The organism is Actinoplanes campanulatus (assembly GCF_014647795.1).
Lineage (GTDB): Bacteria > Actinomycetota > Actinomycetes > Mycobacteriales > Micromonosporaceae > Actinoplanes > Actinoplanes campanulatus.
Genome location: NZ_BMPW01000025.1, coordinates 1 through 55060, shown reverse-complemented (window position 1 = coordinate 55060; position 55060 = coordinate 1). Strand labels below are relative to the sequence as shown.

Below are 55060 nucleotides of genomic sequence, written 5' to 3'. Positions count from 1 at the left end.
CGCCGTCCACCTGCGGCACGAGGAATGGCACTGCGCGGTCGCCGCCCTCGACGGCACGCTCGGAACCGTCGACATCCACCGTCACGACACCGGCAGCCCCGATGGCCGCTCGCCCGCCGCCGTGTTGGACGCGATCCGCCGTACCGTCGAGCAGACGTACGAGCGTTACGGTCACCGGCTACGGGCTGTCAGCCTCGCCGCCCCGGCGGCGATCCACTCCGGTCATCTGGCGCAGGCATCCACTCTCGGGTGGGGCCCGGTCGACACCTCCGTGCTCACCGCTGGACTCGGCGTACCCCTGCTGGTGGGAAACGACGCGACCCTGGCCGGCGTCGCCGAGGCCCGGACCGGCGCGGCCGTCACCGCGGGCACGGCGCTGCACCTGATCGTCGAGGTCGGCGTCGGCGGCACGCTGACCGTCGACGGGCACCCGGTCACCGGTGGGCACGGGGCCGCGGGCGAGTACGGCCATCTGCCGTTCGGCGACCGTACGCTCGCCTGCCCGTGCGGCGCGCGCGGCTGCTGGGACCTGGAGGTCGACGGCCGCGCACTGGCCCGGCACCTCGGCGAACCCGAGCCGGGCGACCCTCGCCGCCATGCCCTGGCTGTGCTCGGCCGTACCGATGACTCAGCCCGCGAAGCTGTCGCCGCGGTCGCGGCCTCTCTGGGCGCGGGCGTCGCGGCCCTGGTCAATGCGCACGACCCGGACATCGTCACGCTCGGCGGTCTGGCGATCCCGTTGCGGCGTGCCGCCGCCTTCGGGGTCGCCTACCGTGATGGCCTGATGTCGCTGCACCGGGCTGATCCGGCCACGATCGTCGACGCGGTGCACGGCGACGACGGCCCTCTGCAGGGAGCCGTCGTCCTCGGTCTCGACCACGCCACCAGCGAACCCGCCATCGCCGACTGGGCTGACCGCCACCGCTCGCGATAACAGTGCCACGCTCGCCCGATCGGCGAAGGTGGCCTGAGCCGGGCCGTCCTGATCAAGCCTCCCGGCTTGCGAAGTAGTACCGCAGAATCTGGTGGCTGAACGCGAACTCGCCACCGCCGGTCCGCTGCAACAGCGAGAGCCGGGCGGCCCGCCCCAGAAATCCCGGCAGGTCCTCCGGGATGAGCCCGTCATCCCGGAGCAGCGCCTCCACCACCGCGATCTCGACACGCACGCCCAGCAGCGTCACCAGCACGACCACGAATACCACCGCCGCGACGAGCAGGCCCTCACCGGCCGCCGGCCTCAGGTTCACCGGTTCTCCCCAGTGCATGATCAACCAGGCCGTGGCCAGGACCAGCACGGCGCCCGCTCCGACGGCGACCGCCCCGATCGCGGCCCACCGCAGCACCCGGATCAGGTAGCGCCCGAACGGCCGCGGTTCCATCGACGCCGCCCATTTCTGGGTGTCCACCGCCTCCAGCGTCCATCCCTGCACGAACCCGAGACCGCTGACCGCCAGCACCGCGACCAGCGCGAACACCAGGACCTGGCGCCGTTGCGCGGCATCATAGGCGGCCCATCCGGGAACGTGGCCCCACAAGTGGTACAGGTCGAACAACGTGCAGGCGATGGTCACGAACCCGATCGGCCGGCGGAAACCCCGCCGGAACTCCCGCACCGACCACGACCCGCGCAGCCGGAACGTGTGCACCGGCTCGGTCGTGGCCGGCCAATCCGGCAGCCGCACTCCGACGCTGAGCAGGAAGAGGCCCGCCGCCACCGCGAAACCCACAGTCTGATGCCGCGGCACCAGGATCACAGCCGTGGCCGCCGCCTGGACCAGCCCGAGCAACACGCCGATCAGGATGCCGACGACCCGGCGGCGCCCCTTCCCCGGCAGCCAGCCCGAGACCAGATAGTCGTGGAAGTAGAACGTCCCCATCCGTTCCAGCTGCTTCGCGATCCAGCTCAGGCGGCCGAGAAACGACTCCGGCTCGGTGAGGCCGGGGTCGCGCGCGACCATCGATGCGACGTACGCCCAAATGATCGCCTCCCGTGGATCCTCGTGAGCCGACCGCACCACCCGGCTCCCGCCGCGATCCGGAAATGCCAGCAGCGCGGCGGTGAGAAACAGGCGATTGCGCAGGACCTCGACCAGCGCCCCCGACCCGGCGGCCACGTCCCGCAGCTCCTGGTGGGTGCTCGCGGCCCGGTCGAGATGCAGCAGCACCTGCTCCCGGCTGACCGGTTCGACATTGACCGTACGCAGACCCAACGCGTCCGTCTGGTCGTCCTCGTTGGCGCAGACCAGCATGCCGATCGCCGGATACCGGTCCCGGAAGGTGTTCAGCTCCTCGATCACCTTCCGCCGTCGGGTGGCCGGAAGCCAGCCGAGGTTGTCGACCAACAGGTAGAGCGTCCCCTCATCGAGCCACCGGTCGGTGACCCCGGGCGGAATCGCGTGGGCTCGCAGCGTCTCCCGCAGGTGAACCTCCAGTTCGGTCTCACCTCGCCAGGTGCCTGCGTCGACGGGCACCGGCACCACGGCCTCCTCGCCGCTCCTCCGTAGGCGGTCGGCCTCCTCGACCAGATGCCAGCCCACGTCGCGCAGCAGGGTGCTCTTGCCCGATCCCGGTTCACCGACGACGACCACGGAGAACCCGCCACGTTCCGTGCCCACGGTCCGGATGAGGTCCGCCGCGCCGGTGATGCCGTCGTTCCCCGCCCTCAGCGGAAGCGGCAGCCGGGCCAACTCCCCGAGCTGCACTCCAGCCTCCGCGGCGATCGAGCCACGGTCCATCTCGTCCAGCGTGCGCCGGATGCCACTGATCAGCCGTTCCGCGTACAGCCCGTCCTTGCCGACCGGCCCGCCGCCGGTCTGCCGGCCCTGCCGGACCGCGTCGGCCGCGACCACCGCGAACGCCACCACCAGAATCGACAGCAGCAGGAGCGGCGATTTCAGCCATTCCGGAGCCTGGTCGGTCAGCAGGTTGATGATCGTCGGAATGGTGAGCAGGCTGAGCGCCAGAACCCCGACGGCCACCAGCCGTGCCGGCTTCACCATGCGCCCTCCCCGCCCGTCACCAATCTCTGACGGACAGGCGATGTCCTCCCATGTCACCGATCCGGGTTCCGACGGAACCTGGAGACCAACGAAAGCTGATTGAACGCCGGCCCGGCCGACTTCGCCGTGCCCGTGGCCCGCCGTCCTACTCGGGTCCGACGTCGAAGGAGACCTCGATGCGGTCCTCGGTGAACGAGACCCGCGTGGCGTCAATGGCTTCATAAAGCTGCTCAAAGAACTTCAGTGCGGTGACACACCACTCGTACTCCACGGCTTCGCCTTGGGACTCCACATAGGTCATGACGGCGGAGAGTCGTTGCGGCGCGGGTGGATGCGTCGTCGAAGGTTCGGCCTGGTGACCGAAAAACCGACTCCTGGCCAGCTCTGCGATCGCGTCGAGCATGATGAATCCGACGCCACCGCATATCGGTCCGACGGACCGATCTCGGCGGGCAATCTCGATGAGAACCTGCTGAGCAAGTTGGTCGGCCTCGAACTCTTGATCGTACGACTTGGCGATGACCTCGACGTCGCCGAGCGGCGTTCGCATGTTGTGGGCTGATCCTTGGTCCAGGTGACCGAGTTCCGCATGGGCGACCTCATGCGCGATGACGAAGGTGCGAATGGAGCTCGACAGGCCACTGGCCAAGGTTAGACATTGCGGGCTGTAGTTGGAGCTCTGCGGAGAGAAGAACGCGTCCCCTTGGAAGTAGTTGAGCAGGACACCGATAAGTTGTGCCGCGATTTCGCCCCACGCAGGTGACCTGCGTGCGACGAGAGAGGACAGGGGCTGATTTGCATCCTGAACGTGCAGGCTTCCCGCCAGGCATGCGTTGTAGATGAGTCGCCGCAAACCCTGATTGAGGAGTATGAGATTGCCGGTCCGGGCGCGCCTCGCGCTGGCATTGAATTCACCGGTCGGGAATTCGCCGCAGTACACCGAATCGGTTGTCGTGCGCCGAATGCTGGGAGAATTGAGGACATCGTCCAGGAAATGGCCGTAGCCGGAAGGATCCGCCTCGGCCTCGACTCCGGTAAGCGCATCTTGATCCGTGGTGGCGATCCACTCGTCCAGCTCGGATTCGCGTTTTTGTCGCTCGGCCGGCGATCGGGCTAGCATCTCGATTCTTCGGCGGACGTCGTCGACCGAGTTTGCCAGCGTTGCCGGACGGTAGCCGAATTGCCCGACGAATACCGCGTACTCCGCGGCGAGCCGTTCACTCTGAGGCATCCAAAGCCCTGTCCGCGCACAGGCCGTCAATGCCGTTCCGGACCAGGAGCACCGCGATCGTCACCACCGGAATCCCGATGAGAACTGAGGCCAGCACGTCGCTGACCGCCACGACCGAAGCCAGCTGGCGCTCACGGCCGGGAGAAAGCTTCATCGCCGCTCGCACCGCAGGGTTGGCGCAGATCGCGTCGCGGAATTGGACGGAATTTATCGACAGCCAATCTCGCGCCATTTTGATGAGGTGCGCACGAGGTTCGCTGCGCGCACTGGCGCCGGCGATATCTCTGCCAATCTGCGCGAGCAGGTCGTCTTCGTCGACCAGGAGTAGTCGTTCGATGTCAGGCGCCAAGGCTGTCCGCCTCCCGGGCAGTTGAACCAATGAGCCGCGGGCACAGCATACTGGACCTGCGGCATGGATGCCATGACGCGCCGCGCGCACTGTGGACACGGCGGCTGCCGGCATTCTTGTGATGAATCGGTCTCGCCATGAAATGTCGTCATGCCGATGCGACTCGGTCACTTAACCTCGGATCCACCGATGCGGTTGGCGCTGATCGTTGGTCGATTTTCTTGGATGTCGTGCGGCTCTCTCTTTCGGTGGTCAGGCGGGATCCACCGATTTGGTGGTCGGCTCGCTGAGGGTTCAGGTCCAGCATGGACACAGCCACCTGTTGATCATGTGTCTGGGACGCTGCGGCTGTGATGCGTCAGGTCCGCTGGCGTACCGATGGCGGCGCTACTGATCTTGTCGGCGCAAGTCGATTGCCGAGTGCAACGTTTGTTCGTCACGCGCTTGGTTACTCGGCGGTGATGGAGACGATTACCTCGCAAGTACTGATCTCCCGGCTCGCCGACTGGGGCGTCGACACCGTCTTCGGCCTGCCGGGCGACGGCATCAACGGGCTGATGGAGGGCCTGCGCCGCAACGCCGACCGGGTGCGGTTCGTGCTGGTGCACCATGAGGAGGCGGCGGCGTTCATGGCGACCGCGTACGCCAAGGCCACCGGGCGGATCGGGGTCTGCCTGGCGACGTCGGGCCCGGGTGGCATCCACCTGGCCAACGGCCTGTACGACGCGGCCCTGGACCACGCGCCGGTGCTGGCGATCACCGGCATGCAGGAGACATCCGTGCTGGGCACCGCCTATCAGCAGGAGGTGGACCTGACCAAGCTGTACGCGGACGTGGCCGTCTACAACCAGCTGGTGGTCAACCCGCAGCAACTGCCCGCAGTACCTGGCCGCCTGTATCGACGAACTGGCCACCGACGACGCGGTGCTCTGCTGCGACTCCGGCACCATCGCCACCTGGGCGGCCCGCCACTTCACCATCCGCGGCGCGCGCGAGTTCAACCTGTCGGGCAACCTGGCGACGATGGCGCCGGGCCTGCCGTACGCGATCGGCATCCAGCACGCGTTCCCCGACCGCCAGGTGATCGCGCTGCAGGGTGACGGCGGGTTCGCGATGCTGATGGCCGAATTCTCCACCGCCTGCCGTTACCGGCTGCCGATCACCGTGGTGATCAACAACAACAACTCGCTGGGCCAGATCCTCTGGGAGCAGATGGTGCTCGGCTACCCCGAGCACGGTGTCCGGTTCGGCGAGCCGCAACCCGACTACGCGGCGTGGGCGCAGGCGTGCGGCGGTCTCGGCGCGCGCATCACCAAGCCCGGCGACCCGCGTGCGGCCCTTACCGAGGCGCTGGCGCATCCGGGTCCGGCCTGCTCGACGTGGCCGTCGACCCGAACGAGCCGCCGATGCCGGGCAAGGTCGGCAACGAGCAGGCGAAGAATTTCGCCGCCTCGTTCCTGCACGGGCAGCCGCACAGGGCGGCGATCGCCACGACCCTGTTCAAGGACAAGCTGGCACAGCTACAGAGCGAGGCATGACGCAGGTCCGGCCTGCGCCGGTGCGGCCGCGGGCAGCGAAAATCTGACGGTGGTGCCTCGCCGCCGGGTCCGTGGCGGCGTGCGCTTTCGATGCGGGTACGCGTGCCCTGTACTCCAGTTACCGGCAGGGCCCGATCGGTGTGGTGTCCGCCGTCGCGCCCCGCATGTGCGAAACGACTCGGCCGTTGCGGACCACTGGCGTAATCACTGGTCGGGGGCGTCCTCTGGGTCGTCCTCGATGTAACCGGTCGAGGGGTCCACCAGGTCGAGGAACCCCCGAATTTCCTCAACGTGTTCGGCTATTGTGCTTCTGGCGTGGTCGGATCGTCGGCTGGTGAACCCATGGCCTGGTGCCGGGCCGGTCAGTCGGGTGTAGTGATACGCGCCTGGCTGCGTCGGGTCGTACTCAACGTCGAAGACATCACCGTTGACCGTGAGCCGGAAACGGTCTGGGGACGGTCCGGTGTCGCTCGGTTCCATGGCCCTCATTCAACGCCGCCGTCACCACCCTGGTTCTCGTGGACGGCTCTCCCGCCGGACCCAGATCCAGGATGCTGGACCGGCTGGCCCGCGAGGGCCTCATCCGGCGATCGCGGTCGACGACCGACCGCCGAGTGGCGAAGGTGAGACTGACGCCTGCCGGGCACGACATCGTGGAGCAGGGGCTGACCCGCCCCGGCGGTCATCGCGGCGCTGACTGTTCTCGGGCATGTCGCCGGAGAGATGTCGGAACAGGACTGGTGGCTGGCTTGCCACGGCAGGGCAAGCAGCGCAGCCCGGTCATGCGTACGAGAAGGGGAAGCGCGTACTGACCCGGTGAGGGAGGGACCAGATGGATCACAACACGGAACACCACGTGCCTCGAATCGATGACACGGCGACGGCCTCGACGCTGCACGACCGGGCCGAAGCGGTCACGGTGCAGGACTTCAACCATCCGGCGCCGATGATCACGGGCATCACCGTCGGCCTGTCCGACCGCCACACTTGCGAACGGACGGACGGTACACCCGCCCGGCCCGCGCCTTGATTACCGTCGTCGCCTCCACGGGCGCCGCGCCGGACCGGTGGCGCCTGGTGAGCCGGTCCGCCACCAGCGCCGACGTACTCGCCGCCGGCCCGCGGCGGTCACTGCGGCAGTTGGGCGACGGCGCAGGCGAACTGCGCATCGTCGCTACCGCAAACGGCCATTTCCGGTGGACGCTCACCACGGCCGACGGAGGCATGATCGCCGAATCTCCAGCGGAGTATCGCGACGCGGCCAGCTGCCGGCAGGCCTTCATCCAGGCGCAGCACGCCGCACGGACGGTCCTCGGCCGGTGATGCCCGCAGCGTGGTCTGCCGGAATTCGGACCCTGCTTCCGAATCACAGCCGATTTGGCGCCTGCCCGTACCCGGTGTCGCGTTCTGGGTGTTCCCGAGCGGATGGCGGCCGCGTCGCCCACCCTTGATGCAAAGGCTTCGGCACCCGTGCCGGCCGCGATCCGAGGAGGTTTCGTCGTGACGCATCACGTGTATCGGCTCACCGAAGTCGTCGGCAGCAGCCCGACCAGTGTCGACGACGCCATCCGCACGGCGATCACCAAAGCCGCGGAGACGATCCGCAACATCGAATGGTTCGAGGCCAAGGAGATCCGCGGTCAGGTCATCGACGGCGAAGTGGCCCACTACCAGGTGCTGGTGAAACTCGGCTTCCGCGTCGACGACTGAACCGATCAGACGCCGCGAGATCAGGCGTGGGCGCTCGGATGCAGAGACCCGTGCGGACGCCGCCTGCTCGGTCTCGCCGGCCTGCCGGCGTGAGATGCCACCGACGTCGCCGAACGCCGCGGTGACGACGAGGCACTCGCGGGCCCAGCGTGCACCAGCCGCATGCTTTGAACCTGGTCGAGGGCGGGCAGATGGATGCGGCCGGCGCGTTTCGCGCTGATCCGGATCACGATGCGATCTGACCGTGGCGGCGGCAGGGCCGGCATGACCCGTGAGCCAGAACCTAGAGGCGACCGAGAGTCGCCCGGCAGCGAGAAGTGGCCTTGACCACGCGACTGATCATCCCCGGCTGCAACCGCGCACCCCGGAGCCGCTCCAGTTCGTCGAGCGCTTCCCCCGTACCGATCAGTTCCAGGGTGAGGATCGCGGCGTTAGCCACGACCATGTCACGTGCACCCTGGCCACGTACCTTCGTCGCGGCGTACTCGGCCAGCGCGCCGACCGCCGCCGCGTCTCCCGGGCCAGGTCCGGTGACCGCGAGCAGGAACAGCAGCCCGCGCAGCACGGTCGCGTTGTACGCGTCGATCAGATTATCGGCGTCGATGTAGTCGAACCGCCGGAAGCCGATCGTGCGAGGCTGCGGCACCAGCGAGAACCAGCGGTGGATCTGTAGCCGCCACCCGGCGGGCAGGTCGAGTTCGCGCGCCTCCCGGCTCCACCGCACTAGCGGGCGCGGCCCCGTCACCCGCAGTGCGTGAGCGAGCATCGGGCGCACCTCGGGATCCGCATCGGCGGTCTCCGCCCACGGCTCACCGACGTTGAGCAGGCCGTCGGCCTTCGCGATCCAGGGCAGCAGCAGCGTCGGGTCGTGGCGATAGTGCACGGTACGCCGCATTACCGCGATCAGCCCCGGCGGCACCGCGCCGGTCTCCCGCTCGGCGACCACCGCCAGCACGTTGAGGTCGCGGGCGAGACCGGACGTTTGCGCGCTGGCCGCGTCGATCAAGTGCCGGGCGACCGGCCAGGGCATCTCGTCCGGATCGAGGTCGCGGGCGATCACCCGCAGCAGTTCGCAGACCGCCGCCGGTTCGTTCGCGCGATCGCCGATGGCGAGGATCAGGGTGTGCCGGCGGCGGGCCGGCAGGGCTTCCAGGTGGCGCAGCACCATGGCGTCGTCGTAGCGCCACGAGTCCTCGTTCGCCGCCCCGAGCGCAATCAACTCCTGCGCCAGGACGTCATCGGCGCCGGTATCGAGCAGGTCACGGACACGGCCGAGCCGTTGCGGACCGGGGAGCGAGGAGAGCACGGCGGACAGCATAGGCACGGTGATCTGTCCCAGGGGCAAGCCCGGTCGTGATGCGTGCCGGCCACTCTGCTCCGCTGGCCGGCACCGGTGGTCCCGGCCGTCGACCACAAACTCTCCGACTGCCCCTGTCGCCGCTCGTCCGGCCGGAGCCGGCGCCGGAACACCGCCCACACTCGAACTCGGATGCTGCGAACATGTCCACGGCTCCGTTCGTGAGCCGCAGCCGTATCCCCGGACGCGGTTACCGAGGCCACTGTCGACGATCTTGTGATGCTCGGTGCGCGGGTAGAAGATGCTCTTGGTGAATCGCGACGAACGGGGACAAGGAATGCCGGATTCCAGTGTGGATGCCGGCCCGTTGGACACAAGCGATCTCGAGGAGGCTGCGGCGGTCTTCACCGGCGTCCGGCCACGATTGTTCGGGATCGCCTACCGGATGCTCAGTAGCGTCACAGAGGCCGAGGACCTGGTACAGGAAGTATGGCTGCGCTGGCAGGCCTGTGATCGCACCGCGGTGGCCAGTCCGGCCGCGTTCCTGGCCACGACGACGACCCGATTGGCCATCAACGTGCTGGCTTCGGCGAGGGTACGGCGCGAAACATATGTCGGGCCGTGGTTGCCCGAGCCGGTCGATACCAGCGCCGACCCGTATCTGGGCGCCGAGCGCGGCGAGGCTCTGGAATTCGCGGCTCTGCTGTTGATGGAGAAGCTGTCACCCAACGAGCGTGCCGCATACGTGCTGCGGGAGGCCTTCGACTACTCGTACCCGCGGATCGCCGACATCCTGCAGGCGAGTGAGCCGACGGTGCGTCAGCTCGTCAGCCGGGCGCGCAAGCACATGGCGGCCGAACGGCGCACGCCGGCAACCGCCGAGAAGCACCGCGAACTGCTGGCCGCCTTCCTCGGGGCCGCCCGCTCAGGCGACATGACCACGCTGGAACGCCTCTTCGCACCCGACGTGACCACCGTGTCCGACGGGAACGGTGCGGTGCGCATCTCGCGTAGGCCGATCGGCGGTATCGTGCGCGTGGCCAAGTTCATGGTGGCGGTCTCCGGCTGGTTCTGGGACGACCTTGATATTCGGTGGGTGACCGCAAACGGTCAGCCCGCCGTCGTGCTGTGGCGCGGCGGCCCACGGCCCCTGCGCGGCATGCTGACGGTCACCGCCTCGGCCGAGGGCATACACCAGCTGCTCTGGATGCTCAACCCCGACAAGATCGGCGCGGTGACGGCAGAGGATTGACCTGCCGTCGTCACAAACTGGCGTACTGCCCGGTCGTGTTCGGCGATCCGGTCAGACGGAAGAGCCGTGCGAACGACACGACAGACAGTGCGGTCGTCACGGTGCCTCTTGATTGCCTCGGCGCTCGAAGTGGTCTCGTTCGAGGTCGATGGGGCGCCAGTTCGGATCCAGCGGTTCATCATCGCCAGGCGGCCGCACGCGGGCCACAAACCGTTCCTCGCATGCTCCGAATGCCTTGAAGTTGGCCTGGGCTTCGATCAATGACGGCCAGTTCGCGCCGCCGGCCCAGTCGGGCCAGCACAGTTGCACCTGATCGTCCTCCCAGAAGCACACCGGGCAGATGTCGTGTGAGCCGGGCGGCCCGTTCATGGTCAGATGCCCGCAGCAGACGCACGGGAAGGTCAGCATCACGGCGACCATCCTTCACCATGCCAACGCGACGCCCCTGCGGATTCCTTGGGATTGACAACCAGACCCGCATATCAAGGGCGTCCGACGGCCGCCAAGAAGTCCGAGTAGAACAGGCCCAGGCCGACCGCCACGCATACACCGGCCACGGTCCAGAACCGGACCACGATGTTCACCTCGCTCCACCCGGCCAGCTCGAAGTGGTGGTGCAGCGGCACCATTCGGAAGACACGTCTGCCGGTGGTTCGGAACGAGACGATCTGGATCACCCAGGTCGTCGTGATGATGAAGAACAGGCCGCCGATCATGATCGAGAGCAGCGTGGTGCGGGTTGCCACCGCGAGCCCGCCGATCAGGGCGCCGAGCCCGAGCGATCCCACGTCGCCCATGAAGATGCGCGCTGGGGACGTGTTCCACCACAGGAAGCCCAGGCAGGCGCCGGCCGCTGCCGCCGCGATCATGGCGATTTCCAGGGGATCCCGAACCTGGTAGCAGTAGTCGTTCGCGCGAGCGTACGTTTCGTCGGCGCACCAGTGCCGGTATTGCCAGTACCCGATCAGCGCGTACGCGCCGAGCACCAGGGTCGACGCGCCGGTGGCCAAGCCGTCGAGGCCGTCGGTGAGGTTCACGCCGTTCGACATCGCCGTGATCACGAAGACGAACACGATCACCGAGCCTCGGGCAGCGTGGTCAGCGCGACGTGCCCGGTGACGTAGGCGCAGAGGGTCGCCACGATGAAGACGACGCCACCCATCGCGGGGGTGCCCTTCTTGCCCTCGTTCGAAGCGAGCCCGAGGGAACGGATCGGCTGTCCGGCCTTGAGCGCGGTGAAGAATCGGATCGCCATCGGCGTGCCGAACAGGGAGATGACGAACGCGGCTGCCGCCGCGACGATGACCGCCCTCACGGGCATGCCTCCACCGGATGAGGATTTCTCAGGGCGCGCAATCCCGGTGTGCGGCGAGCCGCCAGCGGTTTCCTGGGCAGCTTCCGGACCAGCGACTGACGTTTCGACCTGAGCCGGCCGTACAGGTGGTCCTTCGCGCGATCATCGATCACGGGGCATGATCTTGCCATCCGACAGCAACCGGGGCAGCCCCGCACCGCGCGTGGAGCCGGCGACGGTGATCAGCCGTCGGGAATGGGTGCTCGGTTGCCTGTCGGCTCGGGGAACGAAAGCTGTTGTCCCGTCTCAGTTAATCTGTCCGTGTCCCATTGGGTCTGTCTTGACTGTGAGATAGATACCCGACAATCGGTACTGGATGTCCGGCTTGGGCGATTCGGAGTGGGGCCGTGACGGCCGTGGTTCGGGTTCCTCGGCAGGCGGGATTCCTGGTCGAGTCTTCTGCCAGTGCTGGTCAGTGGCTGCCTGGAGTCCTTGCGAAGGGCTGAGACCAGGGTGCCGGGTTGGCCGGCAAGCCGGGCGAGATCAATTACAAGAATGGCAAAGCCATTTACTTGCGTCGATTTGCAGCGCGGTAGAGCCTTGGGGGGAGCAGATTTAGTCAGACCAGACATGGAGGATCGATGATCCGATCACGACTGCTGCGCTCCGTTCTCATCGTCCTGTTCGTTGCTGGAGCCGGACTCATTGCGACTCCCGGCGCGTCGTATGCCGCGCCGTATGACGGGCAGAATCCAGAGACGTCCGGCTGCGCCAGCACCGCCACCACGCCCCGCTCGGCGTCCATCTATGTGGGCAGTGTGAAGGTGGGGGTCGTCCAACTGCGATACAGCACAGCCTGCCGCACCGTATGGGGGCGGACCATCGCCTACTACTCCTCCAAAGGGCTCACCCAGGTCTACCGGAACAGCGACGGCGCCTACCAGAGCTGCCTTCCGTTCACCTGGGTTGCCAGCCTCGGCGGCTACTCCTGCTACACGCCGATGCTCAACGACGCGGGCGTGACGTCATACGCCACGGGCTGGGCGTGGACCTCGGGCAACACCAACGTGGGGTCAGCCAGCACCGGCAGCTACCTGCTGTAGCAGTCGTAGGCGAGGCGGCCTCGGGCTCTGCGGGGGCGGGTGCGGTTACCGTGCCCGCAGAGCCCACACAGGACCCGCCGAGGACGCGGGCTTCGGCGGTGACAACCCCGGGCGGCAGCCAACGTCGCCGTGCGGAGTGGAGCCGGCGACGATGAGCCGGGCGACACGATCACACCGGGCAGTGGATCATCCGCACTATCTCGCCGGTTTTGGAGTCCAGCACGACGACGCTTCCGTGCGAACCACCGCGAGCCGAGACTGAGGAACATGCGTTCGTCTCGTCGGCGGTACCCGCCGGGCCCTCCGGCTCCCCGGTGAGGCCGAAGAGCAAGGAACCGACTGCCGGCGCGATCAAGGCCGGCAGGTGCCGCCGAGACGGCCGCCCCGGCCCGGCCTGCGCATGATGGTCAAGATCAATGATGGGCACGCCCAAGATCCTAGTTGTCGATGTGGATGGCCCCTTGTCCGCGAGCGAATCCACCGCGAGCCAGGTTCGAAGAGGCGGGTAAGCAGGTTACCCGGGAGATCCACCTCAAGGACGTGGCAAGACCGGGCTTGATTTCGCCGCCACTCATGCCTAGACCCCGGTGCGGGTGAACTTGTCACTAGGAATCTTGTCCAGCGCCTACTCTTATATTCATGGGAACTCGAAAGCCGAAGCTGGTCGGCAGCCATGAAATCCGGGTTCGGCTGGGCTGGCTCAGCCGTCAGCGGGTGTATCAGATCACGAACCGGGCCGACTTCCCGCGCCCGGTCGCCGAGCTCGGTCAGGGCAAGATCTGGCTGGCCGCCGAGGTCGAGGCATGGTGCGCGCAACGAGAGGCCTCCGAACCCCGGCAGAAGAAGCGAACATGATGAAGTAATCGGTGGCCGGTGACTTGCGGCCCGGCCGCCACCCTGACCGCAAGCAGGACCGGAACGTGCTCCGGATGGAGCCGATCTCCCTCACCGCCCTCTCAAGCGTGGCCGGTCGCCGCCGATTGACAGGGCACGATGACGCCGACCAGCTCGGCCGTACCGTCGAGGAGGTCATCCCCGACCTCGCACCGATCGTCGGCCCGGACTTCCGTCAGGTGCTCCACAGCGGCGAGCCGCTGCTGAACCGGGAGATCACCGGCTGACATCCCGTCAGGGCGCCGGCGACGCCGGCGCCCCGCCGTGAGGTCAGGCGACCGTCGGTCGTTCGTTGCGCTGGACTTCTTCGGAGTTCTGCACGAACGTCTGCTGGGACACCTGCACGAGCCGCGCGGTGTCGTGGAACTGCCGGAGGCTGATCGCGCCGCAGCTGATCATGGTGGATCGGAGCTTGGCGAGCGTGACCGTGACGTTGTCGTACAGGCTGCCCGCGTAGGGCACGTATCCATCGACGCCTTCCTCGAAGGCGAGATCCTTGCCCTGGCCGTACCGGGCGACGTTACGGGCCCGGGAACTGCCCTCACCCCAGTACTCCTTGACGACCTGCCCGGCGAGTTTCACCTTGTTCGTCGGGCTCTCGTCGAACCGGGCGAAGTAGCGGCCGAGCATGAGGAAGTCGGCGCCGAAGGCCAGGGCGATGGCCATGTGGGAATCGTGGATGATGCCGCCGTCAGAGCACAGTGGAACGTACATGCCGGTCTCCTCGGCGTAGGCGTCGCGTTCCGCGACGACTTCCGCGAGGGCGGAGGCTTGGCCGCGGCCGATGCCTTTCTGGTCGCGGGTGATGCAGATCGAGCCGCCACCGATGCCGACCTTGACGAAGTCGGCGCCGGCGTCGGCGAGGAATCGGAAGCCGCGGCCGTCCACGACGTTGCCGGCACCGATCCTGACGGCGTCGCCGTACTCCTTGCGGACGAAGGCGAGGACGTTCTGCTGCCATACCGAGTAGCCGTCGGAGGAGTCGAGGCACAGGACGTCGGCGCCGGCTTCGACCAGCGCCGGGATCCGCTCGAGGTAGTCGTGGGTGTTGACGCCGGCGCCCACCCGGAACCGTTTGGCGGCGTCGACGGTCTCGTTGCTGAACTTGTGGTGCAACGCCTCGTCGCGGCGGTGGACCAGAGCGGTGACGCGGCCGTCTGCGCTGACGACGGGCAGCACGTCCTGGCGGGAGTCCCAGAGCAGGGAGTTCGCCTCCGCCAGTGACATACCCTCGGCCCCGGTCACCAGTTCCCTGGCCGTTCGCATCCGGGAGTCGACCACCTCGTCGCGGCGATGCCGGATGAAGTTGAAGTCCTGGGTCGTGATCAGCCCGAGGAAGGTCCCTGACGGGTTGCCGTCATCGGTCACGACGATCACATCGCTGCCGGTCCGTTTGAAGAGCGTGTCGGCCTCGTCGAGCGTCGCCGACGGTTTGATGTTGACGTCGTTGTGCCGGAAGCCGGCCTTGTGCCGCTTGACCGCGGCGACCATGCCGGCCTGCTCGCTGATCGGCTGGTTCTGGTGGATGAACGAGATACCACCGGCCTGGGCCAGCGCGATCGCCAACTCCACCGAGGAGACGGCCCCCATGATGGCGCTGACCAGCGGGGTAGCGACCCGTATCGGCGCAAGCTCTCCTACTCGGTGGCGGACCAGCGGCGCGGACAGATCGATGTTGCCCGGCGTGCAGCGTTCGTCGGTCAGGTTGGGCAGGAGAAGGTACTCACCGAAGGTGCGGGAGATCTCGGCCAGGATCCGCGCCACTGCTGCACTCCTAGAGTCGATATGGTGCTTTTGGGGTGATCGGATGACGTTACCAGCCGATCGTGGGCACCTCGGAATCGACCCGATCAACCGAATGTTCCAAGAGCGGTGAACCGGGCTTCCAGATCATCGACCCATTGCGCCGGCGTGCGACGGTCGGGCAACGCGACCCCGGCCTCCGCCCGCCACAGCGCATCACCCAGAACGGTCCGCAGGTGCCACGCCATGATCCGGTCCGTGTCCAACGTCGTGCCGGACACCCGCTCGTACTGAGCCACCGTCGCGGTGAACAGTTCGACACCGCAGTCCCCGGGCAGGCACCGCAGGTCGAACTCGGGTTCGCCGGTTCCCGCGGTCTCCCAATCGACGACAAGGCGTAGCCGCAACGACTCGCGATCCCAGAGGTGATTGTCGCCGTGGAAGTCGCCGTGTACCAGAACGGTCCGCCCAGGCGTCGCGAGGGCCCGATCGGCCCAGTCACACCAGGTCGACACCCGCTCCCGTTGATCGGAACGGATCAGTGCCCCGAATCGGGCACGAAGGGTGTCCGTGGAGGCAGGCGCCATCGGCCCGGGTAACGGGCCGATGGCCGCGGACACCGCCACCAGAACCTCAGGATCGTGCAGGCCCGCCAGGATCGCCGCAAGATCACCCGCGGCCGTCGGCCGATCAGCCGGCGTGATCAGACGTCGTATGTCGAAGAACGGCATCGCGGCCGCCCGGCGGGTCACCAGCATCGCCGGACTCCGGGAAGAGGCCACCACCATGGGCAGCGGCAGCCACGGCACTGCCACTCGCAGCACGTCCAACAGCCGTACCTGATAGCAGATCCGCCGTGCGGGCGGCTGAGCCCAGGCGAACTTCACCACGAACCGGCCGTCGACCTCGGCGCTGGCACCGCACCACTGCGGATCGTCGCTCGGCTCCAGCCCTCGAGGCACGATCACGCCGTCAGCGAGATCCGGCGCCACCATGCGCAGCGCGGCACGCAACGCGTCCACAGTCGGCTCGTCCAGCCACGTCAACGTCACCTGATCAGCATGAATGATCTATGAGCCCAGGCCGGTGGCCATTCTGCGCCTGAGCGGCGGGATGGCGTGCACGGTCCGAAGAACCGCGCGAAACGCGTATCGGCCGGCGCGACCGCCCGACGCGGTCATCCGGGCGTTGCGCAGCGACTGGGCGACCGCGGCGAAGCCGTACCCGCGCATCTCCTCCTCGTAGCCGCTGACCGCCCGGTGCAGTGGAAGGTCGCCCCGGCCGGCCGCGATCAGCCGGCGGCGCAGGAGGTCGGCGTCGCGCAGGGCGGTGTTCGCGCCGATGCCGGCCATCGGGGTCATGTTGTGGATCGCGTCGCCGAGCAGGGTGACCGGGCCGGTCTCCCAGGGGCCGACCGGGGTGGCGCTGCGCACCCGGATCGCGTTGATCGTCGCGGGGTCGGAGCCTTCGACCAGCCGGCGCAGCCCGGTCGACCAGCCGGCCGTGCGTTCCAGGACGAGATCCCGCAGATCCGGGCCGGGCAGATCGGTCACGCCGGGCGGGAACGTCGCGGTGGCATCGCCGAAACCCCAGATGGCGTACGCGCTTGAGGTGTCGAGCAGCAACGAGTCCCCGGCGGTGTCAGCCGGGGCGGCGGCCCGGTCGGGATGCCAGACCGAGGTGAACAGGGAACCGCGCCCGGCCGGGATCACCATGTTGGTGTCCCGGACGAGGACCGTCGGCAGGTCGGGGGCGGGGAGACGGTGCTTGCCGGCGATCGCGAGGACGCCGGTGTCGACGCGCCGGGCGTGGGGCAGGAGCTGACCGCGTACCCGTGAATTGGCGCCGTCGGCACCGACCAGCAGGTCGCCGGTCGCCGTGCTGCCGTCGGCGAAGTGTGCGGTGACGCGCCCGTCGGGCGCGATCGAGTAGCGCTCGAACTCGGCTCCCAGGTGGAGCACCTCGTCGTCGAGCCCGGTGAGCAGCGCCTCGCGGAGACCGATGCGGCTGGCGCCGTGGTGGGCGTCGGCCGGCCCGGCGTCCGGAGTGATCTCGTGTTCCGCGAATCGAAGCAGGTCCCGCAGATGCTCGGTGACGAAACCGAAGCCGCCGCCCACGGTGGAGACCGTGTCCAGGAAACGCTGCCAGGCCGGGGGAGGCAGGCAGTCGTGCAGGGCCCGGCTGCCGGCCGGGTTGATGTGGATGCGGTAGCCCTGCAACCAGTCGGTGCGGGTTCGGGTGCGTTCGAAGACGGTGACCGGTATCCCGGCCCGGCGCAGGCCCTGGGTCAAGGCGAGACCGCCGATGCCGGCGCCGATCACCAGTACGTGGAAGTTCGTCATGACGCCAGTTTCAACCTTGCGCGTGACTTAGTCAAACAGATGGTTGAATAATTCAGATGGTACGGTGATCGCCGTGAACCCACCTCGCCGTTCCCCGCGCGGCCCGGACCGCAAGCGGGACTCCGAGCGCACCCGCGAGCGCCTGCTCGAAGCGGCGGAGATCGAGTTCGGCGAACACGGCTACGCGGGGGCCCGGATCAGCGCGATCGCCCGGCGAGCGGGTGTCAACCAACAGCTGATCTCGTACTACTTCGACGGCAAGGAGGGACTGTTCCGCGCCCTCCAGGACCGCTGGAAGACGATCAGCGGCCCGGCCACCTCGGCCGACCGCCCTCTCGCCGAGGTGGTCACCGACTTCCTGCGCCTGAACGTGGAGCACCGGGCCGGCGCTCGCCTGCTCGCCTTCAGCGGGCTCACCGACACCGAGCCGATGCCCGACGACCCGATCTTCGCCGGCATGGTCGACGACCTGCGGCGCCGCCAGGAGGCCGGCGAAATCGCCGCCGACCTCGACCCGGCGTACGTGATGCTCGTGCTCTTCGGCGCTGTCCTGGCGCCCACCGTGGTGCCGCAGGTCGCCCGCCAGTTCACCGGCCTCGCCGCCGACTCGCCGGAGTTTCACCAGCGGTACGCCGCCCAGCTCGAACTGCTCGTCGCCCGGCTCGCCGACCCCCGACCAGCCTCGCCGACGGTGTCCGATCCGGATCAGACGCCCTCGAAGAGCACGCCGACGTGATCCGCTTCCACCGGCCGTGGTCAGGTCGCCGGTGGTGGAGGCCCACCAGCATCGGATAGCCGGCCGGGATACCCACCCTCACCGATCCCATCTTTCGGGCGAGTGAGCTGGGTGTCGGTATGGTCATCGGCATGTTCGACGGTCTCGACGAACTCTGCGCAGGCGATCGGCACCGGGGGTGGGATTTCGTCCGGGCGCTGACCGCGGCGTTCGGTCGTCCGGTGGTCGAGGGCGATGGCATCGACGCAGCCCTGCTACAGGTGGGCGAGGACCGGATCGGCTTCCCGCTGCCGGCCGCATTGCGTGAGGCCTATCTGTTGTTCGGCCGTCGGAGGGATCTGACCGCCACTCAGGACAGCCTGGTGCCGCCACAGAGCCTCGAGGTCGACCCCGATGGCGTCCTGGTGTTCCGGGTGGAGGCCCAAGGCTGCGCGTCGTGGGGCGTGTCCGGCCGGGGCATCGGCCAGGACGATCCTCCGGTCGTGATGAACATCGGAGACGGCTGGGTTCCCTACTCGGATCGGCTCTCGCTGGCGCTCGTCGAGATGGTGATGGCGGAGGCGATGCTCTCAGCCGACGAACGCAACGTCGACGACCTGGAGCTGGACGACACCGCGAACGCGGTGGTGAATGCCGCGTTCGCGCGCCTGCCGCTGCCCGTCTTCCCATTCTGGGCCGGGATGGACGGGCCAGGGGTCCGCTGGTTCGCCGGTCCTGATGTGCTGCTGCGGAATCACGGAGACACGTGGCTGTCGGTCCATGGCCGGACACCGGCAGCGGTGCAGGCGGTGCGGGAGCGGCTGCCGGGCGAGTGGCAGATGGTCCCGGACGACGACGAAGACGAGGAATTCGACGACTGAGTTCCTGGCCGCGTGCCGGTGAGGAATGCGCAGAAGCGGCGCTCAAGGTTGGCGTAGCGTGATTTTTCGGACGGCCCGGCGAACCGCGCCGGAGTTGTGGCAGCGGAGAACCCGGTCGTTGACCGGCTGGAGGAAGGCTGCCAGCGTCCGGCTGCTGTTGGCGCCGTCTCGTTCCCGAAGTTTATCGGCCGTCCCCTCCGGACGGCGCCGGTAGCTGAGCGCGCCCTGCGTAACGCGGCGAACGGAGCGCAGATCCCAGTCGCGGCCACCGTGCCGTCGGTGCTCGATCGCTCGTTTCAGCACACGCCAGGCGGTGATGCGGGCCGGCAGGTCCAGCCAGAGGATCACGTCAGCGGCATCCCGCAGCGGGGCGGTCCAGCCGGCGTAGAGGCCATCGGCCACCCAGCCGTCGGTCGCCGCCAGGCAAGCGGCGCGTTCCCTGCGCTGATCGTCAGGGACCCGAGCCCACTTCCCGAACGGCGCGTCCGGCCCGCCGGCGGGCGGGCTGTAGGCCACCCGGTCAAGATCATGATGCGGCAGCCCCAGCGCGGCCGCCAAGGAGCGCGCCAAGGTGGTCTTGCCGCTGCCCGGTCCGCCCACCACCAGCAGGCGCCGTACCGTGGCGCCGCCGGTTCCGTCCGCTGATCGCATGCGCCCACCCCTACCGATCGAGCAAAGAGATCACGAGGGACCCTGATCGAGATAGCGCTCCTGCTGGTCATCGCCCGGTCGCCTGGGTGTGGCCGGCAAGCACATCCTGACTCGTAGATCCGGCGCTACCGGGGACGTCTGAACGATCATCCCTCGCGGATGATGCGGGCGTGGCGGTGGAAGGGCAAAGGTGGCCGTATGGTCGGAGCTTTGTTCCTCGGCTTCATTGCTGGCGTCATCGCGAGAGTGCTCATGCCGGGCGATGCCTTCCGCAAGATGAGCGGACCGGCGTCGTGGCTGGTCTCGGTGGGGCTTGGCCTGGCCGGCGCAATGGTCGGGTACGTCATCTTCACCCTCGGGTTCGGTATCGGCGACGACGACATCTTCGACTGGGGTGGGATCCTGAGCGCGATCATCGGCACGTTGATCGTGATTCCGATCGCCGGCTGGCTGCTGCGCCGGTGGGGTCGCGCCTCATAAGTGCGTGTTGGCGTCGCAGCTTCAGTGGTTCTGGGGACGTCAAGATCACCCGCCGGAACGACCGGTGGGGCATTCGATTCAGGCGGTCAGCACGCGCCTTCTAGCGTGGGAATGCTCGAAGCTGGTTCGGTAACCCTCGGGCACGGACGTCCCACGGCACAGGGAAGGAACGCCGATGCTCGGCTCACAGGCGTTGGAAACCGCGATCGGGCTCACGTTGGTGCTCTTCGTCCTGTCCTCACTCGCCTCAGCGATCGTCGAGGGGGTCTCGCGGCTTCTGCGAAAGCGCTCCAAAGACCTCGAAGAGACGATCGGGCAGATGCTCAGTGGCAGCCCCACCTTCGACAAGGACGCGCAGAACGCCTTGGAGAGGTTCAAGGACACCACCATCTACCAGAGCGCGACCATCGCGGCCTCCCGCGGGCGGCGCCTCTTCCGAACCACTGCCGGCCCCGCCTACCTCTCCGCGAAGTCGTTCGCGAATGCGATCGACGAATTGACCGACCAGGCGACCGAGGCGCCGGTCAGGGGCCTGAACGCCCGGCTGGCCATGCTCAAGGCCGACCGCCAGGGGCTCAGCGTCGAAAAGAAGGCGGCCATCGAGAGCTGGTACGACGAAACGATGAGCCGGCTCAGCGGCGCCTACAAGCGGTGGGCCACCGGCGTGCTGTTCGCCGTCAGCCTGGTCATGGCGGTAGCCGGCAACGTGTCGATCTTCCACCTGGCGCAGCTTCTCTGGCAACAACCGTCGATCCGGCAGGCTGCGCTCAATGCCGCCGAGCAGGCCGCCGCGAAAAGCACGTCACCGGACGACCTCATCGACGACAGCGTGAAAGCCGTTCAGGATGTGGCCGGAATCGGCATGCCGGTCGGCTGGCAGAGCGGTACCCATTGGGACAACCCGATGTGGGCCACGTCGCACGTCGCCGGCTGGCTGGCCACCGCTCTGCTGTTGATGCTGGGGGCGCCGTTCTGGTTCGACGCGCTGTCCCGGGTGGTTTCGCTGCGGGCGACCGGCGCAAAGCCGCCATCCGCGGCGAAGGATTCAGCGGCGGCCACGTCCTTGCATGCCTCGGCCGGGGCGTCGGGGGCTTCCGCATCGGTCATGGCGAGCACAGTGGCGACCGCGCTCGGGGCGGTAGCCGAGCATGGCGGCCGGCACGGGACGGCCCCATCGGCTCCGGCCCTCGGCGCCGGCCCGAGTGCGGCGTCCGATGACGCCCCGGGGAATCATCCGGCTGGCTCGGATTAGGAGATGGAGGTCCTCCCGGCCTTCAGCCGACCTCTGGAACACTCTGGGTCAAGGCCGCTTGGACGATGCGGACGGCCTCGGTGGTGTCGATGCCGAGGCTGGTGATGACGGCGGCGTACTCGGCGGCGGCGCGGCGGGCCCGTTCGCGGCCCTGCTCACCGGCCGCGGACACGAACGAGCCCGCCGCGCCGCGGGTCTCGATCAGCCCCGCCTCCTCCAGCTCCCGATAGGCCCGGCCGACCGTGTTGACCGCCAGGCCGAGGTCCGCGGCCAGCCGGCGGATGGTCGGCAGCCGGGTGCCCACGGCCAGCGTGCGGTCCTGGATCTGCCCGGCGAGCTGGGCGCGGAGCTGCTCGAACGGTGGGACGGGTGAGGCCGAGTCGATGACGATCATGCGGTTCACCGGGCGCTGGGGGCGCGCTGGGCCGCCAGGGCACGCCGTCCGTCCCCAACCGTGATCAGCACGAGCGCGATGACGCTCAGGATGATGAAGACGAGCCAGCCGGAGTTCCACGGATCGAGCCCGGTGTCGAACACCGACACGACCGGCAGTGACCACACCACGGTCGGTACGGCCACCTCGCGGGCGTCCTCGACGCGCATGAGGAAGTCGGCCTTCAGTGAGCCCTCGTCGTCGGCCACCACCGGGTGGGTGAGCACGTGGCGCAGTTGGACGGCCGTACCGGCCGCGACCCCGCACAGCCCGATGAGCAGGATGACCGCCGCGTATCTCGCGGCGCCGTCGCGCACGGTCAGGGCCGCGATCGCCAGCACTGCCGCGCCCGCGTACGTGACGGCCAGCAATGTGGCCCGCGGCACGCCGAGCACGGTTCGCCAGCCGGGCCGGACGGAATGGGCCGCCCGCCGCGGTAAACCGGCGCCGGCCTGCTGATCGACCCGCCGCACCCATCGGTCCAGCAGCGACAGGCCCAGCACCAACCCGGCAGTCAGCACCGTCAGCACCACCAGCGCCCAGCGCTGCTGCGTCCCGAGCCCGTCATCCGCGGGACGGATCGGCAGGGCGGAGACGTAGACGAGGGCGGTTGCGCAGAGGAACACAGCCGGCAGGATGGCAGCGCCCAGCCGCGCACGCCGCCGAACCGTCAGGCGTGCGGCCAGCATCGGTATCGGCGTGACGTCGGCCAGGCCGCGCCCGTCCAACCACAGACGCGCTATCGCGAGCTCCGTCGGGCGTACCTTCCTCGGCATGGCGGCCTCCCCATCTTGTCGCAAGCCTTGTCTCGCTATGTTGCGACAAGACTTGCGACAAGTCAATGGCGGCCCTGGTCCGGCACGATGCTCGGCAAGCTCCTTACCAAGGTCACGAGTTCGCCGTCATGGGCCAAGGCCAGTTTCCCCAGCTCATCCTCGGTGAACCAGCCGATAGCATCGCGTTCCTCCGGCTCGACGTCGACCGGAGATCCCGTCCACGTTTCGATGAGCCGGCAGGCCCGCCCCTTATTGCAAGAACTTTGCAATTGGCGGAGGATGGTGGCAGGAGCGGGTGTTGCTTGGCCGTGACCCGTCGTTCCCTCAGCGAAGGGCGTCCCGGATCGCGATGATCCAGCAGCCGGGACGCCCTTCGCTGTTCACACCGGCTCGCCGGCGATCGTCTTTCCGCACCCGGCGGTGCCCGAGGAGGCGAAGGTCGTTTGGGCGGCCCCGGGCGGCGGCATAGAACCCGGTGAGGACCAGCTGACGGCTCTGCGCCGTGAACTGCTCGAGGAGACCGGTTTGGCGATCACCGCCGATCCACCGCACGTCTGGCACCAGGAAGTGTTGGCCGCCGACCACGCGCCGGGCGCCGGCGGCATCATCAACGACTACTTCCTCATCCGTACGACCCATTTCCAGCCCCGCGGTGAGATGACCGACGACCAACTCGCTGCGCAGGAGAACCTGGCCGGGTTCCGGTGGTGGTACCTCGCGGAGATCGCTGCTTATACGGGATCTGAGCTGTTCTCGCCCCGCGACCTCACCACACCTCTGACAGCCCTTCTTGCCGCGGGGACACCGGACCAGCCGGTCCGACTCGGCCTCTGACAGAGCAGCGAACTGGTCCGCCGGTCGCGGAACAGTCGGCCGCGGGACAGCGAAAAGCCGCAGGGTGACTTCGTCGCCGGCGGCTTGCTGCCGACCGGCGTCGTCCGTACGACGGACTTTCTCGAGGGGTGATCAGCCGGCCGGCAGCTCCGTGCGGCGTGCCCGCCATTTGCTCGGGCTGTCGCCGAATCGGCGGCGGAACCAGCGGGTGAACGCGCTGGGGGCGGCGAAGCCCAGCAGGTCGGAGATCTCGGTCAGCCGGTAGCGCTTGTTGGACAGGTAGCGTTCGGCCAGCCCGGCGCGGACCAGGTCCACCGTCGAGGTGAAGGTCTGCCCGGTGGCGGCCAGGTGCCGGTGCAGGGTCCGCCGGTCCATGCCCAGGCTGTGCGCCACCTCTTCGGCGCCGCAGCGGCCGGTCGGCAACAACACTTCCACCAGGTCCCTGACCCGGTCCGTGGTGGTGACGCCTCGTGGCGCGGCCAGCGAGTCGAACATTTCGTCGTGGTGGCTGACCGGTTCCGCGCCGGCGAGTATGTTCGCCGCGCCGAGGTCCTTGGCGTAGAAGACCAGGCCGGTGAAGTCGTGGCCGAAGTGGACGCGGCCGCCGAACAGCCGGTGGTGGGTGTCGACGTTGTCCGGGGCGTCGTGCGTGAAACATGCCGCCAGTGGTTGCCACCGGGATCCGACGACCTCGCGGACGATGCCGTGCAGGGCGCCGACCGCGAGTTCCTCGGCCTGGGCGGAGGGTGCCGGCTCGCCCATCTCGAACCATAGGCGGACGGACGCGAGCCCTTCGGCCTCCACGAGCCGGATCCGGATCGCCTCGTTGTAGGTGTGTTCGTAGCGGATCAGCAGGCTGAGCGCGTCACGCAGGGTGCTCTCCCCGCGCAGGGCGAGACTCAGCGGGCCCAGCGTCGACAGCCGACGGTACTCGGCCAGCCTGAGCCCGAAATCGGTGTGCCCGCAAGCTCGGGCGGACAGCTCCAGCAGGCGGGCGACGCGGACTGCCGGTACCCATTTGTCGGGGGTGGCCAGATCCGCCGGGTCGAGGTCGACGGCGAGCATCTGGGCTTCCGGATCGATGTCAAACGATTGAGCGAGCTGCAGATAGCCACTCAACGTCGCATATCTGATAGAAGGTCGCAAACATCCCTCCGTAATGTCCCGCTGGGGCAAGAAATATGTCCCGCTGAGTAAAGCATGTGGCGAGCATCACGCCTACTGTTGCCCGTATCACGGTTCGTTCGCCTCTTGCGAGCGCCGTTTGTGAGACCAGCCGGCACCCACCCCTGGAGGTAACCCGTGGCGAAGGCCATCCGCTTCTACCGATCCGGCGGGCCGGAGGTCATGCGGTGGGAGCCGGTCGAGGTGGGGGAGCCGGGTCCGGGCGAGGTTCGGGTACGGCATCACGCGGTCGGTCTCAACTTCGCCGACACCTACTTCCGTAGTGGGCTCTACCCCGCCCAGCTGCCTGCCGGCCTGGGTGTGGAGGCGGCCGGTGTGATCGAGGCGGTCGGGCCGGGTGTCGCGGGCTTCGTGGCCGGTGACCGGGTGACCTATACCGGTAGCCCGCTCGGCGCGTACAGCACCTGCCGGGTCATGCCGGTGGCTTCGCTGATCAGGCTGCCGGGTGCCATCGCGTTCGAGACCGCGGCGGCGATGACCATGCGTGGTCTGACGTCGGCCTATCTGCTGAGGCGTATCGCGGCGCTGGCGCCGGGGGACACCGTGCTGCTGCACGCCGCGGCCGGCGGTGTCGGGCTGATCTTCACGCAGTGGGCGAGCCTGCTGGGCATCGAGGTGATCGGCACGGTCTCCACCGAGGAGAAGGCCGAGGTCGCCCGGGCGCACGGTTGCGCGCACACCATCGTCTACCCGCGCGAGGACGTGGCCGCCCGGGTGCGTGAGCTGACCGGTGGCGCGGGTGTGCCGGTCGTCTACGACAGCATCGGCGCGACCACGTTCCAGCAGTCGCTGCGGTCGGTGCGCCGCCGCGGGCTGCTGGTGTGCTTCGGCAGCGCGTCCGGCCCGGTGCCGCCGATCGACGCGATGCAGCTGGCGATCCACGGCTCGGTGTTCGTCACCCGCCCGGCGCTGGCCGACTACATCGCCGACGAGAACGAGCGTGCCGAACTGGCCGGGGAGCTGTTCGAGCACGTCGCGGCCGGTCGCATCAAAGTGCAGATCAACCAGCGGTACCCGCTCGAACAGGCGGTTCAAGCGCACCGGGACCTGGAGGCCGGCCGCAGCATCGGCTCCTCGGTCTTCACCGTCGACTGACGTTCCCTCTACCCACCGGAGGAATCCCATGCAGGACACCATCGATCCGGACGTCGAGCCGGTGGCAACGCCGACCGGCTCGTTCGAGGTGCACCCGTTGACGGTGCACATCGGCGCCGAGCTGCGCGGCGTGGACCTCGGCGAGGTCTCGCGCAACAGTGACCTGTTCGCCGAGCTGAGGTCGCTGTTGTTGCGGTACAAGGTGTTGTTCGTCCGGGATCAGGACATCAGCCGGGCCGAGCATGTGGCGCTGGCGGAGAGGTTCGGGCCCCTCGAAGACCACCCGGTGGCCGGCAGTGACCCCGAGCATCCCGGCCTGGTGCGCATCTACAAGGACCTGGACAGCCCGGCCGAGCACTACGAGAACGCCTACCACTGCGACGCGACGTGGCGGGAGGCGCCGCCGATGGGCTGTGTGCTGCGGATGGTCGAGGGCCCACCGGTCGGTGGTGACACGATCTGGGTGAACATGGCCGAGGCCTATCGGCGGCTGCCCGAGGAGGTCAAGGCCCGGGTCGAGGGGTTGCGGGCCCGGCACAGCATCGAGGCGAGCTTCGGTGCGAACATGCCGGTCGAGCAGCGGCTCGCCCTGCACGAGCGGTTCCCCGACGCCGAGCACCCGGTGATCCGTACCCATCCGGAGACCGGGGAGAAGGTGCTGTTCGTCAACGCGTTCACCACGCATTTCACCAACTTCCACACGCCGGCGAACGTGCGGTTCGGTTTCGACTACACCCCCGGCGGCAGCGAACTGCTCAACTACCTGATCCGTCAGGCCGCCGTTCCCGAGTACCAGGTGCGCTGGCGGTGGACGAAGAACAGCTTCGCGATCTGGGACAACCGCAGCACCCAGCACTACGCCGTGCAGGACTACTGGCCGGCCGTACGAAAGATGGAGCGCGCCGGCGTCATCGGCGACAAGACGTTCTGAGCCCCCTCTTCCCCTGGACTGGAGACCCCCCATGCATTTCCTTGACGACTCGCTGTGGCCCGAGACCCAGGAGAAGCTGGTCATCACCGCCGCCCCCTACGGGCCGGAGTGGGAGCCGGGCGACTTCCCCGAGGACATTCCGGTGACGATGGACCAGCAGGTCCAGGCCGCGGTCGACTGCTACAACGCGGGCGCCACCGTGCTGCACATCCACGTGCGTGAGCTCAACGGCAAGGGCTCGAAGCGGATGTCGATGTTCAACGAGCTGCTCGGCCGGCTGCGCGACGCCGTACCCGACATGATTCTGCAGATCGGTGGGTCGATCTCCTTCACCCCGGAGAACGACGGTGAGGCGGCCAAGTGGCTCGAAGACGAGGCCCGGCACCTGCTGACCACCCTCGACCCGGCCCCGGACCAGGTCACCATCGCCATCAACACCAGCCAGATGAACATCGTCGAGCTGATGACCGCCGACGACATCGCCGGCACGTCGTTCGAGCGGCCCGCGCTGCACGAGGCGTTCCGTAACATGGTCGTCCCGGCCGAGCCGGCCTGGGTCGAGGAGCACCTCAAGCGGCTGCGTGCGGCCGGCATCCAGCCGCACTTCCAGCTCGCCCACAGTGCGCAGCTGGAGACCGTCGAGCGCCTGGTCCGCCGGGGCGTCTACACCGGCCCGCTCAACATCAGCTGGGTGGCGATCGGTGGCGGCTTCGACGGCCCGAACCCGTACACCATGATGGACTTCATCCGGCGCGTGCCGGACGGCGCGAGCCTGACCCTGGAATCGATCATGCGCGCCGTGCTGCCGATCAACACCATGGGCATCGCCATGGGCCTGCACACCCGCTGCGGCAACGAGGACAACCTCTGGTACGCCAAGGGCGAGAAGATGACCTCCGTCCGGCAGGTCGAGCAGTTGGTCCGAATCGCCGGGGAGCTGGGCCGTAAGGTGGCCGACGGCAAGGAAGCCCGCGACATCTACAAGATCGGCGAGTACTGGGACAGCGCCGACGAAGCCCTGGCCAAGCTCGGCTACCCGCCCAACCGCAAGCCGGGACAGCTCGGCTTCACCTTCCACGCCTGAGTTCGCAGCCCTGATCCGCTCGCGTGGGGTGCGCTGCGCGGTACCCCACGCCTTCACCCCTTCTGGTACTCATACCACCTTCCCCTGGCTCAGTCTTGGAGCGATCATGGCCATGCCCGTCAACGCGGATGTCGCGCCGCCGGCCACACCTTCCATCCGGGTCTCCCGGGTCTTCCCGTGGGTCGTCTTCACCCTCACCTTCGGGCTCCTGCTGTCGGACTACATGTCACGGCAGGTCCTGTCGGCGGTGTTCCCGTTCCTGAAAGAGGAGTGGGGGCTCACCGACACCCAACTGGGCAGCCTGACCAGCATCGTCGCCCTCACCGTCGGCATCCTCGCGGTCCCACTGTCGCTGGTCGGCGACCGCTGGGGACGGGTGAGGTCGATCGTCGTCATGGCGGTCGTCTGGAGCCTCGCCACACTCGGCTGCGCCCTCGCCGCCGGATACGGGCACCTGCTCGCGGCCCGCCTGTTCATCGGTGTGGGCGAGGCCGCGTACGGCAGTGTCGGCCTCGCCGTCGTCCTCGCGGTCTTCTCCGCACGACGGCGGGCCTCGCTCACCGGCGCCTTCATGGCCGCCGGCTCCTTCGGATCAGTCCTCGGCGTCGCGCTCGGCGGCGTGCTCGCCGTCCAGTTCGGATGGCGCTGGGCCTTCGCGGCCATGGGCATCTTCGGACTCGTCCTCGCCGGCCTCTACCTGGCGACCATCAACGAACGCAAACTGGCCGCGCACAGGGTCGACGACAACGCCGACACCGGCCCGGCACTGGCGGCCGGACAGCGGCGCGCCCGCCTGACCACACTGTTCTCCACCCCCGCGGTGGTGTTCGCCTACCTCGGCGGCGGGCTGCAACTGTTCATCACCGGCTCACTGTTCGCCTGGCTGCCCAGCTACTTCAACCGGGCGTACGACATGGCGCCGGACCGGGCCGCCAAGGTCGCCGCCCTGTTCATCCTGATCATCGGAGCCGGCATGGTCGTCTGCGGCCTGATCACCGACCGTGTCGGGCAGACCCGGCCGACCGGCAAATGGACCACCGCCATCGTCTTCGCGACCCTGACCCTGATCCTCCTCGGCGCGGGTTTCGCGGTACAACCGGGCGGAGCGCAGATGCTGCTGCTCGCACTGGGCTGCTTCTTCGCCGCCGGCACGACCGGCCCCACCGGCGCGATGGTGGCCCGACTGACCCACGAATCGATCCGCGCCACCGCGTTCGGCACACTCACCCTCTTCAACAACGTGCTCGGCCTCGCCGCCGGACCGCTCGTGACCGGCGCCCTCGCCGACCGCCTCGGCCTGGAAACCGCCATGCGATACGTCCCACTGGCAGCGGTGATCGCCGTCGTCCTGCTGATCGCGGGACGCCAGGCCTACCCGTCCAGCATCCGGCGCCTCGAACCCGCGACGGCCACCGAGGCCCGGGACGGGGACACCGCGTGATACCCGGCCCGGGCGCGGTGATCATCACGGTGCCCGGGCTCCGCGGGCACGTACCCGACCACTGGCAGACCAGGCTCGCCGGCAGCCTGGCGAACGTTCGGCCCGTCACACCGCTCGGACGGGAGAATCCGAGCCTGGACGAGCGGGTGACGGCACTACAACTCGCGGTCGAGACGGCCGGCGAACCGGTCGTCATCGTGGCGCACAGCGCCGGCGTGATCGTCACCGTCCACTGGGCCGCCCGCCATCCCGGAACCGCCCGGCAGGTGCGGGGCGCGCTCCTGGCCACCCCACCGGACCTGGCGGCGCCACTACCCGCCGTCTACCCCTCGCTGTCCACCCTGGCCGACCACGGCTGGCTACCGATACCCCGGCTGCCGCTGCCCTTCCCCAGCATCGTGGCCGCCAGCTCCGACGACCCGCTCGGAGATCCGGCACGGGTGCGGGCCCTCGCCGGCGCCTGGGGCAGCCGCCACCACGACCTCGGCACCGTGGGCCATCTCAATCCGGCATCCGGCTACGGCCCTTGGCCGGGAGCCGGGCCGCTCATCACCGAACTCGACCACGCAAAGGCGCTGCAATGATCCTCAACCTCGCCACCCTGCTGGAAGACAGCGCCCGACGGCACCCGGACCGCGACGCGGTCGTGCTCGGCGACACCCGGCTGTCGTACGCCGACGTCGATCGGGCCGCTGATCAGGTGGCCGGCCTGCTGGTGGACCTGGGAGTCCAGCCGGGCGACCGGGTCGCCCTGTCCTGCCCGAACCTGCCGTACTTCCCGATCGTCTACTACGGCATCCTCAAAGCGGGCGCGGTCGTCGTACCGCTGAATGTGCTTCTCAAAGGCCGCGAAATCGCTTATCACCTGGCAGACTCGCAGGCCACGGCATACCTGTGTTTCGAGGGCACCGCCGATCTGCCGATGGGCGCCGAGGGGTTCGCCGGCTTCCAGCAGACGCCCGGCTGCGAGCGGTTCCTGCTCATCACGGCCGACCCGGCGGCGGCCTCGCCGATCGAGGGCGCCCGCACCCTCGGCCAGGCGCTCGCCGGCCGGTCCGGCCCCTTCGACACGGTGGCCACGAACGAGACCGACACCGCGGTCATCCTCTACACCAGCGGAACGACCGGACAGCCCAAAGGCGCCGAACTGTCGCACGGCAACCTGGTGTTCAACGCGCTCACCTGCAACCGCCTGTTCGGCAACCTCGCCACCGACCACGAGCGGCATCTGATCACGCTTCCGCTGTTCCACTCGTTCGGTTCGACCGTGCAGATGAACGCCGGCTTCGCGGTCGCCTCGACCCTGGTGCTTCTGCCACGGTTCCAGGCGGACCAGGCGGTCGCGCTGCTGCAACGGGAGAAGATCACCTTCTTCGCCGGGGTGCCGACGATGTACTGGGGCCTGCTCGGCGCGCTGCACGAGGGTGTCGACGTGGCGGAGATCGCTCGCACCATGCGGGTGGCCGTCTCGGGTGGCGCGTCGCTCCCGGTGGAGATCATCAACCAGTTCCAGGAACGGTTCGGGGTACAGATCCTGGAAGGGTACGGCCTGTCCGAGACGTCACCCGTCGCCACCTTCAGCGACCCGGAACGCGATCCCCGTCCCGGCTCCATCGGCGTACCGATCTGGGGTGTCCAGGTGAAACTGATCGACGCCGCAGGGAAGACGGTCGAGGGTGCGGACCAGATCGGCGAGATCGCCATCCGCGGCCACAACATCATGAAGGGTTACCACCGCCGGCCGGAGGCGACCGCCGAGGTGATGCGGGACGGCTGGTTCCGCACCGGGGACCTGGCCCGCCGGGACGCGGACGGCTTCTACTACATCGTCGACCGCGCCAAAGACATGATCATCCGGGGCGGCTTCAACGTGTATCCCCGCGAGATCGAGGAGGTGCTGCTGACCCACCCGGCGGTCTCCCTCGCCGCCGTCGTCGGGGTGCCGCACTCCTGCTACGGCGAGGAGGTCAAGGCCTTCGTGATCCGTTCCGGTGCGGTCACCGAAGGCGACCTGATCGCCTGGTGCCGCGAGACCATGGCGTCCTACAAATACCCCCGCATCGTCGAGTTCGTCGACGAGCTGCCGATGACGGCGACCGGCAAGATCCTCAAGCGCGAACTGGCCGGTCGTTGACCGCGACGGACGTGGCCGCCCAGGCCCCGGCCGTCCGCCACCAGCAGCCGGGTCTCGCGCCCGGCCTGCTGGTGGCCGCGGCCGGCCTCGGCGGCGCGCTGCTCGCCCACCGGATCGTGCCCCAGATCGGCGTGCTCACCTGGGCGGTCGCCCTCGGCGTCGCGGCCGCCAACCTCAACCTGCTGCCCCGCCGCGGCCGAGCCGTCCTCGGCCGGCTCACCAAGCGGCTGCTGCGAACAGGCGTGATGTTGCTCGGCTTCTCGGTGTCGATCGACGCGATAACCGCACTCGGCGCACCCGTCATCGCCGCGGTCGCCGGCACGCTGCTCGCCACCCTCGTGGGCACCACCTGGCTGGGCACCCGGATGCGCCTGGGCGGGCCGCGCAGCCTGCTCATCGGCACCGGTGTGGCGATCTGCGGCGCGGCGGCCATCGCCGCCATGGAGGACGCCGCCGAAGCCGACGAGGAGGACGTCACCACCGCCATCGCGATGATCACTCTGTTCGGCACGATCGCGCTGACGGTGTTTCCGCTGCTGCGCTCGCCGCTCGGTCTCGACGACGTGCAGTACGGCGTGTGGACCGGCGCGGCGGTACACGAGGTCGGCCAGGTAGTGGCCGCTGCCAGCCCGGCCGGCGCGGCCGTCGTCACCGTCGCGGTCGTCGTCAAACTCACCCGGGTACTGCTTCTCGCCCCGGTCGTCGCCGGCGTGAGCGCGCTGCGCCGGATCCGTTCACCCCGTACCGGTGGCGAGACCGCACGCCCGCCGCTGATCCCGCTGTTCGTCCTCGGCTTTCTCGCCTGTGCGGGGTTGCGCAGCGCGGGCGTCGTACCGCAGCCGGCGCTCGACTGGATCGGCACACTTCAGACGATCTCGCTCGGCGTCGCCCTGTTCGGCATGGGCGCCAGTGTCCACCTCGCCTCACTGGTACGCCGCAGCAGGGCCGCGGTCCTGCTCACGGCGGCGGCCACGCTCTTCATCACGGCCGGCGCACTCGGCGCCACCCTGCTGGTCGTACCCCGATGAATGCCTCGTGGCTTTCCGCGACCGAAGCCAGGCGGCCGACTTCCCACCCATGGGCTGGCGTGTCATCCTCACTTCTGTGGAACCGGGACGGTTGTTCTCCGATCCGACAGCCGCGCCGATCCCGCCGCAACAGGTGGCGCGATACCACGGCCGGCCGGACCCGGTCGAAGCGCTGGCCCGTCTGCGCGCGGGCAACGCCCGATTCACGTCACGAGCCGCGCATCCCGGCAACGTCTTCAACGGCGGCGTCGACGCCCAGCCCTACGCGGTCGTCGTCGGCTGCATCGATGCCCGGGTGCCGGTGGAAACGGTGCTCGGCCAGGGCATCGGAGCGATCTGTGTCGCCCGTTCCGCCGGCCACGTACTGGACCGCGCCGTGATGGGCTCGGTCGAGTTCGCGGTGACCGAGCTACAGGTGCCGCTGGTGGTCGTGCTCGGACATGACGACTGCCGCGCGGTAGCCGCCGCGTACGAGGCGGTCCGCACCGGACGCCGGCCCGCCGGTGGCCGCCAGTTCCTGATCGACCAGATCACTCCCGCGATACCGGCGGCCAGACCGATCGACTACAACCTCGGCAAGGCCACACGCAGCCACATCCACCGGACAGTGGCCACTCTCAAGCAGGCCGCATACTTGAAGGAGGCGCTCGCGGCCCGTCGCGTCGACGTCGTCGGCGCGATCTACCGACTGGAAAACGGTCGCATCGAGATGCTGTAGGAGCCGGCGGTGGAGATGGTCGAACAACTCGTTTCCCGGACGGATGCCGCTTACCAGCGATGGTTGGCGTCGGTCACCGACGACGTCGAAGCCGACGGGGTGTACGTGTACTGCCGGGAATCCCTGCCGGAGCGCAACACGACCTACGAGATCGGCGAATGGCTCACGGGCTACCTCATGATCGGCCAGGACGGCGACCGGGGATTCTTCCTCAGGTGCGACGGTGGCGGCCCGGTGTTCCGGGCCGACCTGGGCGGTCTCGGCGAAGTCGACCTTCAGGTTGTTGCGCCCGCGTTCGAGGTGTGGCTGCGTTCCGGGTTCGCCCTGCCACCCGATCCGTAGCCGGACATGCCACTGACCGCCGACGTCTATATCGACGAGATTCCGGTCGATGGAGTTGCGTTGCGGTGTCAGCCGGCGAGCATTCCCGCCGCGCGGCTTTCCAGGTCGTGGGCGGCGTCGACCAGGTCGGCCATCTCGGCGAACAACACCGCCCGCCCATCGGCGCCGAGGTCCGGCACCGGCGGCAGGCCGGCGATGCGTTCGTCGATCTCGCGTACGTCGGCGCCGGTCATGGCGAGCAACATCCGGCGCTCGCACAGTTCGCCGTACTCGCCCGCGTGTGCCTCGGCCCGTGCGGCAAGCGCCGACCACCGGGCGCCCGACTCGCGGAACAGCTTCGCCGCCTCGGACAGCGCCGGCCGTTCCAGGGTGCCGGCCGCCTCGTCCAGGAAGTCCGCGTAGAGCGGGCGGGTGCCGCCCGGCGCCGTGTGCGACAGTTCGAGGCACTCGTAGAGCCGGCGCATCGCCATGCCGAACGACTCCGGCGAACCGAATCTGCGTTGCCATCCCGACCTGGTCCGGCCGTCGCGTAGCTGATCGGAGAACCGGCGCATGCCGGAGAAGCCGAAGTTCGCGTCGAAGCTGTGCCCGAGGACCGGCCCGGTGAGGTGCGCGACGGTGGTCGCGATCGCACCTTCGACATCCGGCCGGCCGGCGCCGACGGTCTCCAGCACGATCCGGTGGTGCCGGCCCTTCCTGTGCCCGGCCCAGGCCGCCGCGAACTCGTCCACCGACAGCCGGTGGGGCACCGCGGCGCAGTCGTCCACGAGCACGGCGTCGCCTTCGATGCCGGCAACCACCACACCGTACGGCTCCGTCGCGAGCGCCACCTCGCCGTTGTGCCAGGGTAGCCGCGCCTGGTCCACGCTCACATAGACCGGCCTGCCCCGCTCAACGGCGGCGCGCAACGCGTCCAGAGCGCGCGGCGTCGACGTACTGTGCGCTTCGGTGAAGGTGAGTGGCAGCCGGCGCAGCACCGACGTGATCCAGGGATCCGGGTGGTGCTGTGCCACGATCGTCAGGATCGGTGGCATGCCGCGGTACTCGAAGACCGCGTACATGAAGCCGATACCCCCGGCGAGCCCACACGCCAGCGCCTCCGAGCACGCGATCCCGCCCTGGCGCAGCAGGTGCACGGCGAGCGAACTGGGCCGGTGCTGCCGGGGCCCGAAGGTGTCGTAGCCGGGAACCAGCCCGCTCGGCAACGCGGGCGACTCCGGCCGGACCACATGGCGGCGGGCGGTGGTGTACGACTCCCCGGTGCGCGTCATACGCTCGCGCACCAGCTTCTTGAGCCGGCGTTGGTCGGTCACGTCCTGTCCTGTCCTGGACGACGGCAGCGGCACTGCCCCACGCCGGCTCGCCGCGCCCCGTCCGGCTACCCGCGACTGGACATGGAAAACGTCGACTACGCTCCGCGATGGCATGAAGGCCACCTTCGCCTCCGCGTCGCCGGCGGCGTGGATCGCCGGTCAGGAGATATGGCGCGCGGAAAGCGCCACCCGCGATCATACTCCCGGCGCGTGATGCCGGCGGCGCCGGCGGCGTTGCGGTACGTCGAAGTCCGCCGCGGGCCTGGTCGACGAGGTGCGCATGGACGTCGTACCCGTCGTGTTCGGGCTACCGGGTACGCCGTTGACGGCTTACTGATCGACGGTGAAGATGACCGCACGGTTCGCGGCCGCGGCTTCGAGGTAGAAGTCGCGCATCTTCGTGAACCAGTACCAGGTGTAGTCGAAGTCCTCATCGCTGAGCACGCCCTGGTAATCCCCGGGGTCGATGCGGTTGTAGCGCTGGCGCATCCAGGACTGATCCACCGTTTTGAGGGCTTCAGCGACCTGAGCGGCTTCGTCGGCGCGCAGGTGCGCCACGACGTAGTCATCGCCTTCGTAGTGGTGGCCGCCGCCGAGCACCGCCATGTCCAACGGGGAAAGGCGCCGGCCGCAGCCGAGCGTGCCGTCGCTCAGGCACCGATGGAGGGCATCCCAGGCTTTGTCCGTCTCGCAATCCAGAGGTACGCCATCCCAGTCGCCCATCTCGACCTCTTCGACGAACGCCCGAACCTCGGAGTCGTCGCGCGTCGCCATCAACGCGGCTTCCTGGTCCTCCGTCAGCGCAAAGAACATTCCTCGACATGCCACACCCGGCAGGGTACGTGAGGTGCGGATCTCGTTGACCGTTTCTTGTGCGGTCGTCAACGGGTGCGGGACGAGGGCAGCCGGAACAGGGCGGCCAGCCTGCGCAGGGCCTCGCGGTCGCCGGATGCCGTGGCGGCGCCGCTCTCGATGGCCCGGGTGAGGGTGAGGCCTTGGTAGGCCATGCGGAGGAACGCGTCCGTGGTGGTCGTGATGGTGGCGTCCGGGTTCTGGGCGGGGCCGTGCAGTGCCTCGATCGTTCCGTCCTTGACGCGGGCGTGGAACGGCTCGTCATCGATGCGGAACTCGTAGACGGCGTGGAGTCCCGCGGCGGCCTCGGCGTTGAAGCAGGCCCGCAGGCCGAGCACCGCCCAGCCGGGGTGGAAGGTCTCCTCCGCACGCCGTTCGCCCATCGCCCACTTCATGCCCCACCGGGCCAGCGCCAGGACGGGTGGGCCGAGCTCCTCGCCCGCCTCGGTGAGCGCGTATGCCGGGGTTCGGGCGGGCGGCGGAAGCATGATCTTGTGTGCGAGCCCCTCACGTTCCAGATGTTTCAGGCGGGCGGCGAGTAGTCCGGTGCCGAGGCCGCGCAGGCTGGCCTGCAGATCGCCGAATCGTTTGGGCCCGGTCAGCAGTTCGCGGATCAGCAGCAGCGTCCAGCGCTCGCCGACGATGTCGAGGGTGCGCGCGGTCGCGCAGTACTGGTTGTACGTTCGCTGCTCCACTTCATGATTCTAGATTTCGCGCTTCCCACTACTGAAGGACCGGGCGTCCAGAAGCGCCCGGGCGAGCGGCTTCGGGTGGGTCAGCATCACGTCGTGGGGGCCGTCCAGCGGCAGCGTCCGGTATCCCAAAGCCTCGCCGAACCTGTCGAACGGGTAGGTCTGCGGCCGGCAGTAGACGGCCGTCCCCGCGATCCGGTCGACGGCCCCGGTCAGGCGGGTCGGCTCGGTGAAGGTGCATAGCGGCTGCGGGCGCAGGCGTGCGGCCAGGCCGGCCGCGGCGTCCGGCTCGACGATGCCGAAGGCTGCCGGGGGAGGGGCGGGAATGCGGCGGCCGTCGCCGGCGGCCGCGCGGACCGCCGCGACGAAGGCGTCCGGCGCCAGGCTGAACATGCTCGAGCCGTCGGGGCCCGCCCACCCGTCGACGAGGACGATGTGGCCGATCGCCTCGGGCCGGGCGTCGGCCGCCTCCCGTACGACCAGGCCCGCGTAACTGTGTCCGACCAGTACGACGTCGTCGCTCTGCGCGACCGTGTCGACGGCGGCGGCGACGGCCTTGGCGTGATCATGCAGGCCCTGGTCTTCGGCGGCGCCGAGGTCCGGGGTGAGCGTGCGCATCCCGGCGGCGTGCAGCAGTGGCGCGACGCGGTCCCAGGCCCATGGGCCGTGCCAGGCGCCGTGGACGAGGACGAATGTGGTCATCGGGGCTCCTCCTGGCGAAGCGGTGGCAGCACCAGGTCGGCGAACGCCTCCGCCGGCAGCAGCACCGCCGTTCCGATCCGGACGCGTTCGGTGGCTTGCGCCACGGCGGCCAACAGCAGCAGCGGATCCGCGCGCGGTCTGGTCACAGGGCTGTCGCCCGCCCAGACCGAGTCGAATCCCAGCGCCTCGGCGCGCCGCGCCTGGTGGATGAGCCGCCCAGGTTCGTGTTCACCCAGAACAGCCTGGTCGCGCGTCGGCAGCAGGTAGCCGATCTCGAGTCTCGCCATCGTTCCTCCCGGTCGTCCTGACGGTGACCCTAACCCGTTGACTTCCTGATTCTGAAGTGACAGATTCATTTTCAGGTATCGAAGGAAGGAATTGACGATGGCCACCACGCTCTACACGGCACAGGCGCACGTTGCCGGAGGCCGGACCGGCCGCGGGCGCACCTCGGACGGACAGCTGGACCTGGACCTGCGGCAACCCAAGGAACTGGGCGGAGACGGCGCCGGCGTCAACCCGGAGCAGCTCTTCGCCATCGGCTACGCCGCCTGCTTCGGCGCGACACTCGCGCTGGTCGGGCAGCGCGGCGGGATCAAGGCGGACGACGCGGAGATCGACTCGTCGGTCTCGCTGACCGCGACCGACAGCGGCCGCATCAAGCTCGCGGTCGAACTACGGATCTCGCTGCCGTCGGTCACCGATGAGCAGGCGGCCGAGCTGGTCACGACCGCGCACCAGGTCTGCCCGTACTCGAATGCCACGCGCGGCAACATTGACGTGACCTCGGTGGTCAACGGCACACGGCTGTGACGGGGCAGGGCCGATCACGCGCTCGCCCCGGCGCTGACACGGGCCGCGGCCATCAGCCGAGCCCGCTTCGGTCAGCGCCGCGGGCAACATCGAACACGACCGACCAGGGTGCCGGCGTTTCCGCTTCGGGCACCGTCGCGGTCGCCGGTGGACCGGCCAGCAACCGGGTGGCGAGAGCAGCGAACCGGGCCGCGGCCGGGTGCGGCGAGCGCCGGGGCCACACCGCCGAGACCTCCTGCCACAGCGGAGCGCCCGCCAACGGCCGCCACGCCACCCGCGGCTCCCGCCGGACCGTCGCCTGCCGCTCCAGGGCGACGCCGTGACCGGCAATGACCAGAGCGCTGAGCATCTGCGGGCCGCGGGCGTGCCGGATCCGGGTCGCCGGGAAACCCTGCTCGCCGGCCGCCGCCAGGATCCGGTCGTACCAGTCCGGTGCCGTCGCCCGCGGGAAGATCACCAGGCCGTGACCGGCCAGGTCGGCGAGATTCACCTCGACGGCGCGGGCCAGCGGCGAGGCACGGGGCAACACCACACCCAACGGGGTACGGACGACCGGTCCACGATGCAGGTCGACCATGTCGACGGGATGCTGCACCACGCCGACGTCCAGCCGGGCCGCCGCCAGCGAGTCGAGTTGCTCCGCGGTGGTCAGCTCCTGAAGGTCGACGTCGAGGCCCGGCGCCTGGTCCGACAGCCGGTCGAGCAGTTCACCGAGGACCGGTGCCGGGGTGTCCGGCAGCACCCCGGCACGCAGGGTCCCCATCGCACCGTCCCGGACGGCCCGCATCAACGTTCGCATCCGCTGCTCCGCGGCCAGCAGTTGCCGTGCCTGATCAGCCAGCACCTCACCGGCGGTGGTCAATGTGGTGCCGCGCGGCAGCCGGTCGAACAGCGTCACGCCGAGGTCCCGTTCCAGCCGGCGCATGGCCTGACTCAGCGGCGGCTGCGCGATCCCCAGCACCTCCGCCGCCCGCCCGAAGTGCAGCTCCTCCGCGACGACCAGGAAATACCGCAGGTGCCGGAACAGATCCACACCAGCCACCCTAGGGTGAGCCGGTGTCACGACCCCCGACAGTTCCCGACGACGCCGAGTACTGGCTGCATGCCCGCGACATCGACTCCGGGCGGTGCACCGGCCACCGGTCCGGCGAGCCGGTGGTGATCGGCTCGATCTTCAAGATCCTGCTGGTGCTCGAGTACGCCCGCCAGGTCGCCGCCGGCGCCCTCGACCCGGCCGAGCGGGTCCTGCTCGGACCGGGCGACCGGCTCGGTGGCTGGGGCACCGGCGGCTGCGCCGACGACGTCGAGCTGTCCCTGCGGGACCTCGCCTACTTCACCATGTCGGTCAGCGACAACACCGCGGCGGACGCGCTGATGCGGCGGGTCGGACCCGACCTGGTGCCGCTGCTCGCCGCCGAACTCGGCCTCACCCGGACCCGGGTGACCGGCGGGCCACGCGACCAGCTGTCGTCGATGTTCGCCGACGTGGGCGCCGCCGACGACGCGGCCTTCGCCCGAATCTTCCCCACCCTCACCGACGACCAGGTCCGCCGCCTGCGGATCTACGACCCCGAGCAGACGACCTCCAGCACCCCGGAGGAGATCACCCGGCTGCTGCGGATGATCTGGCAGGATGCCGCGGGCCCCGCCGAGGCCTGCGCGACGGTGCGCGCGCTGATGGCGCGGCAGATGTTCTGGACGCGCCTCGCGGCGGCGTTCCCGGCGGGGGTACGGGTGTCCGGCAAGACCGGGACGTTGCCCGGCCTGCACATGGAGGCGGGAGTCGCCGAATACCCCGACGGCGGCCGGTACGCCCTGGCCGTGTTCGTCCGCACCCGGAACCTGGCCACCGCCCGCCTCGACGTGGACATGATGCTGGGCCGTGCCGCCGCGGACGCGGTCCGGCGCCTGCGCGACGAGTGACGTGGACCACCCCGGCCGCCGGCGCCGGCCGCCGGGCCAGCGGTCATATCGGATCGGATATGGCCCGTGCATCCGGTCGATCTTGGACGTCGCCGGAACCGGATTGATCTCCTGTACGGGCTCCGTCACCGCCCGAGAGGAACCATCATGTCCAGCACATCGTTCGGCCGTCGCGGTTTCCTGCGCAGCGCCGCCGCCGGGACCGCCCTCGCCTCCCTGCCGGCCGTGCCCGCCGCGGCCGTGCCCACCGCGCCGAGGTCACGCCGGCGGACCGCGACGTTCCGCTGGCTCGGCACCTCCGGCTGGCACATCGACGTGGCCGGCCGCACCATCCTGGTCGACCCCTACCTGAGCCGCTTCCCGACCGGACTGTCCACCGGCGGCTTCGACCCGGCCACCCCGTTACGTGTCGACACCGCCGCGATCGCCGCGGCCCGGCTCGGCACACCGGAGACGATCCTGGTCACCCACACCCATTGGGACCACTTCAACGACGTGCCGCACCTCGCTACGTCGTCCGGCGCCCGTGTTCTCGGCACGCTCACCGCGTACCACCTCGGGTTGGCTCTGGGTGTTCCGGCCGGACAGCTGAGCCCGGTCAAAGGCGGCGAGGTGCTCGCCTTCGGCGACTACACGGTCGAGGTGGTGGCCGCGCTGCACAGCCGCAACGCCGCCTACTCCATGGCGTTCCCCGGTGTCCGGACCGAGGCGCCGAGCCGGGCCCCGGCGACCATCGCCGACCTGCCCGAAGGCGACACCCTCGCCTACCAGATCCGCGTCGCCGACGGGCCGTCGGTGTTCCTGATGGGCGCGAGCGACTTCGTCGAACGCAACCTGAGCGGGCTGCGCCCTGACGTGGCGATGATCGCGATGCCGAGCGGGGACGCCACCCATGCGTACGTTCCCCGCCTGCTCGCCGCGCTCGGGCACCCGGAGGTCGTCATCCCGGTGCACTGGGACGACTTCGAGTCGCCGTTGACGAACCCGCCGCCGGTCGCGCCCGCCAACGCCGCCCGGCTCCGCGCCTTCGCCGAGGCGATCCGGACGGTCTCGCCACGAGCCCGCGTCCTGGTGCCGGAGTACGACACCCCGTACACCTTCTGATCGCCGCGCCGGAGCTCCAGCAAGCCGCATGCCTGACATGTCAGGCCTCTGCTCCGAGGGGCTCGCGGGTGAGCGTCGCCGCGTTCTGGCCCTCGCCGCCGATGCTGTCGGCGGTACGGGTGAGCCAGCCCTGCTTGGGGTGCCGACGCCACCCACCCGCGGGTCGACGAAGGGCATCTCGAGAACGGCCGCCTCTGCACCCGGCCCATCCGCACCGCCGCCGCCCACGACAGCTACACCCTGGCCGGCGGCGGCGCGGAGACGTGGGAGCCGCGGTTCACCCACCACGGCTTCCGGTACGCGGAGATCACCGGCTGGCCCGGCGACCTCGACCCGGCCCATGTCGTCGCGGTCGTCTGCCGACGACATGCCCGAGACCGGCTCGTTCACCTGCTCCGACCCGCTGATCGAACGCCTGCACGAGAACGTGCGGTGGAGCATGCGCGGCAACTTCGTCTCCGTGCCCACCGACTGCCCGCAACGCGACGAACGCCTCGGCTGGACCGGCGACCTGCAAGTCTTCGCCCCGACCGCGGCGTTCTACGACCGGGCCGGCGACCTCGGGCCGGTGCTGCGCGGCTACGAGACCGCCCACGCCTGGGTCGACGGCTGCCGGCGGCTATGCGTTTCGGACACCCAGACCGCGTACGCCCTGGCTCTGTGCTTCGATCTGCTCCCCGCTGAACAGCGCAAGCATGCGGGGGACCGGCTCTCCGAACTCGTCCGCGACGGCGAGTTCCGCATCGGCACCGGCTTCGCCGGAACCCCGCTCATCCTGGACGCCCTCACCGTCACCGGCCACCTGGAAGAGGCCTACCGGCTGCTGCTGTCCCAGCAGTGTCCGTCCTGGCTCGACCCGGTCACCATGGGCGCCACCACCGTCTGGGAACGCTGGGACTCCATGCTGCCCGACGGCTCCATCAACCCCGGCAACATGACCTCGTTCAACCACTATGCCCTCGGCGCCGTCGCCGACTGGCTGCACCGCACCGTCGCCGGCCTCGCCCCGGCCGCGCCCGGCTACCGGACCATCCACGTGCGTCCCCGGCCGGGCGGCGGGCTGACCTCGGCAGGGGCACGGCACCGGACACCGTACGGTCTCGCCGCCGTCGAGTGGCGGCCGACGACACGACCCTGCACGTCGACGTCACCGTGCCGCCGGGCTGCGACGTCGTCGTCGAACTACCCGGCCGGGAACCGCTCACCGTCGGCACCGGACGGCACACCCTCACCTGCGAACACCGGCCCGCCACGGCCGCCGGGCCGGTATTGGCTTCGGCGCCCAGCCGACGTCTTCGCTTTGACGGTCAGCGGGGCGGTGGCTCCCCCTGGCGTCCCGGCCCCGGCGCGGCGGTACCTTGTGGTCACCGATCATCGGAGGGAGATTGTCGGATGGGAATCCGCACCGAGATCGCGGCGCTCGACCCCAACGCCGACCTGGCCCGCGCTGACTCCCTGGCTAGGGAGATCTTCGCCGACATCGCCAACAAGTGGGCACTGTTGATCATCGAGTTCCTCGGGCAGCGGACGATGCGGTTCGGCGAGCTGCGAGACGAGATCGGCGGCATCAGCCACAAGATGCTCACGCAGAACCTGCGCATGCTGGAACACAACGGCTTGATAGAGCGCACCGTGCACCCCACGATCCCGCCCCACGTCGAGTACACCCTCACCGAGGCCGGTGACGCGTTGCGCGCGGTGGTCGATGGCATGTGCGGTTGGACCCAGAGGTTCCTGCCCCACATCGAGAAGGCACGCGCTAGTCGAGCATCGCGGTAGCCTCGATCTCCACCAGATGCTCCGGCACATCCAGCATGACGATCCCGAACAGCGACGCCGGCGGCGCCGCGGTGATGCCGAGCCGTGCCGCCGCCCGCTGCATGCCGTCGACCAGCTGGGGCATCTTCTCCGGCTTCCAGTCCACGACGTGCACGACCAGCTTCACGACGTCGTCGAACGTTGCCCCCACCCCGGCCAGCGCCGTGTGCACGTTGACATAACACTGCTCGACCTGCGCCGCGAGATCACCCGCGCCGACCAGCGAACCGTCGGCCCTCCAGGAAACCTGCCCAGCCACGTGGACGATCCTCGATCCGGTCGCCACCGAGACCTGCCGGTACACGCCGGCGTCGGGCAGGCCGGCCGGGTTCACCAGAGTTACCGCCATGACTCCTCCATTCAGTCGCCCTCAGTTCCTTGGTAACCGTAAGAGAGCGTCGCTGAGCTGGGAAGAAGGCACTTTCTAGTAACCGTAGGCACCTTTTGGTAACCGCTGTCAAAGCCTCATGCCGAGGATGCGGGCGCAGGCGGGCCTCGTCGACGTTGCGGGGTCGGGCTTTCGTCGCTGGCCGGCGGCAACGGCAACCCACCGAAGTGGAACGCCGCCGTCAGCTCGTCCGGAGGGCTTAGCACCCCGGCCGAGACGAAGTGCTCCAGCCGCCCCCGGACTCGACACCGCAAGAGCGTCGCTAGATTTCATGTCCGCGAGTTTCGACACCACAGTCTGTGAGCTCCTGGGCGGTTCCTCTTGTTGCCGCGTGGCAAGCTCGTGTTCCGTGATCGACGACTTCGCGAAGGACTACCTGCACGGCCAGCTCAAGGTGACCCGTGAGGCGCTGATCTGGAAGCTCGATGGTCTGTCCGAGTACGACATCCGACGTCCCCTGACGGCGACCGGGACCAACCTTCTCGGGCTGGTCAAACACCTGGCGACCTGGGAGGCGCGGTACCTCGGTGAGATCTTCGACCGCCCGTTTCCAGAGCCGCTGCCCCGCTGGCAGGACGCGGACGGCAGCGACCTGTGGGCGACTCAGGACGAAACTCGCGAACAGATCATCAACTTCTACCGGCGCGCCTGGAACCATGCCGACGCGACGATCACGGAGCTCCCCATTGATGCCCCCGGGCACGTGCCGTGGTGGCCGCGCCCCGACGTGAAGCTGTTCAACATGATGGTCCACGTCCTGCAGGACACCACCCGGCACGCCGGACATGCTGACATCCTGCGTGAGCAGCTCGACGGCCGGACCGGGGTGATGGCTGAGTACGAGGAGCGGATCGACACGGCGGCTCGCGCCGCACACCGAGCCAAGGTCGAGCAGGCTGCGCAGGCAGCGGGCGGAAGTACGGTCAGAACTCGCGGAGATTGATCAATGGTGTCGCAACCCGCGAGCCGGGCCACCGCGGCGATCCGATTCCACCGATGAGTTCGCCCGGCACGCCGGGTCTACCCATCACAGCGAATTCGAGACAAGGACGATGTGATGACTCACCTGAACGCGGAACATGCCCGGCGAGCAATCGTCGAACACTCCCGGCGCCTGGCCGGGTCGGCCGCCGCGGCCGGACCTCACGCCGCCGTGCCGACCACCCCGGACTGGACCATCACCGAGCTGGTCGAACACGTGGGTCAGACCCAGCACTGGGTGGCGGAGATCATCGAACGGCGCATCACCGATCCCACACAGTTGCCCACGGAGATGGCTGTCCTTCCCGCCGACCCCGGTGAATGGCAGGAATGGCTGTCCGGCTCCGCACGGCGGGTCACGAGGGCGTGCTCCGACGACGCACTCGACGACGCCGAGGTGTTCAACGCCGCGGGCGACGAGCGGACCGGGACGCGCTTCTGGCTGGCCAGCGTCCTCAACGAGACGGTCGTGCACGGCTTCGACGCGGCCAACGCGGCGGGCCGGCCGGACTACATCGCCCCCGACATCGCGGCCGCGCTCATCAGCAACCACCTCGCGATGCTCACCTCGCCCACCTGGGAGATGCTGCGGTCGGAGTCGGCCCACGCCATCCGGGGGACCGGGCAGACCCTGCAATGGCGGGCCACCGACACCGCGGACGGCGCCTGGCTCGTCGAACGACGGCCCGGCGGCGCCACCTGGCAGCGGGAGACCCGGAACGCCGATGTGACGGTGACCGGGCCGGCCGCAACCCTGCTGCTGATCATGACCCGGCGCCGGCCCCTCACCGGCGACGACACCATCGGCATCGACGGCGACATCAACCTCGCCCGGCACTGGCTCGACAACACCGCCCATGTCGCCGACTGACCGGACATCGAGGGCCCATCGCGTCGTGTCAGGCGCCGGTCGAGGCGGTCTGTTCGGCGACCTGCCTGATCACCGATGAGGAGTACGACGGAGGATCGGTTCACGTCCCGGCCATTCCCGTGGTCGGTGGAACCCAGGAGCGGGCCGGCGGGGTTTGCGGACGCTGAGGTTCGCCGCCCGGCACGTCGTCCGCCGGCCGTGGAACGTTACCGGCCTGGAGCGGGGGTGCTATTGCCGCATTTCGTGTGTATGGCCTGAAACATGGCCTAAGGTGACGTCAGCTGGCCACTGGATGAATGCCGCATCGTGGGCCGCTGCCGGCGAGATCAGAAGGGGCGCCGACTCGGGTGCGCGGCCGGATGAAGCGGCACCAGAACGAGGGGATCGACGTGGCAGGCAGCCGTGGACCGGGACAGTGGTGCCGCGACCAGAAGGTCTCCACGAAGGTACTGGCGGTCGCCGGTGTGGCCATCGCCGGAACCGTGGCCGTCGGGGCGCTGAGCGTCGCCCGGATCGGGGAACTGCAGGACAGCCGGAACACCGAGATCGCCGAGGTCCTGCCATACAGCACCAATCTCAACGGCGCCGCACTGAGCGCGAAAGCCGCCGCCAACGACGAGCGCGGCTTCCTGCTCGAAGGTGACGCCGACTTCAGTGAGGAGGCGCTGGGCCGGCAAGAGGCGGTCGACGCCGCATTGGCCGCGGCGCGGGCGGTCGGCGAGCCGGCCGAGCAGGCACGCATCGACGAGATCAAGGCCGCCACGGACACCTGGTTCGCCGCGCTGGAGTCCGAATTCGCGCTCTACCAGACCCGGCCCGAGGTGGCGACGAGGGCGGCGCTGGGCGAAAACCGGGACCTGCGCAAGACGTACGAAACGTTGATCAATGATGAGATCGCCTACGCCAACGGGGAGCTGCTGCGGGGCGAGAAGTTCGACGCGACCGTATCGCGGACCCGCGTACAGGTCATCGTCGCCGCGATAACGGCGCTGGTGATCGCGGTGCTCGCCGCACTGTACGTGGCACGCCTGATCGTGCAGCCACTGCGCCGGGTCGGTCAGGTCCTGGACCGGGTGGCCGAAGGCGACCTCTCCGGAGACCCACGGGTGCGGCAACGCGACGAGGTCGGCCACATGGCCGACTCGCTGCGCCGAGCCACCGACACCCTGCGCCAGACCGTATCGGAGCTGAGCGAGCACGCCCGAAACCTCGCCGCCCAGGCCGTGGCACTCACCCAGACCAGCCGGAACAGCGCGACCAGCGCCGAACAGGGCGCTCGGCAGGCGGCCGTCGTCGCCGACTCGGCGGCGACGATGTCGGACAACATTCAGACGGTCGCCGCCGGCGCCGAGGAGATGGGCGCGTCCATCCGCGAGATCAGCCACAGCGCCACGCAGGCCGTGCAGGTGGCCTCCCGGGCGGTGGACGTCACCACTCACACCAGCAAGGTCATGGCCAAACTCGGTGAATCGTCGGCTGAGATCGGCAATGTGATCAATACGATCACCGCGATCGCCGAGCAGACCAACCTGCTCGCGCTCAACGCCACCATCGAGGCCGCCCGCGCCGGCGAGATGGGTAAGGGCTTCGCCGTGGTCGCCAGTGAGGTCAAGGACCTGGCCCAGGAGACCAGCCGGGCAACCGAGGACATCGGCCGCCGGGTCGCCGCGATCCAGGCCGACACCGCCGGCGCGGTAGCCGCGATCGAGGAGATCGGCGAGATCATCCGGCAGATCAACGACTTCCAGACCACGATCGCCTCCGCAGTAGAGGAACAGACCGTCACCACCAACGAGATGAGCCGCAACGTCACCGAGGCAGCCGAAGCCGGCGCCCAGGTCGCGAACACCATCAACGATGTTGCGGCCTCGGTGCAGGAGACCACCACCGGCGTGAACGAAGCCGATCAAGCAGCCAATCACCTCGCCGGGATGTCGGGGGACCTCCAGCGAGTCGTCGACAGATTCAGGATCTGAGCGCTCATCCGGCTTGGCGGTTACTCTCCGCGACACGTCGAGTCGGCAGGGTCTCGTAGCCGCGGAACCGCCGCCTGAACCACCCGCCTGGCTGTTCGGCCACTTCCGACCAGGACGAATGGGTGCACTAGGTGATCCGTGCGGGCGGGTTTGGTGATATCGGGGGCCGCGCCGAGGGTTTATTCGCGGTTCTGGGCGCTCGGCCGGATCCCGTGAAACACACTGAGGTTGACTACGGAGAGTAGTCAGACCTTTGTCGATTTTATCGAGGTGAACTGATCATGAAAGGAATAATGGCAATCTTGTCCGCCGCGACGCTGTTCGGCGCCATCTCGGGGACCGCGGGGTACGCCTCGCCCGGTACGGCGCCCGGCGCTGCTCGCCCGGCCGCCAACTGCGTCCCGATGGACGACGGAAGCTGCATGCGGTTCAGTGCCGTCACCGAGGGCACCACCGTGTTCGTCACCGCGACGAAAACCGGTGACCTTCGAGGCTTCACGGACTTCTCCTCGTACGCCGCCTTCATCGGCAACGAATTCAACGTAACGATCAAGCGCGGCAGTAACGGCATCACCATCAGCCCCGGAAAGCCGAAACCCCCCGACTGCAAGGAAGGCGACGACAACTGCCCGAGCTCGGATGAGGGAGACCGGACCGGCAACGCGTCGCGTTCCCTCTCCACAGCCCGTGCGATGGCGAACTTCGCCACCTTCTACGACTCGGGCCTCATGGCCGGCCCCGCCTTCGCGCTCAACCCACCGAACGTCATCGCCAACCTGGCCACTCTTCCCAAGCCCGGCGGTGGCACCTGGAACAACCGGATCTCTTCCGTCATCACCACCGGCGGTCCGTCCCTCATGCTCGGCGCCGGACTCTGCTCGCAGCCGAGTTGCATCGGTGGATGGTGGCTGACCGTCCTGAACAACTCGCAGACGCAACTCCTGGGCGGCTTCAACAACACCGCCTCCTTGGTCGCTGTCTTCTGACCCACCACAGTGCGGCGATCGCCGGCCCCGGAGGGCGCCCGCGATCGCCCCACCCGGCCGGACGCCGGCGGCGGCCGACCGGAGATTCAGGCCCGAGCCTGCCCGCTCCAGGCGATCTCGAAGTCGGAGCCAGCCGGGCACCACGAAGCGAGGTCGCGGGTCATCGTGGGGACAGCCGGCCCTCGGCCGCGGCCTGGAGGCGTTTCTCCAGGTCGGAGGGCACCTTGCCGTCCGCCCTGATCTCGGCGACCAGGGCGCGGACCTCCTCGCTGAACCGCGGGTAGAACGGCGTCGGCAACCGCTGGCGGCTGCTCTCCACCGCGGCGCGCACCGTCGCGGCGTACGGATGGGTGGCTTTGATCTCGGTCCGGTCGTAGGTGGCGCTGGTGGCCGCCGCGAAACCGCCCACCTGCATGAGCAGCCGCTGGGACGGCTCGGAGGCCAGGAACTCGATCAGCTCGCGGGCGTCGTCGGCATGGGCGGAACCGGCCACCACCGCCAGGTTCTGGCCACCGAGGACGGTCGGGCCGGGGAGCGGTGTCATCCCGATGCTGGAGGCCGTGACAGCGGCCTGCTGGTCGGTGGTCTCCACCAGGGTCCGGTACGCCACCGGCCAGTTGCGCATGAAGACGATCCGCTTCTCCAGGAACGCCGCGGTGGTCTCGTTCTCCTGGTAGGTGGTCGACGCCGGGTCGACCACCCGGCCGGGGCCGTTGCGGCCGTACAGGCGGGCCACCGCCTCCGACCAGATCGCCGGGTCGGCCGACACCCCCAGCGGCGTGTCCGCCACCGACCCGGTCTTCTCCGTCTCCACCGCCCACAGGGCTTCCAGCGCGTTCACCGTCAGGCCCTCGTAGTCATCGAGCTGACCGGCGTACGCGGCCGCCGGGTTGCCGGACGGGTCCGGCAGGTTCGAACCCCGGGCCGCGATCTGCTCCCACGTGTAGACGGTGGGCTGACCGAGCCCGTCACGGTGGGCGAACAGCACCCCGGCATCGGTGTTGAACGGCAGCGCCCACAGTCTCCCGTCGTGGAAGCAGCTCTCCCGGGGCTTCTCCAGCAGGGTGCTCAGCAGCTGCCGGGGCACCTGATGGGACGGCCAGCCGGCGATGTACCCGAACTCGGCGAACTCCGCGACCGCCGTCACGTCGAGGTTGAGGATGTCCGCCTCGACCTCCTCCTCACCCTTGGCGAACCGGACCATGGCGTCGTGCTGGACGTCGGCGCTGCCCGCGATCAGGTGGATCCTGGCCGGTCTTTCGGGATGGGTCTCGTTCCAGAGGTCGATGAGAGCCTGCCGGGCGCCGCCCTCGCCGTCCTCGACCCCGCTGACGATCACCAGTTCGCCCGGCCCGGCACCCCACGACGCCACCAGCCGTGGAACCGCGAACCCGGTCAGCAGACCGCCCGCGAACACGGCGGCGACCAGCAGCGAGAAGGGTTTCGAGTTCACCTCTGCCACAACCGTCCGATCTGTTCGGCGACCCGGACGTCGACCAGCCCGGACGGCACCCCGATGCAGTCGCCGTGCTCCCTGGTCAGGGCCGCCAGGGCCGGCTCCGGGCAGGCCGACACGCCCACGTTGGCGACGACGACCCGCACCGAGTCGTCGTCGAGCCGGGGCAGCGGGTGCCGCGTGGTGTCCTCGCCGTCGGTCAGCACTACCAGGATGTGGTGCCGGTCGCCGGCCGCCGTGCCGCTGTCGGTGCGCAGCTCCCGTACCCCATGATCGATGGCCTGGTGAAGCGGTGTGCCGCCGGCCGGCCGATAGGCGCGTGCCCGGTCGATGGCCTTCCGGTCGTCGCCGGGAATCTCCGCGATGCCGCCCTTGATCGCCGTCGAGAAGAGGAACAGGCCGACCCGGTCGCGCGGGCCCATCGCGCCGATCGACGCGGCGATCCCGTCGAGCGCCGCGTCGAACCGGGACCGCCCGCCGCTGCGTGCCGTCATCGACCCCGAACCGTCGACCGCGACCAGCACGGTCGCGGGCTTCCTGGCCGCCTCGTACGCCGCCTCGGCGCGCTCCAGACTCGCGGCGCTGGTGGTGTAGGCCGGTCTCGCCGACCAGTTCGCCAGGGCGCCGTTCGTGCTGATGATCCCGGAGTCGGGGCCGGCGCTGCGGGGCCGCAGGCCGTTGTCGGCGAGCACCCGGGCGCCGGCGGCCGAACGCAGCCAGGCGGTGAAGTCGCCGGCGGAACGGCGGTCCGGCCTGCCCGCCCACACGGGCCGCACCATCGGGTAGTCGAGCCAGCCGGTGTCGCCCGGATAGCGGGCGTCCCACACGCCGGGGCACTCCCCGTTGTCGCGATGCAGGTTGTGCCTTACGAGTTGCCACTCCGCGACGATCAACCGGGTGTCCCGGGAGCGGCACAGCAGCCGGGTGACGTCCGGCGGCCCGATGCCCTGGCCGGCGGCGACCGCGGCCGCGTCCAGCGGCCGTTGCACTCGGTCGCGCGCCACGCCGGCCTGCTGTCCCGCCGGGTACAGCGACACGTTGACCAGCCGGCCGACCGTCGTGGTGTCCGGGTCCGGGCGCACCACGCCGCTGACCAGCTCGCCCCAGGCCGACGCGGGGCGGGCGCGGGGAGTGCTGGCGGGGGCGCCCGGTTCGGCGAGCACGACCGGTGACTCGGCCAGCGACCACTGCCCCGGATCACCCGGGACGGTCACCGCGGCGCCGGGGGCCGTGGCCAGAACGGCCTGCACCGCGGCCATGTCGACACCCAGATCGGCGATCCACACGTCGGGCGGCAGGCCGATCCGGCGAAGCAGCCGCCGGTCCGCGGTGGAGGCCTCCTTCGGGGTACGCCAGGAGAGCGCGAACGCCCGCGCGGCGTCGTCCCGGGACGCGCCGGCCACGGTGACCCGCACCCGCTGGCAGTAGCTGGCGCCGCGGGTGGCGTACTCGTAGGAGCCGGCGATGTCGGTGAACATCTCCACCGTGTCCAGCGGCACCAGCATCCGGATCGACTCGGGGGCGGCGCACGCCGCCAGGACCGAGGTGTCGGCCGAGGCGCTCGCCGCCCCGGCGAGCACGGTGAGACACAACGCGCCACCCGCGGCCCGGCGCCACACCGGGCTCATCCGCCGGTCAAGCCCGGCCGGGACATTTTCGATCAGGGGTACGGCGGGGAAGTGCACGCGGTTGCGGAACAGCGCCGCCTCGCCCGCCAGGTTGCCGCAGTGCTGCTGTGGACGGGGCAGGTGGCTGCGCTGCATCTCGTCGCGGACCGCCGCGTACAGGGTCTGCATGGTGAGCAGATCGTCCGGGCCGGGCACTCCCGCGTCGATCACCTTCAGCAGCCGGCCGGTGAACGCGGTGAACGTGTCGCCCTCCGGCGCGAGCGACGGCTTGCTGGCCGAACTCGACATCAGGACGTACAGGCCGTCGAGGTCCTGCCTCTCCGCGGCCTGCTGGACCATCTTTCTGGCCGCCTGCTCGACAACCTCCTCGGGCGCCTGCTCGGCCACCTCCGCGGGCGCCCCTTCGTCGCCCATCTGCAGGTACCGCGAGGCGAGGCCGCTGTAGCAGCAGTCCAGGACGACGATCTTCGACTTGGCGTCGCTGTCCAGGAGAGCCTCGGCGAAGTCCTCGAACCGCAGGCTGTTCCACCGTCGCTGCAGCTCGGAGTGCTGTAGACCCAGATGGAACTCGCCGTTGCGGTCCAGCAGGCCGTGTCCGGCGTAGTACACGAACAGCACGTCCTCGGCCAGGCCGGCGGCAGACCGCACCGGGTCGATGACGTCATCCGATCGCTGCGGATTCAGCACTGCCTCGCAATGCTTGCCGGGAAAGCCGGACAGGACCGGATCCCTCAGGCGCTCCTCCAGCACGGCGACGTTTCTCTCGACCGCCGGCAGATCGGGAAGGTCGTCGCTGTCGTAGCGGGCCGCACCGATGAGCACCGCCCGCGACCTGCGGAAATCGGGTAGCCGCATGTCACGGCGCCTCGCCCAGCTCCGTGCGAAGGCGGCGCGCCACGGCCTCCGGATCCCGCAGCGCGGGACCCTCCACCTCGACCTCGCGATCGCCGACCTTCACCCGGATCCTGGTCCGCCGGGTGGACGCCCGGGCGGCGGCCCACCCACCCACCGCCCCGAACAGCGCCCCGAGCAGCCCTGGATCGGCGACCGTCGCGATCAGCGCCTCGACGGCGCCGCCCGACATCTGCCCCGGCAGCGGCGGCGCCTCGACAGGGTCCACCCGGACGCCGTCGAGATCCTCATCGCCGCGCAGCCATTTACGCAGCTCCTTGTAGGAGCCGTCACCGGTGAGGACGATCTCGACACGGATCCCGGGGCCGGGATCAGGGCTGATTGGCATTTCGACACGGTAACCGAATAGGTCAACGTCGAACCGTTTCGAAACGCGGCTTCCTCACGGCCCGGCCGGTGTGATTGTCACCCGGCCCGGGGACCGGTAACCGGTTTCCGGGCCGGAGCGGGGCCGTCCTGGCTACCGTCACCGCGATGCACCCGCTGCCGAGAGGACGTCCGCCTTGCCGTTCCCGGTCACGATCGTCACGCCCGCGGACGGGCCCGCCGGAGCGCGGCGGCAGCTGGAACTGCTGGAGGCCGCGCTGATCCGTACCGGGCTGGAGCTGCGGCGCCTCGGCGACGAGGGGCGGTACACCGAGCGGCCCGGCATGCTGGCGCACGTGGCCCGGTCCAGTTCGGCCGTCCTCTACGCGCTGCATCTGACCGTCGGCCTCTCCCAGGACGGGCCCGAGGAACCCGCCGACGTCGCCGCCATCCGCACGGCGGCCGAGTTCGTGCACGTCATCCGGGCGCACAACGACCGGGTGCCGATCCTGCTGCTCGGTGAACAGTTGACGGCCCGCAGGATTCCGCAGTCGGTGCTGTCGCGCATCGACGGTGTCGTCAACGCCTACGAGGACACCCCGGACTTCCTGGCCCGCAAGATCCAGCGGGAGGTGAGCCATTATCTCGGCCAGTTGGCGCCACCGTTCTTCGCGGCGCTGATGCGGTACGCCAACGACGGCGCCTACTCCTGGCACTGCCCCGGCCACTCCGGCGGCACCGGCTTCCTGAAGAGCCCGATCGGCACGCTCTTCCACGACTTCTTCGGCGAGAACCTGCTGCGCGCCGACGTCTGCAACGCGGTCGAGGAACTCGGGCAACTACTCGACCACACCGGCCCGATCGCCGACAGCGAGCGGCTGGCCGCCAAGACATTTCGCGCCGACCACCTGTTCTTCGTCACCAACGGCACGTCCACCTCGAACAAGATCGTGTGGAATTCGCTGGTAGGGCCGGGCGACATCGTCGCGGTCGACCGCAACTGCCACAAGTCGGTGCTGCACGCCATCGTGCTCACCGGCGCCGTACCGATCTATCTGATGCCGACGCGGAACAGGGCCGGCGTGATCGGGCCGATTCCGCGCCGGGAATTCACCGCCGAGGCGCTGCGGGAGAAGATCGAGGCGAGCCCGCTGATCGCCGACAAGAACCGGCGGATCCGCCTGCTGGCGCTCACCCAGTCCACCTATGACGGCATCGTCTACCGGGCCGACGCGATCCGGGAGATTCTCGACGGCGTCGTCGACGCGATCCATTTCGACGAGGCCTGGCTGCCGCACGCCAGCTTCCACGATCTGTACGAGGGAATGCACGGCGTCGCCAACGACCGCACCCGCACCGAACAGGCCGTGGTCTATGCGACCCAGTCCACCCACAAACTGCTCGCGGGCCTTTCCCAGGCGTCACAGATCCTCGTACAGGACAGCGCCGACGGCCGTTTCGACGAGCGGGTCTTCGCCCAGGCCTACCGGATGCACACGTCCACGAGCCCGCAGTACGCCATCATCGCCAGCTGCGACGTGTCCGCCGAGATGATGGCGGGAAAGCGCGGTCCCGCACTCGTGGAGGAGACGATCACCGAGGCGATGGAGTTCCGCCGCACCGTCATCCGGATCGGCGCGGAATCGCCGGACTGGTGGTTCGGCGTCTGGGGCCCGGACACCCCACCGCGTACCGGGCTGCCGGAACGATCCGAATGGGAACTGACGGCGGACGCCGCCTGGCACGGATTCGACCGGGTGGACGACGGATTCGCCATGCTCGACCCGATCAAGGTCACGCTCACCACGCCCGGGCTCACCGTGCACGGCGAATTCAGCCCATCGGGCGCACCGAGCATCCCCGGTGTGGTGCTGGCGCGCTATCTCGCCGAACACGGGGTGGTGGTGGAGAAGACCGGCCTGTACTCGCTGTTCGTCCTGTTCACCATCGGCATCACCAAGGGCCGCTGGAACTCGCTGATCGCGGAACTGCACCGATTCAAGAGCGCCTATGCCGGGAACGCGAAGATCGAGCGGCTGATGCCGGCTTTCGCGGCCGCCTTCCCGGGATACGCGGGAAGCGGTCTCCGGGACATCTGCGAGGCCCTGCACGCCACCTATCACGACGCCAACCTGGCCGAACTGTCCACCGCGATCTACACCGAGCCGGTCGAACAGGTGACCCTGCCCACCCACGCGTGGACCGCCATGGCGGCCGGGCGCGTGGAACACGTCCCGGTGGCGGAACTCGCCGGCCGCACCACCGCGGTGCTGCTCACGCCCTATCCGCCGGGAATCCCGCTGCTGGTCCCCGGCGAGCGCATCAGCGCCACGATCGTCCGTTTCCTGCGCCACGAGCAGATTCTGGCCCGGCGATGGCCCGGCTTCACCGGCATCACCCACGGCGTCGCCGGCGACGATCACCATCGCACCGTCGCCTGCCTGCGCGAAGAGGACACCCGGCCATAGCGATTCATTTCCGGTACGGGTGACGCAGTTCAGTTCTTTCTGGACCGTTCCGCCGTGCCGCGCGATCTCGCTGCCCACTCCCGCCTGTGCCGCGCCCGCCGGGCTGAGTTTTTTCGCCGCTGGCGGGCGGCCCGTTCCG

General features: G+C 69.2%; 59 protein-coding genes and 3 pseudogenes (1 of these 62 cut by a window edge). 37 read left to right on the top strand and 25 right to left on the bottom strand.

Going from position 1 to position 55060, the window contains the following annotated elements; all coding sequences use genetic code 11:
• On the top strand, positions 1 to 934 hold the 3' portion of the coding sequence (locus IEZ13_RS37820) for an ROK family transcriptional regulator (protein ID WP_183226367.1). 257 nt of this gene lie to the left of the window's left edge; only the last 934 of its 1191 coding nucleotides appear in the window; its start codon lies off the left edge, out of view; the stop codon is at positions 932 to 934.
• Positions 935 to 986: 52 nt separating this feature from the next.
• Here IEZ13_RS37820 and IEZ13_RS37815 read toward each other — a convergent pair whose 3' ends face one another.
• The 3 genes from IEZ13_RS37815 to IEZ13_RS37805 all read right to left on the bottom strand — a co-directional run bounded on the left by IEZ13_RS37815 (position 987) and on the right by IEZ13_RS37805 (position 4579).
• Positions 987 to 2999 carry a hypothetical protein gene (locus IEZ13_RS37815; protein ID WP_183226368.1) on the bottom strand — a complete coding sequence of 671 codons (2013 nt, stop codon included), beginning with the start codon at positions 2997 to 2999 and terminating at the stop codon, positions 987 to 989.
• 145 nt (positions 3000 to 3144) lie between these two features.
• Positions 3145 to 4230 (bottom strand): M48 family metalloprotease, encoded by a 1086-nt coding sequence (locus IEZ13_RS37810; protein ID WP_183226369.1) that lies wholly within the window; start codon positions 4228 to 4230, stop codon positions 3145 to 3147.
• Positions 4217 to 4579: a hypothetical protein gene (locus IEZ13_RS37805; protein ID WP_183226370.1), complete on the bottom strand. Its 363-nt coding sequence runs from the start codon at positions 4577 to 4579 to the stop codon at positions 4217 to 4219. The genes IEZ13_RS37810 and IEZ13_RS37805 overlap by 14 nt, the downstream gene beginning before the upstream one ends.
• Before the next feature lie 353 nt (positions 4580 to 4932).
• On the opposite strand from IEZ13_RS37805, the gene IEZ13_RS47080 reads away from it, so the two are divergent.
• The 3 genes and pseudogenes from IEZ13_RS47080 (at position 4933) to IEZ13_RS47070 (ending at position 6117) form a co-directional block, all read left to right on the top strand.
• Positions 4933 to 5679 (top strand): thiamine pyrophosphate-binding protein, encoded by a 747-nt coding sequence (locus IEZ13_RS47080; RefSeq protein WP_306421554.1) that lies wholly within the window; start codon positions 4933 to 4935, stop codon positions 5677 to 5679.
• Positions 5576 to 5890: pseudogene (locus IEZ13_RS47075) on the top strand (thiamine pyrophosphate-dependent enzyme); the annotation flags it as partial. The gene IEZ13_RS47080 and the pseudogene IEZ13_RS47075, both read left to right, overlap by 104 nt.
• A gap of 68 nt (positions 5891 to 5958) precedes the next feature.
• On the top strand, positions 5959 to 6117 hold the full coding sequence (locus tag IEZ13_RS47070) for a hypothetical protein (RefSeq protein ID WP_229795553.1): 159 nt from the start codon (positions 5959 to 5961) through the stop codon (positions 6115 to 6117).
• Positions 6118 to 6321: 204 nt separating this feature from the next.
• Here the strand turns inward: IEZ13_RS47070 and IEZ13_RS37795 are convergent, their stop codons facing one another.
• Entirely contained in the window at positions 6322 to 6597 is a 276-nt protein-coding gene (locus IEZ13_RS37795; protein ID WP_183226371.1) for a hypothetical protein, read from the bottom strand.
• Between the two features lie 71 nt (positions 6598 to 6668).
• Here IEZ13_RS37795 and IEZ13_RS37790 point away from each other — a divergent pair, with 71 nt between their 5' ends.
• The 4 genes from IEZ13_RS37790 (at position 6669) to IEZ13_RS37775 (ending at position 7827) form a co-directional block, all read left to right on the top strand.
• Positions 6669 to 6929 (top strand): winged helix DNA-binding protein, encoded by a 261-nt coding sequence (locus tag IEZ13_RS37790; RefSeq protein ID WP_183226372.1) that lies wholly within the window; start codon positions 6669 to 6671, stop codon positions 6927 to 6929.
• Positions 6930 to 6949: 20 nt separating this feature from the next.
• Positions 6950 to 7147, top strand: coding sequence for a hypothetical protein (locus IEZ13_RS37785; protein WP_183226373.1), 198 nt, complete (start codon positions 6950 to 6952; stop codon positions 7145 to 7147).
• Between the two features lie 47 nt (positions 7148 to 7194).
• Entirely contained in the window at positions 7195 to 7440 is a 246-nt protein-coding gene (locus IEZ13_RS37780; protein ID WP_183226374.1) for a hypothetical protein, read from the top strand.
• 102 nt (positions 7441 to 7542) lie between these two features.
• On the top strand, positions 7543 to 7827 hold the full coding sequence (locus tag IEZ13_RS37775) for a dodecin (protein WP_221246232.1): 285 nt from the start codon (positions 7543 to 7545) through the stop codon (positions 7825 to 7827).
• Between the two features lie 283 nt (positions 7828 to 8110).
• Here the strand turns inward: IEZ13_RS37775 and IEZ13_RS37770 are convergent, their stop codons facing one another.
• A complete protein-coding gene (locus tag IEZ13_RS37770) occupies positions 8111 to 9133 on the bottom strand; it encodes a hypothetical protein (protein WP_183226375.1) in 1023 nt (340 codons plus the stop codon).
• 301 nt (positions 9134 to 9434) lie between these two features.
• Here IEZ13_RS37770 and IEZ13_RS37765 point away from each other — a divergent pair, with 301 nt between their 5' ends.
• Positions 9435 to 10376, top strand: coding sequence for a sigma-70 family RNA polymerase sigma factor (locus IEZ13_RS37765; RefSeq protein WP_229795524.1), 942 nt, complete (start codon positions 9435 to 9437; stop codon positions 10374 to 10376).
• A gap of 96 nt (positions 10377 to 10472) precedes the next feature.
• On the opposite strand, the gene IEZ13_RS37760 is transcribed toward IEZ13_RS37765, so the two are convergent.
• On the bottom strand, positions 10473 to 10784 hold the full coding sequence (locus IEZ13_RS37760) for a CPCC family cysteine-rich protein (protein ID WP_229795546.1): 312 nt from the start codon (positions 10782 to 10784) through the stop codon (positions 10473 to 10475).
• A 74-nt stretch (positions 10785 to 10858) separates the two neighbouring features.
• A pseudogene (locus tag IEZ13_RS37755) lies at positions 10859 to 11691 on the bottom strand (MraY family glycosyltransferase).
• A gap of 620 nt (positions 11692 to 12311) precedes the next feature.
• Here IEZ13_RS37755 and IEZ13_RS37750 point away from each other — a divergent pair.
• Positions 12312 to 12773, top strand: coding sequence for a DUF2690 domain-containing protein (locus IEZ13_RS37750; protein ID WP_183226377.1), 462 nt, complete (start codon positions 12312 to 12314; stop codon positions 12771 to 12773).
• Between the two features lie 169 nt (positions 12774 to 12942).
• Here IEZ13_RS37750 and IEZ13_RS37745 read toward each other — a convergent pair whose 3' ends face one another.
• Positions 12943 to 13200 carry a hypothetical protein gene (locus IEZ13_RS37745; RefSeq protein ID WP_183226378.1) on the bottom strand — a complete coding sequence of 86 codons (258 nt, stop codon included), beginning with the start codon at positions 13198 to 13200 and terminating at the stop codon, positions 12943 to 12945.
• Positions 13201 to 13412: 212 nt separating this feature from the next.
• Between IEZ13_RS37745 and IEZ13_RS37740 the strand changes: the two genes are divergently transcribed.
• Positions 13413 to 13628, top strand: a complete 216-nt coding sequence (locus IEZ13_RS37740) for a helix-turn-helix transcriptional regulator (RefSeq protein WP_183226379.1) — start codon at positions 13413 to 13415, stop codon at positions 13626 to 13628.
• Positions 13629 to 13639: 11 nt separating this feature from the next.
• The gene (locus IEZ13_RS37735) at positions 13640 to 13894 is read left to right on the top strand and encodes a hypothetical protein (protein ID WP_183226380.1); all 255 of its coding nucleotides are present in this window, start codon (positions 13640 to 13642) and stop codon (positions 13892 to 13894) included.
• 43 nt (positions 13895 to 13937) lie between these two features.
• Here the strand turns inward: IEZ13_RS37735 and IEZ13_RS37730 are convergent, their stop codons facing one another.
• From IEZ13_RS37730 to IEZ13_RS37720, 3 genes are all read right to left on the bottom strand, one after another.
• Entirely contained in the window at positions 13938 to 15431 is a 1494-nt protein-coding gene (locus IEZ13_RS37730) for an IMP dehydrogenase (RefSeq protein WP_183226381.1), read from the bottom strand.
• A gap of 86 nt (positions 15432 to 15517) precedes the next feature.
• Positions 15518 to 16462 carry a phosphotransferase family protein gene (locus IEZ13_RS37725; RefSeq protein ID WP_203834050.1) on the bottom strand — a complete coding sequence of 315 codons (945 nt, stop codon included), beginning with the start codon at positions 16460 to 16462 and terminating at the stop codon, positions 15518 to 15520.
• An 18-nt stretch (positions 16463 to 16480) separates the two neighbouring features.
• Positions 16481 to 17752 (bottom strand): FAD-dependent oxidoreductase, encoded by a 1272-nt coding sequence (locus IEZ13_RS37720; protein ID WP_183226382.1) that lies wholly within the window; start codon positions 17750 to 17752, stop codon positions 16481 to 16483.
• 73 nt (positions 17753 to 17825) lie between these two features.
• Between IEZ13_RS37720 and IEZ13_RS37715 the strand changes: the two genes are divergently transcribed.
• Complete coding sequence (locus IEZ13_RS37715; RefSeq protein ID WP_183226383.1) at positions 17826 to 18488, top strand: TetR/AcrR family transcriptional regulator; 663 nt, start codon at positions 17826 to 17828, stop codon at positions 18486 to 18488.
• A 131-nt stretch (positions 18489 to 18619) separates the two neighbouring features.
• Positions 18620 to 19348, top strand: a complete 729-nt coding sequence (locus tag IEZ13_RS37710; protein ID WP_183226384.1) for a hypothetical protein — start codon at positions 18620 to 18622, stop codon at positions 19346 to 19348.
• 42 nt (positions 19349 to 19390) lie between these two features.
• On the opposite strand, the gene IEZ13_RS37705 is transcribed toward IEZ13_RS37710, so the two are convergent.
• Positions 19391 to 19999: a P-loop NTPase family protein gene (locus IEZ13_RS37705; protein WP_183226385.1), complete on the bottom strand. Its 609-nt coding sequence runs from the start codon at positions 19997 to 19999 to the stop codon at positions 19391 to 19393.
• Positions 20000 to 20209: 210 nt separating this feature from the next.
• On the opposite strand from IEZ13_RS37705, the gene IEZ13_RS37700 reads away from it, so the two are divergent.
• Together IEZ13_RS37700 and IEZ13_RS37695 are read left to right on the top strand one after the other, a co-directional pair.
• Positions 20210 to 20479 (top strand): GlsB/YeaQ/YmgE family stress response membrane protein, encoded by a 270-nt coding sequence (locus tag IEZ13_RS37700; protein WP_229795523.1) that lies wholly within the window; start codon positions 20210 to 20212, stop codon positions 20477 to 20479.
• Positions 20480 to 20654: 175 nt separating this feature from the next.
• A complete protein-coding gene (locus IEZ13_RS37695; protein WP_183226386.1) occupies positions 20655 to 21731 on the top strand; it encodes a hypothetical protein in 1077 nt (358 codons plus the stop codon).
• Positions 21732 to 21753: 22 nt separating this feature from the next.
• Here the strand turns inward: IEZ13_RS37695 and IEZ13_RS37690 are convergent, their stop codons facing one another.
• Both IEZ13_RS37690 and IEZ13_RS37685 read right to left on the bottom strand, forming a co-directional pair.
• Complete coding sequence (locus IEZ13_RS37690) at positions 21754 to 22125, bottom strand: GntR family transcriptional regulator (RefSeq protein WP_183226387.1); 372 nt, start codon at positions 22123 to 22125, stop codon at positions 21754 to 21756.
• A gap of 5 nt (positions 22126 to 22130) precedes the next feature.
• Positions 22131 to 22940, bottom strand: coding sequence for a hypothetical protein (locus IEZ13_RS37685; RefSeq protein WP_183226388.1), 810 nt, complete (start codon positions 22938 to 22940; stop codon positions 22131 to 22133).
• A 420-nt stretch (positions 22941 to 23360) separates the two neighbouring features.
• Between IEZ13_RS37685 and IEZ13_RS37680 the strand changes: the two genes are divergently transcribed.
• Positions 23361 to 23774 carry an NUDIX domain-containing protein gene (locus IEZ13_RS37680; RefSeq protein ID WP_229795522.1) on the top strand — a complete coding sequence of 138 codons (414 nt, stop codon included), beginning with the start codon at positions 23361 to 23363 and terminating at the stop codon, positions 23772 to 23774.
• A gap of 132 nt (positions 23775 to 23906) precedes the next feature.
• Here the strand turns inward: IEZ13_RS37680 and IEZ13_RS37675 are convergent, their stop codons facing one another.
• Entirely contained in the window at positions 23907 to 24893 is a 987-nt protein-coding gene (locus tag IEZ13_RS37675) for an AraC family transcriptional regulator (protein ID WP_260179693.1), read from the bottom strand.
• A 183-nt stretch (positions 24894 to 25076) separates the two neighbouring features.
• Here IEZ13_RS37675 and IEZ13_RS37670 point away from each other — a divergent pair, with 183 nt between their 5' ends.
• From IEZ13_RS37670 to IEZ13_RS37630, 9 genes are all read left to right on the top strand, one after another.
• Entirely contained in the window at positions 25077 to 26054 is a 978-nt protein-coding gene (locus tag IEZ13_RS37670; RefSeq protein ID WP_183226390.1) for a quinone oxidoreductase family protein, read from the top strand.
• A gap of 28 nt (positions 26055 to 26082) precedes the next feature.
• Positions 26083 to 26985: a TauD/TfdA dioxygenase family protein gene (locus IEZ13_RS37665; protein WP_183226391.1), complete on the top strand. Its 903-nt coding sequence runs from the start codon at positions 26083 to 26085 to the stop codon at positions 26983 to 26985.
• Between the two features lie 31 nt (positions 26986 to 27016).
• Positions 27017 to 28069, top strand: coding sequence for a beta-keto acid cleavage family enzyme (locus tag IEZ13_RS37660; RefSeq protein ID WP_183226392.1), 1053 nt, complete (start codon positions 27017 to 27019; stop codon positions 28067 to 28069).
• Positions 28070 to 28175: 106 nt separating this feature from the next.
• Positions 28176 to 29510 (top strand): MFS transporter, encoded by a 1335-nt coding sequence (locus IEZ13_RS37655; protein WP_183226393.1) that lies wholly within the window; start codon positions 28176 to 28178, stop codon positions 29508 to 29510.
• A complete protein-coding gene (locus IEZ13_RS37650; protein ID WP_203834048.1) occupies positions 29507 to 30094 on the top strand; it encodes an RBBP9/YdeN family alpha/beta hydrolase in 588 nt (195 codons plus the stop codon). Before IEZ13_RS37655 ends, IEZ13_RS37650 begins: the two co-directional genes overlap by 4 nt.
• Positions 30091 to 31644 (top strand): long-chain-fatty-acid--CoA ligase, encoded by a 1554-nt coding sequence (locus IEZ13_RS37645; RefSeq protein ID WP_221246233.1) that lies wholly within the window; start codon positions 30091 to 30093, stop codon positions 31642 to 31644. Before IEZ13_RS37650 ends, IEZ13_RS37645 begins: the two co-directional genes overlap by 4 nt.
• On the top strand, positions 31641 to 32672 hold the full coding sequence (locus IEZ13_RS37640; RefSeq protein WP_183226394.1) for a YeiH family protein: 1032 nt from the start codon (positions 31641 to 31643) through the stop codon (positions 32670 to 32672). Before IEZ13_RS37645 ends, IEZ13_RS37640 begins: the two co-directional genes overlap by 4 nt.
• A 7-nt stretch (positions 32673 to 32679) precedes the next feature.
• Complete coding sequence (locus IEZ13_RS37635) at positions 32680 to 33390, top strand: carbonic anhydrase (protein WP_229795521.1); 711 nt, start codon at positions 32680 to 32682, stop codon at positions 33388 to 33390.
• Positions 33391 to 33399: 9 nt separating this feature from the next.
• Positions 33400 to 33732, top strand: coding sequence for a hypothetical protein (locus tag IEZ13_RS37630; RefSeq protein WP_183226395.1), 333 nt, complete (start codon positions 33400 to 33402; stop codon positions 33730 to 33732).
• A 68-nt stretch (positions 33733 to 33800) separates the two neighbouring features.
• Here IEZ13_RS37630 and IEZ13_RS37625 read toward each other — a convergent pair whose 3' ends face one another.
• The 5 genes from IEZ13_RS37625 to IEZ13_RS37605 all read right to left on the bottom strand — a co-directional run bounded on the left by IEZ13_RS37625 (position 33801) and on the right by IEZ13_RS37605 (position 37578).
• Positions 33801 to 35045 (bottom strand): BtrH N-terminal domain-containing protein, encoded by a 1245-nt coding sequence (locus tag IEZ13_RS37625; protein WP_183226396.1) that lies wholly within the window; start codon positions 35043 to 35045, stop codon positions 33801 to 33803.
• Positions 35046 to 35375: 330 nt separating this feature from the next.
• The gene (locus IEZ13_RS37620; RefSeq protein ID WP_183226397.1) at positions 35376 to 35858 is read right to left on the bottom strand and encodes a YfbM family protein; all 483 of its coding nucleotides are present in this window, start codon (positions 35856 to 35858) and stop codon (positions 35376 to 35378) included.
• Positions 35859 to 35926: 68 nt separating this feature from the next.
• Entirely contained in the window at positions 35927 to 36592 is a 666-nt protein-coding gene (locus IEZ13_RS37615) for a winged helix-turn-helix transcriptional regulator (protein ID WP_183226398.1), read from the bottom strand.
• A gap of 9 nt (positions 36593 to 36601) precedes the next feature.
• Positions 36602 to 37291: an alpha/beta hydrolase gene (locus tag IEZ13_RS37610; protein ID WP_183226399.1), complete on the bottom strand. Its 690-nt coding sequence runs from the start codon at positions 37289 to 37291 to the stop codon at positions 36602 to 36604.
• Positions 37288 to 37578 carry an LLM class flavin-dependent oxidoreductase gene (locus IEZ13_RS37605; RefSeq protein WP_203834047.1) on the bottom strand — a complete coding sequence of 97 codons (291 nt, stop codon included), beginning with the start codon at positions 37576 to 37578 and terminating at the stop codon, positions 37288 to 37290. The genes IEZ13_RS37610 and IEZ13_RS37605 overlap by 4 nt, the downstream gene beginning before the upstream one ends.
• Before the next feature lie 97 nt (positions 37579 to 37675).
• Between IEZ13_RS37605 and IEZ13_RS37600 the strand changes: the two genes are divergently transcribed.
• Entirely contained in the window at positions 37676 to 38104 is a 429-nt protein-coding gene (locus tag IEZ13_RS37600; protein ID WP_183226400.1) for an organic hydroperoxide resistance protein, read from the top strand.
• Positions 38105 to 38156: 52 nt separating this feature from the next.
• On the opposite strand, the gene IEZ13_RS37595 is transcribed toward IEZ13_RS37600, so the two are convergent.
• A complete protein-coding gene (locus IEZ13_RS37595) occupies positions 38157 to 39137 on the bottom strand; it encodes a LysR family transcriptional regulator (protein ID WP_183226401.1) in 981 nt (326 codons plus the stop codon).
• A gap of 23 nt (positions 39138 to 39160) precedes the next feature.
• On the opposite strand from IEZ13_RS37595, the gene IEZ13_RS37590 reads away from it, so the two are divergent.
• The 5 genes and pseudogenes from IEZ13_RS37590 (at position 39161) to IEZ13_RS37575 (ending at position 42910) form a co-directional block, all read left to right on the top strand.
• Positions 39161 to 40027, top strand: coding sequence for a serine hydrolase (locus IEZ13_RS37590; RefSeq protein WP_183226402.1), 867 nt, complete (start codon positions 39161 to 39163; stop codon positions 40025 to 40027).
• A gap of 147 nt (positions 40028 to 40174) precedes the next feature.
• Complete coding sequence (locus IEZ13_RS37585) at positions 40175 to 41131, top strand: MBL fold metallo-hydrolase (RefSeq protein ID WP_183226403.1); 957 nt, start codon at positions 40175 to 40177, stop codon at positions 41129 to 41131.
• A 207-nt stretch (positions 41132 to 41338) separates the two neighbouring features.
• Positions 41339 to 41428 (top strand): annotated as a pseudogene (locus IEZ13_RS47775) (family 78 glycoside hydrolase catalytic domain); the annotation flags it as partial.
• A gap of 43 nt (positions 41429 to 41471) precedes the next feature.
• Positions 41472 to 42635, top strand: a complete 1164-nt coding sequence (locus tag IEZ13_RS37580; protein ID WP_229795520.1) for an alpha-L-rhamnosidase-related protein — start codon at positions 41472 to 41474, stop codon at positions 42633 to 42635.
• Positions 42524 to 42910, top strand: coding sequence for a winged helix-turn-helix transcriptional regulator (locus IEZ13_RS37575; RefSeq protein WP_183226428.1), 387 nt, complete (start codon positions 42524 to 42526; stop codon positions 42908 to 42910). Before IEZ13_RS37580 ends, IEZ13_RS37575 begins: the two co-directional genes overlap by 112 nt.
• Here IEZ13_RS37575 and IEZ13_RS37570 read toward each other — a convergent pair.
• A complete protein-coding gene (locus IEZ13_RS37570; RefSeq protein WP_183226404.1) occupies positions 42891 to 43298 on the bottom strand; it encodes a RidA family protein in 408 nt (135 codons plus the stop codon). The two genes, IEZ13_RS37575 and IEZ13_RS37570, sit on opposite strands and share 20 nt — an antisense overlap.
• 388 nt (positions 43299 to 43686) lie before the next feature.
• Here IEZ13_RS37570 and IEZ13_RS37565 point away from each other — a divergent pair, with 388 nt between their 5' ends.
• The 4 genes from IEZ13_RS37565 to IEZ13_RS37550 all read left to right on the top strand — a co-directional run bounded on the left by IEZ13_RS37565 (position 43687) and on the right by IEZ13_RS37550 (position 48151).
• A complete protein-coding gene (locus IEZ13_RS37565) occupies positions 43687 to 44280 on the top strand; it encodes a DinB family protein (RefSeq protein ID WP_183226429.1) in 594 nt (197 codons plus the stop codon).
• Between the two features lie 114 nt (positions 44281 to 44394).
• Positions 44395 to 45189, top strand: a complete 795-nt coding sequence (locus IEZ13_RS37560; protein WP_183226405.1) for a maleylpyruvate isomerase family mycothiol-dependent enzyme — start codon at positions 44395 to 44397, stop codon at positions 45187 to 45189.
• 359 nt (positions 45190 to 45548) lie between these two features.
• The gene (locus IEZ13_RS37555; RefSeq protein ID WP_183226406.1) at positions 45549 to 47165 is read left to right on the top strand and encodes a methyl-accepting chemotaxis protein; all 1617 of its coding nucleotides are present in this window, start codon (positions 45549 to 45551) and stop codon (positions 47163 to 47165) included.
• Between the two features lie 293 nt (positions 47166 to 47458).
• Positions 47459 to 48151: a hypothetical protein gene (locus IEZ13_RS37550; RefSeq protein ID WP_183226407.1), complete on the top strand. Its 693-nt coding sequence runs from the start codon at positions 47459 to 47461 to the stop codon at positions 48149 to 48151.
• Positions 48152 to 48311: 160 nt separating this feature from the next.
• On the opposite strand, the gene IEZ13_RS37545 is transcribed toward IEZ13_RS37550, so the two are convergent.
• From IEZ13_RS37545 to IEZ13_RS37535, 3 genes are read right to left on the bottom strand one after another with little or no spacing between them, the layout of a single operon-like run.
• Entirely contained in the window at positions 48312 to 49604 is a 1293-nt protein-coding gene (locus tag IEZ13_RS37545) for an extracellular solute-binding protein (protein WP_183226408.1), read from the bottom strand.
• Positions 49601 to 52090 carry a caspase, EACC1-associated type gene (locus IEZ13_RS37540; protein ID WP_183226409.1) on the bottom strand — a complete coding sequence of 830 codons (2490 nt, stop codon included), beginning with the start codon at positions 52088 to 52090 and terminating at the stop codon, positions 49601 to 49603. The genes IEZ13_RS37545 and IEZ13_RS37540 overlap by 4 nt, the downstream gene beginning before the upstream one ends.
• A gap of 1 nt (position 52091) precedes the next feature.
• Positions 52092 to 52475: an effector-associated constant component EACC1 gene (locus IEZ13_RS37535; RefSeq protein ID WP_183226410.1), complete on the bottom strand. Its 384-nt coding sequence runs from the start codon at positions 52473 to 52475 to the stop codon at positions 52092 to 52094.
• Positions 52476 to 52650: 175 nt separating this feature from the next.
• Here IEZ13_RS37535 and IEZ13_RS37530 point away from each other — a divergent pair, with 175 nt between their 5' ends.
• Positions 52651 to 54921 (top strand): Orn/Lys/Arg family decarboxylase, encoded by a 2271-nt coding sequence (locus tag IEZ13_RS37530; protein ID WP_203834046.1) that lies wholly within the window; start codon positions 52651 to 52653, stop codon positions 54919 to 54921.
• The last annotated feature ends 139 nt before the right edge of the window (positions 54922 to 55060 follow it).

What these genes read in the sequence shown, in the direction of transcription:
- IEZ13_RS37655 (WP_183226393.1), top strand. Translation starts at nt 28,176, where the DNA reads ATGGCCATGCCCGTCAACGCGGATGTCGCGCCGCCGGCCACACCTTCC.
- IEZ13_RS37600 (WP_183226400.1), top strand. Translation starts at nt 37,676, where the DNA reads ATGGCCACCACGCTCTACACGGCACAGGCGCACGTTGCCGGAGGCCGG.
- IEZ13_RS37575 (WP_183226428.1), top strand. Translation starts at nt 42,524, where the DNA reads ATGGGAATCCGCACCGAGATCGCGGCGCTCGACCCCAACGCCGACCTG.
- IEZ13_RS37750 (WP_183226377.1), top strand. Translation starts at nt 12,312, where the DNA reads ATGATCCGATCACGACTGCTGCGCTCCGTTCTCATCGTCCTGTTCGTT.
- IEZ13_RS37740 (WP_183226379.1), top strand. Translation starts at nt 13,413, where the DNA reads ATGGGAACTCGAAAGCCGAAGCTGGTCGGCAGCCATGAAATCCGGGTT.
- IEZ13_RS37580 (WP_229795520.1), top strand. Translation starts at nt 41,472, where the DNA reads ATGTCGTCGCGGTCGTCTGCCGACGACATGCCCGAGACCGGCTCGTTC.
- IEZ13_RS37695 (WP_183226386.1), top strand. Translation starts at nt 20,655, where the DNA reads ATGCTCGGCTCACAGGCGTTGGAAACCGCGATCGGGCTCACGTTGGTG.
- IEZ13_RS37815 (WP_183226368.1), bottom strand. Translation starts at nt 2,999, where the DNA reads ATGGTGAAGCCGGCACGGCTGGTGGCCGTCGGGGTTCTGGCGCTCAGC.
- IEZ13_RS37560 (WP_183226405.1), top strand. Translation starts at nt 44,395, where the DNA reads ATGACTCACCTGAACGCGGAACATGCCCGGCGAGCAATCGTCGAACAC.
- IEZ13_RS37620 (WP_183226397.1), bottom strand. Translation starts at nt 35,858, where the DNA reads ATGTTCTTTGCGCTGACGGAGGACCAGGAAGCCGCGTTGATGGCGACG.
- IEZ13_RS37705 (WP_183226385.1), bottom strand. Translation starts at nt 19,999, where the DNA reads ATGCGATCAGCGGACGGAACCGGCGGCGCCACGGTACGGCGCCTGCTG.
- IEZ13_RS37690 (WP_183226387.1), bottom strand. Translation starts at nt 22,125, where the DNA reads ATGATCGTCATCGACTCGGCCTCACCCGTCCCACCGTTCGAGCAGCTC.
- IEZ13_RS37790 (WP_183226372.1), top strand. Translation starts at nt 6,669, where the DNA reads ATGCTGGACCGGCTGGCCCGCGAGGGCCTCATCCGGCGATCGCGGTCG.
- IEZ13_RS37570 (WP_183226404.1), bottom strand. Translation starts at nt 43,298, where the DNA reads ATGGCGGTAACTCTGGTGAACCCGGCCGGCCTGCCCGACGCCGGCGTG.
- IEZ13_RS37785 (WP_183226373.1), top strand. Translation starts at nt 6,950, where the DNA reads ATGGATCACAACACGGAACACCACGTGCCTCGAATCGATGACACGGCG.
- IEZ13_RS37720 (WP_183226382.1), bottom strand. Translation starts at nt 17,752, where the DNA reads ATGACGAACTTCCACGTACTGGTGATCGGCGCCGGCATCGGCGGTCTC.
- IEZ13_RS37535 (WP_183226410.1), bottom strand. Translation starts at nt 52,475, where the DNA reads ATGCCAATCAGCCCTGATCCCGGCCCCGGGATCCGTGTCGAGATCGTC.
- IEZ13_RS47080 (WP_306421554.1), top strand. Translation starts at nt 4,933, where the DNA reads ATGCGTCAGGTCCGCTGGCGTACCGATGGCGGCGCTACTGATCTTGTC.
- IEZ13_RS37610 (WP_183226399.1), bottom strand. Translation starts at nt 37,291, where the DNA reads ATGACCACATTCGTCCTCGTCCACGGCGCCTGGCACGGCCCATGGGCC.
- IEZ13_RS37665 (WP_183226391.1), top strand. Translation starts at nt 26,083, where the DNA reads ATGCAGGACACCATCGATCCGGACGTCGAGCCGGTGGCAACGCCGACC.
- IEZ13_RS37555 (WP_183226406.1), top strand. Translation starts at nt 45,549, where the DNA reads ATGAAGCGGCACCAGAACGAGGGGATCGACGTGGCAGGCAGCCGTGGA.
- IEZ13_RS37540 (WP_183226409.1), bottom strand. Translation starts at nt 52,090, where the DNA reads ATGCGGCTACCCGATTTCCGCAGGTCGCGGGCGGTGCTCATCGGTGCG.
- IEZ13_RS37585 (WP_183226403.1), top strand. Translation starts at nt 40,175, where the DNA reads ATGTCCAGCACATCGTTCGGCCGTCGCGGTTTCCTGCGCAGCGCCGCC.
- IEZ13_RS37775 (WP_221246232.1), top strand. Translation starts at nt 7,543, where the DNA reads ATGGCGGCCGCGTCGCCCACCCTTGATGCAAAGGCTTCGGCACCCGTG.
- IEZ13_RS37550 (WP_183226407.1), top strand. Translation starts at nt 47,459, where the DNA reads ATGGCAATCTTGTCCGCCGCGACGCTGTTCGGCGCCATCTCGGGGACC.
- IEZ13_RS37605 (WP_203834047.1), bottom strand. Translation starts at nt 37,578, where the DNA reads ATGGCGAGACTCGAGATCGGCTACCTGCTGCCGACGCGCGACCAGGCT.
- IEZ13_RS37685 (WP_183226388.1), bottom strand. Translation starts at nt 22,940, where the DNA reads ATGCCGAGGAAGGTACGCCCGACGGAGCTCGCGATAGCGCGTCTGTGG.
- IEZ13_RS37710 (WP_183226384.1), top strand. Translation starts at nt 18,620, where the DNA reads ATGTTCGACGGTCTCGACGAACTCTGCGCAGGCGATCGGCACCGGGGG.
- IEZ13_RS37645 (WP_221246233.1), top strand. Translation starts at nt 30,091, where the DNA reads ATGATCCTCAACCTCGCCACCCTGCTGGAAGACAGCGCCCGACGGCAC.
- IEZ13_RS37660 (WP_183226392.1), top strand. Translation starts at nt 27,017, where the DNA reads ATGCATTTCCTTGACGACTCGCTGTGGCCCGAGACCCAGGAGAAGCTG.
- IEZ13_RS37760 (WP_229795546.1), bottom strand. Translation starts at nt 10,784, where the DNA reads ATGCTGACCTTCCCGTGCGTCTGCTGCGGGCATCTGACCATGAACGGG.
- IEZ13_RS37795 (WP_183226371.1), bottom strand. Translation starts at nt 6,597, where the DNA reads ATGGAACCGAGCGACACCGGACCGTCCCCAGACCGTTTCCGGCTCACG.
- IEZ13_RS37810 (WP_183226369.1), bottom strand. Translation starts at nt 4,230, where the DNA reads ATGCCTCAGAGTGAACGGCTCGCCGCGGAGTACGCGGTATTCGTCGGG.